The following is a 57,671-nucleotide window of genomic DNA, read 5'->3' on the forward strand; positions in this document are numbered from 1 at the left end:
GTCGCCAGCAGAGCCGCGATGACTATCTTGCCGTTCTGCGCCAGGCGGGAATCGAGGGGCGGGCCTGCGAGCTCTCGCCGGTGGGCATCCGCCTGCAATCCCCCTGCGCGGTGGACGCGCTGCCCGGTTTCGACCAAGGCCGTGTCAGCGTTCAGGACGAATCCGCCCAGCTGGCGGCGCTGCTGCTGGCGCCCGGCGAGGGCGAGCGGGTGCTGGATGCCTGCGCCGCCCCCGGCGGCAAAACCGCGCACCTGCTGGAACAGGCCCCCGGCATCCAGCTCAGCGCATTAGATGTCGACGAAGAGCGCCTCGACCGCGTGATCGACAACCTGACTCGCGGTGGTTTGGCGGCGGAACTCATCTGTGCCGACGCCGGCGAACCCGACGCCTGGTGGGACGGCGAAGCCTTTGACCGCATCCTGCTCGATGCCCCCTGCTCCGCCACCGGGGTAATCCGCCGCAACCCCGACATCAAATTGTTGCGCCGCGCTGAGGACATCGCCCCCCTGGCGGAATTGCAGGGGCGACTGCTGCGCACACTGTGGGGCTTGCTCAAGCCCGGCGGCAGCCTCCTGTATGCAACCTGCTCGATACTGCCAGCCGAGAACACCGAAGTGGTCGCCCGCTTCATTGCGGAGACCCCGGATGCGAGCGACAATACCCCGCAACTGCTCGCTGGCAGGGAATGGGGCCTGGCACAGCCAGCGGGCCGACAGCTGTTTCCCCGGCTCGAGGGCGGTGACGGCTTTTACTATGCCCTGCTACAGAAGTCGTAGGCTGGCGTTCGCGGCAAAATAATAAAGGCGGCTGTTTTCAGCTATGAAAATTGTCATTCTCGGCGCAGGCCAGGTGGGCGGCTCCCTCGCGGAAAGCCTCGCATCCGAGCGCAACGACATCGTCCTTATCGACAGCGATGAAAAAACGCTGCGCGAACTGCGCGACCGCATCGATATCGGTGTGGTAGCCGGTCACGCCTCCCATCCGGACATCTTGCTGGAAGCGGGCATCGATGATGCGGATATCCTGGTGGCGGTGACCAACAATGACGAAACCAATATGGCCGCCTGCCAGATCGCGCACTCGCTGTTTCGCGTGCCCACCAAGATCGCCCGTATCCGCGCCGCCTCCTATCTGCAATACCCGCAACTGTTCGATCCCGGCGCCATCCCCATCGATGTGCTGATCAGCCCCGAGCAGCTGGTGTCCGAGTACATCGCGCGGCTGATGGAAAACCCCGGCGCCTTGCAGGTACTGGACTTCGCCGCTGGCCAGGTGCAACTGGTGGCGGTGCGCGCGGTACAGGGCGGCCCCCTGGTTGGCCACCAGCTGCGTTACCTGCGCCAGCATATGCCCAAGGTGGATACCCGCGTGGCCGCCATCTATCGCCGCAACAGCCCGATCATTCCCCAGGGGGATACCGTGATCGAGGCCGGCGACGAGGTGTTCTTTATCGCCGCCCGCGCCGATATCCGCGCGGTGATGAGCGAGCTGCGGCGACTGGAGCAGGGCTACAAGCGGGTCATCATCGCCGGCGGTGGCAACATCGGCCTGCGCCTGGCGCACAGGCTCGAAGCCCGCTATTCGGTGAAGATTATCGAACGCAGTCACGATCGCTGCATCCACCTGTCCGAGGAGCTGTCCAACTCCATCGTCCTGCACGGCAGCGCCTCCGATCAGGATCTGCTGCTGGAAGAGAATATCGAGGACACCGACGTTTTCCTCGCCCTGACCAACGACGACGAGGCCAATATCATGTCGTCGCTGCTGGCCAAGCGCCTCGGCGCGCGCAAAGTGATGGCGCTGATCAACAACCGCGCTTATGTGGACCTGGTGCAGGGGGGCGAAATCGATATCGCCATCTCGCCGCAGCAGAACACCATCGGCAGCCTGCTCACCCATGTGCGCCGCGGCGACATGGTCAATGTGCACTCGCTGCGCCGCGGCGCCGCCGAGGCCATCGAGGTCATCGCCCATGGCGATCAGCGCACCTCCAAGGTGGTGGGGCGCAAGATCGAGGATATCGACCTGCCGGAGGGCGCCGCCATCGGCGCCATCGTGCGCGAGACCGATCAGGGCAGCGAGGTGCTGATCGCCCATGACGATGTGGTTGTGCAGACCGACGACCACGTGATTGTTTTCCTGGTGGACCGCCGCCACACCCGCCACGTGGAGCAGCTGTTCCAGGTGGGCTTCAGTTTCTTCTGATAACAGGCTGACTTGCGCCGATGCGAATAGCAGTAATTGCGCGGATTTTCGGAATACTCCTGACAGTGTTCAGCCTGACACTGCTGCCGCCTATCGGCGTGTCGCTCTGGTATCACGACGGTACCCACGCCCCCTTCACCGTGGCCTTCATCATCACCCTCGTCACCGGGTTATTCATGTGGCTGCCGGTGCACGACTTGCGCCAGGACCTGCGCACCCGCGATGGCTTCGTGGTGACCTCGCTGTTCTGGCTGGTGCTCGGCAGTTTCGGCTCGCTGCCGCTGATTATCAGCCCACAGCCGGATCTCAGCATCACCGACTCGATTTTTGAATCCATATCCGGCCTCACCACAACCGGTGCCACCGTCATCACCGGGCTCGACACCCTGCCGCCGGCGATTCTCTACTATCGCCAGCAGCTGCAGTGGGTCGGCGGTATCGGCGTGATTGTGATCGCACTGGCGATCCTGCCCATGCTGGGCATCGGCGGCATGCAGCTGTACAAGGCGGAAACCCCTGGCCCGGTCAAAGACACCAAGCTGACCCCGCGCATCGCGGAAACCGCGCGGGCGCTGTTCGTTATCTACATCACCCTCACGGTATTGTGCGGGCTCGGTTACTGGTGGGCGGGCATGACGGTTTTCGATGCCGTTGGCCACGCCTTTTCCACCGTGGCCAACGGGGGCTTTTCCACCCACGACGCCAGCATGGGCTTTTATGCCAACAACCACGCGATCATGGCGATCTGTATCCTGTTTATGTTCACCGCCGCGATCAACTTTGGCCTGCACTTTTTCGCCTTCCGCTACCGCACCCTGTCGCACTACTGGAAAGACTCCGAATTCCGCTTCTGGGTGACGCTGACGGTTACAGCCGCGCTGCTGATCAGCCTGTACCTGTGGAGCCAGGGAATTTTCAATGCCGGCAGCAGTTTCCTGCACGGGGTTTTTCAGGTGGTTTCCATCGGCACCACCGCCGGTTTTGCCTCGGAAAACTTTTCCGCCTGGCCGGCGTTCCTGCCCTATGTGCTGTTGATGCTGGGGATTCTCGGTGCCTGCGCCGGCTCCACCAGCGGCGGCATCAAGGCGGTGCGCGGCATGCTGATCATGAAATCCGGCATGCGCGAACTGAACCGGCTGGTGCATGCCAACGCGGTGGTGCCCATCAAGGTCAACGCGAAAATCGTGCCGGAGCGGGTGACCGATGCGGTGTGGGGGTTTTTCGCCGTGTATATTCTTTCGTTTTTTGTGCTGACGATTATCGTCATGGCGACCGGGGAGGATTTCGTTACCTCTTTTTCCACCGTCGCTTCCTGCCTGAGCAATATCGGCCCGGCGCTCGGCGATGCGTCTGCACACTATGGCTCGGTGAATGAGCTGGCCAAGTGGTTTTTGATTCTCGCCATGCTGATGGGGCGGCTGGAAATTTTTACCCTGCTGGTACTGCTCACTCCCGCCTTCTGGCGCCACTGAATCATTGCGCCACTCGCCGAGAGAACTGTTCAGTTAATCGGGTAATACAGCAATTTGTGTTAATCAGAATTTATAGCTGCTCATTCAAACGTATCGTGGCTGCCGACAATAATCTGAAAATAACGGGGCACGAAGGACACCAGCACCCAGGCTTCCAGCACACAGCCCAGCGCGCTGACCGCCATGATCGACTGGCCAAAAAAATTGCCGCTGGCTGCATAGTCCGGCGTCCAGTCCATGGCCACCTGCTGGCAGAAGCCCAGCCCCAGCACCATAAAAGCGACGGCGGTGGCGAGCTTCGGTATCAGCTTAGGCGCCACCTTGAAGGGCCGTTTCAGCCAGCCCATCAGCACGGGAAAAACGCTGAGCTGTAACAGGTAGCGGATCAGCACCAGCCACACAAACAGCGTCAGTACCGAGCTTAAGTGCCACACCAGTGGCATCAGGCAGAGCACGAAGAGTTTATCGGCCACCGGGTCCAGCAGCGCGCCGACATGGCTGTGCCAGTGAAACCGCCGCGCCAGCTGCCCGTCGAGAAAATCCGTCAGGGCACCGATCGCAAAGGCCAGCAGCGCCGCCGCGGCCTGCTGTGTCAGAGACAGCCAGATAATCAGCGGGATCAGCAGTATCCGCAAAGTGGACAGCGCATTGGGCAGGTAGCGCCACAGGGTTTGAGCGGGCTTTTCTGTCATTTTGTTTTATTCGCGTCGTCAGGCGCCGGGGGATATTTTTTCATGTGGCAAGCGATTGCAGGCATTCTGGTGTTCACCGCCATTCCTATCCTGATGAGTGAAAACCGCAGGGCCATCTCGCCCCGACTGATCCTCACCTGTCTGTTACTGCAGTTCGCCATCGCCTGGATCATGTTGAAAATCACCTGGGTGCAGAGTGCGCTGCTCAGCCTCAACAGCGCCGTAAAAGCCCTCGAGCAGGCGGCACTGGCCGGCAGCAGTTATATGTTCGGTTATCTAGGCGGCGCCGAGCTACCTTTTGCCGCAGAGGGTCCGGGCACGCCCTTTATCATCGCCTTTCAGATTCTGCCGATTGTACTGGTGATGAGCGCCCTTTCCGCCATTCTGTTTTATTGGGGCGTGCTGCAGAAGGTGATCGGCGCGCTCGGCTTTATGCTGCAGAAAGCACTCCGACTCGATGGACTGCAGACCTTTACCGTGGCCTCCAGTGTGTTTTTCGGCATCGTCGAGGCGCCGCTACTGGTGCGGCCCTATTTCCAGTCCATGTCCCGCTCGACGCTTTTTCTGCTGATTACCGCCGCCATGTCCACGGTGGCGGGCACGGTGATGGTGCTCTATGCGAGCCAGCTGGAAACTATCGTCGCCAATCCCGCGGGGCATATTCTGGTGGCGTCGCTGATCAGCATGCCGGCGGCGGTGCTGTTCGCCCAGTTGTGGGTGCCGCCCGGTGACCGGCTGATGCATCCGGTGCCGAAGGTAGAGAGCGAAGCCCAGAGCACCCTCGATGCGCTGGTGCGCGGCAGCGAGGAAGGGGTAAAGCTGCTGCTGAATATTATCGGCATGATCGTGGTGCTGTTTGCGCTGATCCACCTGATCAACGCGCTGCTGGGCGCGATTTTCGGACAGGGAATCAGCCTGGAGTTCCTCGCCGCCATGCTGTTCCAGCCGGTGGTGTGGCTGATGGGCGTGGAGTCGGCGGATATCCCACAGGCGGCGGAGCTGATGAGCATCAAGCTGATCTTTAACGAGTTTGTCGCTTACCAGAGGATGGCAGAGCTTGGGCCCGGCGCCATGTCGCCACACAGTTCGCTGATTCTGATTTACGCCATCTGTGGCTTTGCCAATTTTGCCAGCCTGGGGCTGGTGGTGGGCACCATCTCCACCATTGTGCCCGGGCGCACAGCGGAGGTGGCCTATCTGGCCACCCGCGCCCTGTTCGCCGGCCTGCTGGCGACCTGCATGACCGGCACGGTGGTGGGGCTGTTACAGGCCGGCTGATGTTCTGACAGTCCGGCCGCATTGCAAGCCGGACGCGACCTTTTTGCTGTCGGCTTTCGGTTTACCGAGCTTTAAAAAACCCAAGTCAGTTAAGTCCGGGCGCTTCAGTTTCTCGCATACAGCCGCGTCTTGCCCTCAGGGCCGCGGCGAAAGCGCTTGTACTCCCACTGATACTGCTCCGGCGCCTCGGCGATACACGCCTCCACACCGCGATTCATCGCGGCCAGGGAAACATTCTGTTCAGCGCTGTAAATTCCCTCTTCCGCCGGCAGGAACATCAGTTCAAAACCGTCTTCGACGCGCTTGCCGAAGCCGAACACGCAGCGGGCGTTGGTGCGCTTCAGCAGGTTGTGCGCGAGGGTCATGGTCAGCGCGGGCCGGCCAAAGAATGGCGCGAAGTCGCCGCCGGAGGTTTCCGGCTCCTGATCCGGCAGCACCATCACGATATCGCCGTTTTTCAGTGCCTTGAGCAGCGCGCGCACCCCCTGCACATTGGTGGGGACCATGGTGGTGCCGGTGGCTTCGCGCCCCGCACGGATGATCGGGTCCAGCGCGGCGATTTTCGGCGGCGCGTAGAGCCCGGTGGAGGGGCCGAGTGTCGCCAGGTACATACCGAAGATTTCCCAGTTGCCGGTGTGCGGCATCAGCACCAGCACCCCCTGTCCCTCATCGACACCCTCTGTCAGCAGCTGCTGGTTGCGCACCCGCACGATCTGGTCCTCGCTGCGGCTCCAGGGCTGGCGCCACAGAGTTGCCACCTCAAATCCGGTAATGGCGGTGTTGACCACGCTGCGGCGCGCCAGCCGCTCCCGCTCCGCCGCGTCTAGCGCCGGGAAACAGAGCTTCAGGTTGATGCGGGTTACCCGCAGTCCCTCGCCGCGAAACAGAATCGCCAGACGCCCGAACAGCCCGCCCACGCGGCGCGCCCAGGCCAGCGGCAGCTTTCCCACCAGTTTCAGTACAGCGGCAGCCAGTGCCCCTTTGATATCCAATGCCAAAGTTCCTATCCAGATTTGCACTACTTCATCCACCGGACCCGCCGGCATCACCCATCCGCGCCGATTCCGGCCCGATTCACAGCAGTGGCGCCTTTAGTGCGTAACCCGCTGCCGGTATAATTGCGTCCCTTTGCCCACCAGCGGTGTGGCAGACCGAACTCATCACAGCCGGAGATAGCGGTGTCCAAGCAATACGACCTCAGCACCTTTCAGGGCCTGATCTTTGCCCTGCAGGATTATTGGGCGCGCCAGGGGTGCGTCATTCTACAGCCTCTGGATATGGAAGTGGGGGCCGGCACCTTCCACCCGGCTACCTTCCTGCGCGCCATCGGTCCGGAGAGCTGGAACGCCGCCTATGTGCAACCCTGCCGCCGCCCAACCGATGGTCGTTACGGTGAAAACCCCAACCGCCTGCAGCACTATTACCAGTATCAGGTGGTGCTCAAGCCGTCGCCGGACAACATCCAGGATCTCTACCTGGACAGCCTGCGCGCGATGGGTGTGGACCCGGCGGTGCACGATATCCGTTTTGTCGAGGACAACTGGGAATCCCCCACCCTCGGTGCCTGGGGCCTCGGCTGGGAAGTGTGGCTGAACGGCATGGAGGTCACCCAGTTCACCTACTTCCAGCAGGTGGGCGGTCTGGAGTGCTACCCGGTCACCGGTGAAATCACCTATGGCCTGGAGCGCATCGCCATGTACCTGCAGGGGGTGGAATCCATCTACGACCTGGTGTGGACCCGCTACCCCGACGGCACCCCGGTCACTTACGGTGATGTTTTCCACCAGAACGAAGTGGAGATGTCCCACTACAACTTCGAACACGCCGACGTCGAATTCCTGTTCAGCACCTTCGATCACTGCGAGCGCGAGAGCCAGCGGCTGATCGAACTGGGACTGCCGCTGCCCGCCTACGAGCAGGTGATGAAAGCCTCTCACGCCTTTAACCTGCTGGACGCCCGCCACGCCATCTCCGTTACCGAGCGCCAGCGCTATATCCTGCGCGTGCGCACCCTGGCGCGCGCCGTGGCCAAGGCCTACTACGACGCCCGCCGCGCGCTGGGCTTCCCGCTGGCGGCGGAGGAACTCAGGGCCGAAATTCTGGCGGAACCCACCGATGCCGAAGCCAAGCAAGAGGAGAAGCAGTAATGGCGCAGGATTTTCTCGTAGAGCTGGGCACCGAGGAGCTGCCGCCGAAAGCGCTGCACACCCTGATGCAGGCTTTTGCCGATGGTATCGCCGCGGGCCTCGACGCCGCAGAGCTTCACTACGACCAGCTCAAGGCTTACGCGGCGCCGCGGCGGCTGGCGGTGGCCGTGTCCGGTCTGGCTGAAAAGCAACAGGACAAACAGATCGAAAAACTCGGCCCGGCGGTACAGGCGGCTTTCGATAAAGACGGCAATCCCTCCAAGGCCGCAGAAGGTTTCGCCCGCAGCAATGGTGTCACCGTGGCCGAGCTTGCCCGCAAGGACACCGACAAGGGTGAACGCCTCGCCTTTATCAGCGAACAGGCCGGTGCGCAGACCGAGACCCTGCTGGCCGGCATCGTCGACAAAGCCCTGGCGCAGCTGCCCATTCCCAAGCGTATGCGCTGGGGTGCCCGCCGCGAAGAGTTCGTGCGCCCCGCGCACTGGCTGCTGATGCTGTTCGGCAACAAGGTGGTGGACGGTCAGGTGCTGGGGCTAAGCGCCGGCAACACCACCCGCGGCCATCGCTTCCATTGCAACCGCGAGCTGGAAATCCACTCCGCGCAGGATTATGTGCAGCAGTTGCGCAAGCCCGGTTACGTCATCGCCGACTTCGCCGAGCGCCGCGAGATCATTCGCCAGCAGGTCAGCGCCGAGGCCAGCAACGTCAATGGCGTGGCGGTGATCGATGACGACCTGCTCGACGAAGTGACCGCGCTGGTGGAGTGGCCGGTGGCCCTCACCGGGCGCTTCGAGGAGCGCTTCCTCGATGTTCCCGCGGAAGCTCTGATCTCCTCCATGAAAGAGCACCAGAAGTATTTCCACGTCGTCGATGGCGACGGCCAGCTGCTGCCTTTCTTTATCACCGTGGCCAATATCGACAGCCAGGACCCGGCGCAGGTGATTCACGGCAACGAGCGGGTCATCCGCCCGCGCCTTTCCGATGCCGCCTTCTTCTTCGAAACCGACAAGAAAACCAGCCTGCAGGCGCGCCGGGAGAAACTCAAACAGGTGGTCTTCCAGCAGAAACTGGGCACCGTCTACGACAAGACCGAACGCCTCGCGCACCTGGCGGCGGAGATCGCCAAACTGGTCGGTGCCGACGCGGCCCAGGCCGAGCGCGCCGGCCAGCTGTGCAAGTCCGACCTGGTCACCGAAATGGTGTTCGAGTTTGCCGATATGCAGGGCATCGCCGGCTATTACTATGCGGAAAACGATGGCGAAACCCTGGATGTCGCCAAGTCCATGTACGAGCAGTACATGCCCAAGTTCGCCGGGGACGAACTGCCGAAGACCGCTATCGGCACCGTCATCGCCCTCGCCGATCGCCTCGACACCCTCGTCGGCATCTTCGGTATCGGCCAGCCGCCCAGCGGCTCCCGCGACCCCTTCGCCCTGCGCCGCGCCAGCCTCGGCATCATCCGCCTGCTGGTGGAAAACAATCTCGATGTGGATCTGCGCCAGCTGCTGGAACTGGCCCGCGACCAGTACCCGCGCAGCGCCCTGGACCAGTACGACAGCGTGGTGGCGCAGACCCTCGCCTATGTGCTTGAGCGCTTCCGCGCCCGCTATGAGGACCAGGGGGTACCGGCCGAGGTCTTTATGGCGGTGGCGGCCAAGAAACTGTCGCAGCCACTGGATATCGACAACCGCGTGCAGGCGGTCTTCGCATTCAGCCAGCTGCCCGAATCCCAGGCGCTGGCGGCGGCCAACAAGCGGGTTTCCAATATTCTCGCCAAACTGGACGGCCCAGTGCCCAGTGCAGTGGACCCTGCGCTTTTGCGCGAGGAGGCGGAAAAGGCCCTCTACCGTGCCGTCGAAGATGCCCGCGGCAAGGTGGCGCCCCTGTATGCCGAGCGCCGCTATACCGAGGGCCTGGCCGGCCTGGCCGGGCTGCGCGCAACCGTGGACAGCTTCTTTGACCATGTGATGGTGATGACCGACGACGAGGCCCTGCGCAACAACCGCCTGGCACTGCTGGCGCAACTGCGCGCGCTGTTCCTCGAGGTGGCCGACATTTCCCTGTTGGCGCCGGCCAAATAAGTTGGCGAGCGCCTGAGCCCATGAGCGTTATCGTGCTGGACCGGGATGGGGTCATCAACCGCGAGCCGGCGGGGGGTGTCACCTCCGCCGATGAGTGGCAGCCCCTGCCCGGCAGCATCGAGGCCATCGCCGCACTGAGCCAGGCCGGTCACCAACTGGTGATCGCCACTAATCAGCCGGGCCTGGCCCGCGGTCTTTTCGATCTGGACGATCTCGAAGCCATGCACGCCAAGATGCGCGCGCTGGTGGAAGATGCGGGCGGCGAGATCGCGGCAATTTTCTATTGCCCCCACGGCCCGGACGACGGCTGCCGCTGCCGCAAGCCCGCCACCGGCCTGCTCGATGCCATCGAGGCGGAATTCGACACCAGCCTGCACGACTGCTTTCTGGTCGGCGACCGTTTGCGCGACCTGCAGGCGGCGGTGGCCAAGGGCTGCAAACCGGTGCTGGTGCGTAGCGGCCACGGCGAAGAAACTCTGCAGCAGCTGCTTAGCAATCCCGAACCGGCGTTGGCGCAGACGGCACTCTTCGACGACCTGGCCGCCTTCGCCCGCTTCGCGCTGCAATAACTTTTCACCGCTGCGCTGCTTATTCCCCCTGCTTTCTCCTTCATCGCGCGTCTCTTTTTTTATCCCGCTTGCGGTGACCGACCTGCACACCCGCAGCGGGGCCGTGGGCGCCGCAACTTTCCCCTACGGTTAATACTGGAGCGATTCGGTGCCTGCCCCTTGACCGCGCCGGCGTGGCGGGCACAATCCGCCCCAGCTTCGCCGCCGGCGAAGACATCCCTTAGCCTGGAGCCCAGCTGTGGCAGAAATTATTTTGAATCGCGGTGCCGAGCGGCGCCTGAAACGCGGACACCTGTGGATTTACAGCAACGAGGTGGATACCAAGCGCTCGCCTCTCAAGGGCATCGAGTCCGGCAGCCAGTGCACCGTCTGCGACAGCCAGGGCAAAAAGCTGGGAACGGCGTTTATCAACCCCAGCCAGCTGATCTGCGGCCGGCTGGTCTCCCGCGACGGCGAGCTCGACCGTCCACTGCTGCGGCAGCGACTGCGCACTGCCCTCAATATGCGCCAGCGTTATTTCGCCCATCCCAGCTACCGGCTGGTCTACGGCGACTCCGACTGGCTGCCGGGCCTGGTGGTAGACCGCTTCGACGACATCCTGGTGGTCCAGGTAAGCAACTGGGGCATGGAGCGACTGCTGCCCGAGGTGATCGAACTGCTCGATGAGCTGGTGCAACCCCGCGGCATACTGCTGCGCAATGACCACCAGGGCCGCGCCGTGGAGGAGATGCCACTGCAAAACAGCGTGGTCAGCGGTGAGGTCCCCGAACTGGTGCCCTTCGAGGAAAACGGCGTGGGACTGCTGGCACCGGTCCACCACGGGCAAAAAACCGGTTGGTTCTACGATCACCGCGAGAACCGCGCCCTGCTCAATCGCTGGGTCAATGGCAAGCGGGTGCTGGACCTGTTTTCCTATGCCGGCGGTTGGGGTGTGCAAGCGCTCGCCAACGGCGCGGCTCACACCACCTGTGTCGATGCCTCCCAGCAGGCCCTCGATTGGTGTCAGGCCAACGCCGAGCACAACCAGGCTGCTGATCGCCTCAGCACCGTGCAGGGCAAGGCCGTGGATGTACTCAAGGCCATGATCGGCAGCGGCGAGAAGTTCGACGTTGTGGTGCTGGACCCGCCGGCCTTTATCAAGCGGCGCAAAGATCACAAGGCCGGGCTGGCGGCCTATCGCCATATCAATGAACTGGCCATGCGCCTGCTATCGCGGGGCGGGTTGTTAGTAAGCGCTTCCTGCTCCATGCATCTGGCCGCCGACGAGCTGCTGGAAACCGTGCGCGGCGCGGCGCGCAAGCTGGACCGCAGCGCCGCCATACTCTCCACCGGCTACCAGGGAGCTGACCACCCGGTGCACCCGGCGATCCCCGAAACCCGCTACCTGAAGGCGCACTTTGTGCACCTGGGTTAAGCCGCGCTGGTTTTCACATTCGCACGCAAGCCTGTGCGACTTCCCAGCACTGAATCAGGCAGCAATCTGCTGCAATCTGGTAATAAAAAAGCCGCGTAACCACGCGGCTTTTTCTTCGCTTCCTGCCCTGTCGGCAGCCGGATATTTAGAACGCGTAGCGCACACCCACAATCGCCGTGCGCGGCTTGTTGGCGCGGGCGCCATCCGGGTCGCGGCTGATAATGGCCTGTTGGTCCAGCAGGTTGTCGATTTTCAGATAAGCGCTCAGGGCCTGACTGAAGTCGTAATGGGCCGCCGCATCCACAACCCACAGGGATTCGGTGCGCTGCAGGGCAGTGCTGCCCGGGCGGTTGCATTCATTATCGATGCACATCTCGTCCTGATAGGCCGCCGTCAGATCGACACGCCACTCGGCGCCGCTGTCGATGCCGGTGGTCAGGGCGAAAACCGTTTGCGGCAAATAGGCCAGATTGTCCCCCGCCAACACTTCACCGCCATCGGCATCGCCGGTGGTTTCCGCCTCGGTGTAGGTATAAGTCGCCCGCCAGGGTATGAGCCAACCGTTAGCAAGCACCCACTCACCACCCAGTGTGGCCTCGAGCCCCAATATCTCGGATTCACCCAGGCTGTAGGTGCCACTGTCTGCGCCGTTGGGGCATTTCACCGCGATGGTGCAGTTCTGCACCGTATTGCTGTAATCACTGAAGAACGCGATCAACTCGCCATTTAAGGCGCCGTTATCGAAGCGCGCACCCCACTCATAGTTGGTTGACAGTTCCGCGCCCACACCCTCTTGGGCACCGGCTCCCGGAGGCGCGAAACCGCGGTGGACACCCGCCAACATGGTCCACGCTGTATTCAGTTCGTACACCAGACCCACGCCCGGCAACCACTCGTCCACGGCGTTACTGATGTCATCACCCTCCAGGTTGCGGGCGACATCGTCGTAGCGCTGCTGTGAGGTTTGCACATCCTCATAGCGGAGTACCGCGGTCGCGGTCAGTTTGTCCGTCAGCCCCATTTCGTCATACACAAACAGCGCTGTGGCATCCGCCTCTTCGATGCGGTTGTTGCTGCCGGTGGGCAGCTGTTTTTCCACAAACTGCAACTGGCCATCCACCTGATTGAAGGTTTCCACCGGCTGGAAACGATCCACCTCGTCCCAGTGGCGGCGCACTGCGATTATCAGGTCGTGGGTGATAGCCCCGCTCGCGAGCTGCCAGTCGGCGCTGATTTGCACCCCGCGGGAGTCGTATTTGCGGTTGTTGTGTTTGAGTTTGATCCCGCTGTAATCGATCTCGCCATCCAGCACTCCCTGGGCGTAGCTGTCGCCGTTATTGGCGTCATCGAGTAGGCCGCCGATGTTGTCGGTCTTGAACCAGTCGCGCTTGTACTGGTTGCGGTAGGCCTGCGTGTGCAGGACAAAGCGCTCGCTGAAACTGATGCTGTGATTCAGCTGCAGGGTACTGTGACGATTTTGCATCTCGTCCAAGGCAGTCAGGCCGTAGCGGCGGTTGGGGTCCGCGTCGAAGTCCGCATCGGTGAGGCCCACATAGCTCATGCCGGAGAGTTCCTCCGAGTACTGCAGCTTGACGTCCAGCTGCTGCGGATAGCGGGCGCCAGTGGCCGTTTGCAGGCGCCCCTTGAGCAGGTAATCCTCTTTCTGGATATCGGCGCTGCCGGCGCGGTCGATTTCCCGGAAGCCATCGGCAATCTGCTGGTGGGTTTCCAGCAGCCAGCCACTGGTTTCCGTGGCGCTTGCATAATAGCTGTGCAGGCGGTTTTCACCGTTTTCACCGGCTTCCAGCTTGACCATGCCCTTAGAGGCCTCAGCGCCCCCAGTGGCGTCGGGAATCGGGGTGCTCAGCAGGTTCACGGCGCCACCCACGGTAAAGGGGCCGTACTGCAATGAGGATGGTCCCTTGAGCACTTCAATGCCGCTCATGCGCCCGGTGCTGGGGAAGTAGTAGGCGGAGGGCGCCGCGTAGGGAGCCGGTGCCGCCAGCACACCATCTTCCATCAGCGAGATCTTGCTGGAGCGGCCGCTGCCGGAGCCGCGAATACCGATATTCGGCCGCAGGCCGTAGCCGTCTTCCTCGCGCAGATACACACCGGGGATGGAGCGTACGATGCGATTGATATCCGCGAATTCGAAGCGTGCCAACTCCTCCTCGTCCACCACATGAGCGGACCCCGGCAGGCGCTCCACTGCGTCGGCATCGCCAATGACCGACAGCGTTTCCAGCAGCCCCGAGCCCTGCTCTTGCTGCTCTGACTGCGGTGAAATCTGGCGCTTGGTTTGTTGGTCGGGCTGCGCATCGGCAAACACTGGGGCGGCGGTTACGGTCGCAAGCGCCAAGGCCAGTGGCGACAGAACAAAGCGGGTCATGCATCCTCCATGGAATGACGGCAGATTATAAATCTTGTTGCAAATGAGAATGATTGTATTTTAGCAGTGCTTTTCTTTTTTGCAGCTTTTTTTTGCATTTTTTTATCGGCTCGATAGGCGCGGCAGACCCCGCCCCCGGCTTTCTTCAGCAGGAACCCGCACGACGCTCAACTCCGGGCTTGCAGCGCGTGTTTTGGATATTGCTAACCGGCACGGTTTCCTATTCGTCATTGGGAATTGGGAATTCCGCAGGCCCGCCACTAGCATGGTGCGCAAGCAATCACTTACGGTGGTCTATGCTCCGACTCGCTTCTGGTAGGGATCTCGAGCGGCTGCAACAGCTGTGGCTGTTTACGGTGGTACACGCGCACCCCTCACTGCCGGTGGAATACTGGCAGCAGCGGTTGCCTGAATTCCGCCGCTGCTGCCTCGGGGCCGAGGCCTGTGTGGTTTACCAATCCGCCCTGGATTCGGTCGCGGATGGTTTTTTTACCCTGTGCGCTGGCAATGCCCTGCCCTGGCTCTGCGTCAACCCCGGGGCGGTGCGCAGAGGTGCCGGCTCCGCGCTGATCACCGAAGCCAAACGCCGGCGCAGAAAGTTGCATACCTGGGTGCTGCAGGACAATCTCGGCGCCCGTTATTTTCTGCAGGAGCAGGGTTTTGTGGAAAGGGAGAGACAGCCTGCCCCGGCCGGTGACCAGCACTGGATCAGCATGGTGTACCAGCGGTGACCTTTTTAATGGCTATTAATCGCTGCTATCTACACCTGGTATCTATACCTTGTATCTATACCTTGTACCTTTACCAATAGTTGTTGATGACCCAATCCATAAACTTGCCCACGGCTGCAATAAGCGCTTTGTCATGCCCTGCACACATATAGCCAAAAGTTATTTAATCACTTCTTTTTAATGTTTCTCAGTGCTTTGCAGCAGGAGTAGCATTCACCCTCAAGTTCCATCAACTTACTGTCGATACTGGTGACTCATGGCCCTGAATGCCTCCAATCTCGCTGCGCAGCCTGAACGATTTTTCCATCACGGCGCCGACCTCGAAGCCCTCAACGCGCGCTTTCAGGGAGCCAAGCCCAGCGAAATCATGCAGTTCGCCCTGGAACAGGCCGATAACCCGGTGGTCTTCACCAACTTCCGCCCGCTGGCGGTTGCCTTTCTGCACCTGGTCACCCGTATCCGCCCGGACATTCCCGTGATCTGGGTGGACCACGGCTACAACACGCCGGAGACCTACCGTCATATCGAGCGCCTGATCAAAGACTTCAGCCTCAATCTGCAGGTCTACTCCCCGAAGATGTCCGCAGCCCATTACAACGCCGTTTACGGTGGTATTCCGCCACTGGATACGCCGGAGCACGACTTCTTCAGCCGCACCGTGAAACTGGAGCCCTTCAACCGGGCCATGGAGGAGCTGCAACCGGACATCTGGCTGAATGGCATCCGCCACGACCAGAACGCCCACCGCAAGGGGCTGGATGTGTTCACCAAAGGCAGCCACGGCACCATCCGCGTGGCCCCCATGTTCCACCTCAACGAGCTGGACGTGGAGGAATATGTCTACGAGAACGAGCTGCCTGATAACGATGTTTATTTCGACCCCACCAAGGGCGAGGAACACCGTGAGTGCGGCCTGCTGCTGCAGAAATAGTCCGCCAGCTTCGGCTAACGCGGTACACATACAGCCGCAAACAAAAAACGGCCGCAGATGCGGCCGTTTTTTATGCTGCCTTAGCGGGGAAAAGATCTCCCGCCTCCAGCTCAGCGATCACACGTCGAGGTTTTCCACCGCGAGGGCGTTGCTCTCGATAAACTCCCGGCGCGGCTCCACCTGATCCCCCATCAGGGTGGTGAAGATCTGGTCGGCGGCAATGGCGTCTTCCACCGTCACCTGCAGCATACGGCGGGTTTCCGGATTCATGGTGGTTTCCCACAGCTGTTCCGGGTTCATCTCACCCAGTCCTTTGTAGCGCTGGATATTGTAGCCGCGGCGGCTTTCACTCATCAGCCACTCCAGGGCCTCGGGGAAACTCGCCACCGGCTGCTGCTTTTCTCCGCGCTGAATATAGGCACCCTCTTCCAACAGGCCGGTCAGTTTTTCTCCCAGGGAGCGAATCGCGCGGTATTCCGCCGACTCGAAGAACTCGTGGCCCACCTGGTAATCGCTGCTGACACCGTGGGCAACGATATGAATCTGCGGCAGGTAGAGGTCGCGTTCGGTATTCTCGTACACGCTCACCTGATGGCGGCGGCTGCCGCCACCACTCTCGCTACCCAGTTGCCCCTGCAGTTGCCCACACCAGGATTCCATGGTGCTGCGGGACTTCAGATCCTCAGGCGTGAGGCTTGGCAGGTAAACCATGCTGCGCAGCACTTCTTCCGGGTATAGCCGCGACAGGCGGTCCACAGTGCCCATAACAGCGCGATACTCGCCAACCAGAGTCTCCAGGGCAGCGCCGGACAGCTCTGGCGCCTCTGGATTGACGTGCAGGCTGGCGCCATCCAGTGCGGCATTGGTCAGGAACTGCGTCAGGGCCGCCTCGTCCTTCAGGTACTGCTCCTGCTTGCCCTTGCTGATCTTGTACAGCGGCGGCTGGGCAATGTAGATATGCCCGCGCTCGATCAGCTCCGGCATCTGCCGAAAGAAGAAGGTCAGCAGCAGGGTGCGGATATGGGCTCCATCCACGTCCGCATCCGTCATGATGATGATCTGGTGATAGCGCAGCTTGTCTGGGTCGAACTCACTTTTGCCAATACCGCAGCCCAAAGCGGTGATCAGGGTGCCCACTTCGGCACTGGAGAGCATCTTGTCAAAGCGGGCCTTTTCCACGTTCAGGATCTTGCCCTTGAGGGGCAGAATGGCCTGGGTGCGTCGGTCGCGGCCCTGTTTGGCGGAACCACCGGCGGAATCACCCTCCACCAGGTAGATTTCTGACAGCGCCGGGTCTTTCTGCTGGCAGTCAGCCAGCTTGCCGGGCAGGCCGGCGATATCCAGCGCGCCTTTGCGACGGGTCATCTCCCGCGCCCTGCGCGCCGCCTCGCGGGCTTTGGCGGCATCCATCATCTTGGTGACAACGGATTTGGCCTCCTGCGGGTTTTCCAGCAGGTAATCGTTGAAGTGCTGGCCCATCTCCTGTTCCACCGCGGTTTTCACCTCGGAGGAAACCAGTTTGTCCTTGGTCTGGGATGAGAACTTCGGGTCCGGCACCTTCACGGAAATGATGGCGGTGAGGCCTTCGCGGGCATCGTCGCCAGTGGTGCTGACCTTTTCTTTCTTGCCCATCCCCTCCCGCTCAATGTAGTTATTGAGGCCACGGGTCAGGGCGGCGCGGAAGCCGGCCAGATGGGTGCCGCCGTCACGCTGCGGGATATTGTTGGTGTAGCAGTAGATGTTCTCCTGGAAGCTGTCATTCCACTGCAGCGCCACCTCTACACCGGTTCCGTCTTCACGCTGGCTCTGGAAGTGCAGAACCTTGTTAATCGGGGTTTTGGCGTGGTTGAGGTATTCCACAAACGCCCGCAGACCGCCTTCGTACTCGTAGACCTCTTCTTTCGCGGAGCGCTCGTCCTTCAGCACAATGCGCACGCCGGAATTGAGGAACGACAGTTCCCGCAAGCGCTTGGCCAGTTGATCAAAGTGGAATTCGATATTGCTGAAGGTATCCGCTGAAGGCTTGAAATGCACCGTGGTGCCGGTGGTTTCCGTATCACCCACCACCGCCAGCGGGCCATCCGGCACACCGTGGCGGTACACCTGCTCATGAATCTTGCCATTGCGGCGAATGGTCAACTTCAGCTCCTCGGACAGCGCATTGACCACCGAAACCCCGACACCGTGCAGGCCACCGGACACCTTGTAGGTGTTGTCATCGAACTTACCGCCGGCATGCAGTACCGTCATGATGACCTCGGCTGCGGAAACGCCCTCTTCCTCATGCATTTCCGTGGGAATCCCGCGACCATTATCAGAGACGGATACAGACTCATTCGGGTGAATAGTTACCCGAATCTCATCACAGTGACCGGCCAGCGCCTCATCGATGGAGTTGTCGACCACCTCAAACACCATATGGTGCAGTCCCGTGCCATCATCGGTGTCTCCGATATACATACCGGGGCGCTTGCGCACGGCATCCAGCCCTTTGAGGACTTTGATGCTACTGGAGTCATAGCTGTTCTGCTCTGACATTTAATCGCTCCATTCATTATTAGGGCCGCGTCTTCAGGACTCGGCGCTGATACGCCCATGTTCCACGTGGAACACAGACGGTTGATTCCAAGGTGAGCCCAGTGTCAGCCATGGCTGGCAGGTGACATCGCGCTCGATGCCCGTTACCAGCACCTGTGCGGCGCTGTCGGCAACCCAGTGAGCAAACACCCGCTGATGTTCGGCATCCAGCTCCGCCGGCAAATCATCAATAAGAAACACCGGCGGCCGGTGGCTTTGGGCCACAACGCGGGCCATGGCGGTTCTGAGCGCACACACGAGCATCTTCTGTTGGCCACGGCTGAGGATCGCCTGCGCAGGCTGCCCCGCAACCGAGAAGGCCAGATCCGCCCGGTGCGGGCCTGCACGAGTGTGCCCCTGAGCCAGATCGTTATCCCGGGAAGCCAACAAGGACTCACCAAGAGTCGCCTCCTGACGCCAGCCGCGGCGGTAACGTATTACAACATCCGCAAGAGGTGAAGCTGGTAGCCCCGCTATCAATGTCTCGGTTTGCGCGAGCAGATCGGCGAACACACGCCGCCTCAGCTGATCGACAATGTCCGCCTGCACAACAAGGCGTCGCTCCCAAATATCCAACTGGGAATGATCGATTTTACCACGACGCAGCAGTGCATTCCGCTGTCGCAACGCGATTTGGTAACCTTTGAGGGCTTCGAGGTAACTATGTTCCACGTGGAACACCGTCCAATCCAAAAGGCGCCGACGAACAGCGGGGCCGCCTTCCAGTGCCGCAAAACTGTCGCTGTTAATTAACTGTAGCGGCAACAGGGAAGCCAGCTGGGAACTGGACTCCGCTGGCGATTGATTGATTCGCACCTGCCCGCCACCAGCCGTGAGGCGCTCCACGCCGACAGCAAAGCCGGTTGAAAGCCGACCAAAAACCGTCAGGCGTTCAGAGCCACGCTGAATCACTGACTGGTGCTGACGGGAGCGGAAGGAGCGGCCACTGGCGAGCATATGCACCGCCTCCAGCACGGAGGTCTTGCCGCTGCCATTGGCGCCATAGAAGAGGTTAACCCCCTCCCCCAAGGTAAGGTCCGCACTGTGAATATTGCGGAACTGGGAGAGCATCAGGCGATTCAAAGCCATGGCAGATCCCCCCCATAACGCGCAGGTTGCAGGCCGGGGCGCGCATATAAAAACGCCGCCCTATCCGGGGATAGGACGGCGTGGAAGGGATAAAGGTAGTAAGGCACGTAGTTGGCTTTAATACTTTTGCGGATGACCTGTGGCACTCACAGGCGCATCGGCATAATCACATAGAGGGCATCTCCCTCTTCCGGCTGCTGCAACAGCGCACTGCTGTTGGCATCCGCCAGCCCAATACGGATCTGGTCGCTGTGAATCGCACCGGTGACATCGAGCAGGTAGCCGACGTTAAAACCGATTTCCAGCGGATCGCCAACGTAATCGACCACCAGCTGCTCCTCCGCCTCCTCCTGCTCCGGGTTGTTGGCGACAATCTGCAGCAGGCCCTCGGAGACCTGCAAACGGACACCGCGATACTTTTCATTGGAGAGGATCGCCGCCCGCGAGAAAGCCTGACGCAGGGCCTGTCGATCGGCGAAAATCTGGTTGCCGGTGGAACGGGGCAATACCCGCTCGTAGTCGGGGAACTTGCCGTCCACCAGCTTGGAGGTGAAGGTGAACTGACCGCTGACCACGCGGATGTGGTTGTTGCCGAGGACTACCTCTGCCGCGGCATCGGTGTCCTCCAGCAGCCTGCCAAGCTCCAGCACGCCCTTGCGGGGAACGATGGCCTGTATCGGCGACTCCACATTAAGACCCGGTGCATCACGGTCACAGAGCGCCAGGCGATGGCCGTCGGTGGCGACCGCGCGCAACTGCTGCGGGCGGCACTCCAGCAGCAGACCGTTCAGGTAATAGCGCACATCCTGCTGGGCCATGGCGAAACCAGTGGCTTCAATGAGACGACGAATTTCACGCTGGGAAATGGCGAAGCGGGTCTGCGCGGTGGTCTCTTCCTGATTGGGGAAGTCCGCAGCCGGCAGAGTCGAGAGCTGGAAGCGGCTGCGGCCACTGCGCAGGATCAATCGCTCGCTGTCGCGCTCAAACTTAAGTTCGGCGCCATCGGGCAGGGAGCGGCAGATATCCAGCAGCTTGCGCGCGGGGACCGTTACCTCACCATCCATCTCAACGCCATCAACCGGCAGGCGGCCGATAATCTCAACCTCAAGGTCAGTGCCGGTCAGCGACAGCTCCTGCCCCTGCAACTGCATCAATACATTGGCCAGCACAGGCAGTGTCTGGCGCTTCTCAACAACACCGGCCACCAGCTGCAGAGGCTTGAGGAGCGCGTCCCGGCTTACATTGAATTTCATCGGTATCTTCGCCTTCGTTGGTTTTATTCGCTAACGGTTGCCCTCACCAAACCCTCAGGTGGTGAGCGAACGGGTCAATAATTTAACGTCTTCGCGGATATCCGCGTCAGATTCCTGCAGCTCACGGATCTTGCGGCAGGCGTGCAGCACAGTAGTGTGGTCCCTACCGCCAAAAGCATCGCCGATTTCCGGCAGGCTGTGGTTGGTGAGCTCCTTGGCCAGTGACATAGCCACCTGGCGCGGCCGCGCCACGGAGCGGCTGCGACGCTTGGATAACAGGTCCGCGACTTTGATTTTGTAATACTCCGCTACAACCCGCTGGATGTTGTCGATACTCACCAGCCGGTCCTGCAGCGCCAGCAGGTCCTTCAAGGCTTCACGAACCAGCACGTCATCGATGGCGCGACCGGTAAATTGCGCATTGGCGATAACCCGCCGTAGCGCCCCTTCGAGTTCGCGGACATTGGAACGGATACGCTGAGCTATAAAGAAAGCGGAGTCGTGCGGCAGATCCACACCCACCTGCTCCGCCTTCTTCATCAGAATCGCCACCCGGGTTTCCAGTTCCGGTGGCTCCACCGCAACGGTGAGGCCCCAGCCGAAACGGGATTTAAGCCGCTCCTCGAGACCATCGATCTCCTTGGGATAGCGGTCACAGGTCAGAATAATCTGCTGGCCACCTTCAAGCAGGGCATTGAACGTGTGGAAAAACTCCTCCTGGGAGCGCTCCTTGCCGGCAAAAAACTGAATATCATCGATCAGCAGAGCATCAACCGAACGGTAATAGCGCTTGAAGTCACTGATAGCATTGAGCTGCAGCGCTTTCACCATATCAGCGACAAAGCGCTCGGAGTGCAGGTAAACCACCTTGGCGTTGGGGTTACGCTCAAGCAGAGCATTGCCCACCGCGTGCATGAGGTGAGTCTTACCCAGGCCAACGCCACCATAAATAAAGAGCGGGTTATAGGCACTGCCGGGGTTGTCGGCGATCTGCTGCGCCGCCGCGAGGCCCAGCTGGTTGGATTTACCCTCGACAAAAGACTTGAAGGTGAAATTGCGATTGAGCGCGCTGCCGTGCTTGATTGCGCCCTCCACCTCCACATTGCGGGGCTCGGGTGCCTGTCGCTGCTGCTGACCCACGGAACTGACGCTGCCCATGGCAACACCCACAGGGTCGGCCTGGTTAGCGCCACTGTGAGCCACTGAAGCGGGCGGTGAAAAACCACCGAGCGAAGGCGGCGCCTGCTCGGAGCGCGCCGGCGCCGAGGCGCTCATACCGGGCTGAGCACCCGCCAACTCGCCGTGGCTGGGCTGCTGCCTGTTGCGCTGAAAACGGGCCGGACGGCGCTCTGCAATCTCGAGGGCGACCTGCAGCGGACCTTCACTGCTGAAGTGGCCCACCAGTTCACTGATTCGCTTGAGGAACTTGTCGCCGACCCAGTCGAGCACGAAACGATTGGGCGCAACAAGACGCAGCTCACCGGCCGCTGCAGACGGGCTGACCCGCAGTGGCCGAATCCAGGTGTTGAACTGTTGAGAAGGCAGTTCATCCTGGAGACTGGCCGCGCACTGACGCCAAACGGATTCAGACAAGAAACCCCCTGTGAGACCCCAAAGAGATAATAAAGAAGGAAGAGTGTTGCGGCGCGGATGAGTCAAACCCGACTGTACCGTCCGTTTTACTACAGGCACTTGCCCATGGCTCGGGCCGCATCACTGAAAGATGGCACGGAGTATACCCCTCAAGCGCAGGGTTATCCACAGGCGCCAACGGAAAAACGCCAGCAAAGAGTATAAAAAACTCACGGACAATCATGGGGTTGTGCATCTTTTAGGCAGGTACCCAATAGGCAAGCAGATGAGTTATCCACAGAAAGCTGTGGGCAAGCTGGTATCAAGCCGTGAGAGAAGTGCGATTCTGATGGGAAGTCAGTGACTTGCGAACGGCCCTATTGCTCGGCAAATATTAGGGGTGTGATCCCGGCAGCCGATACCCGTCCCCTCTTTCCTGCAAATCCCTCCCGGCACATTGCTTTCCCGGACGCTGCTTTGCGGAACCCCTCTTTCCCGACCCCCTCTTTCCCGACCCCTTCTTTCCCGACCCCTTCTTTCCCGACCCCTTCTTTCCCGAACCCGTTGATTCCCAGTCCACCTGTTTCAAGCACACTTTTCGCCAGCCGCTCTTTTGTCCAGCAGGACTGCAAATCACTCCGAGCAAAACCAGCTTGCCAGCCTCAGATGCCAGCGTGCCTGAACGGGGTATACAGCGTTGCCGACTGAGCTGCCAACACGTAGGGAACAGCGCGCAGAATCACTAAGATGATATGGGATACTGGAGAACGCGTGGGCGCCCGCCAGCGCGATGAAATTGACTCCTTTTCGTTGCTTTAAGTGGTGCCTTTCTATACAATCCGCCGCCTTCGCAGTGCTTAGCCCCAGCACATCCGGAACACCGGCAGGGTGCAGCCTCCTTTATTGATTAATAAAGGAAAGATGGGAATGCAGTCAGCGACCGGTAATACCGGGGAAATTCAGAACCCAAGTCTCAGGTAGCAAGACAATGAAACGTACTTTTCAACCCAGCAACTTGAAGCGTAAGCGCAACCACGGTTTCCGCGCTCGCATGGCGACCAAGAACGGCCGCAAGATCCTGGCCCGCCGTCGCGCCAAAGGCCGCAAAGTACTGTCTGCATAAGCGCACTTCCCTCCCGGGAACGCACTCCCTATGCAACAGGCGCGCAGCGACTTCGGCTTCCCCAAAGCGCTGCGCCTGCTTAACGCAGCAGATTACCGTGCTGTGTTCAGTGGCACGGAGATTCGTGCCGCGCATCCCAACCTCCTGATCATCGCCCGCCGCAACGATCTTCCCTATCCGCGTCTCGGCCTTGTCGTGGCCAAGAAACACGTGCGCCTGGCTGTTGGCCGCAACCGCATCAAGCGTCTTGTACGGGAACGCTTCCGCCTGCAACAGGGCGAACTGCCCGCGCTGGATGCCGTTGTACTGGCACGCCCCGGTGCCGGAGCACTGAGCAACGAGGAGCTGGCTAAACTGCTCGATAAACTCTGGCGCAAGCTGACACGGCGCGCTCAAGAACCGAGCAGCCCGGAAAACACCCCACAAAGCGGCCACAGACGCAGCGCAGGCAGTAAACGACACAAGAGGGCGCCGTGAGCTGGCTGGCCATCAAGCTGATTCACCTCTACCGCTACCTGCTCAGTCCCTGGGTCGGCAATCAATGCCGCTTCTACCCCACCTGCTCCCACTACGGCGAGGAGGCATTAAAAACCCATGGATTCTGGAAAGGGGGTTATTTAACCTTGCGGCGCCTTATAAAATGCCACCCCTGGCATCCCGGCGGCCTGGACCCGGTTCCGCCGCAAGATAACAAACACTCCACCCCGGCAGAGAAATCTTGCCGGTGCGAACCTAGGTAAAGAAATGGATTGGCAACGCTATACGCTGCTGGGCGGAATCGCCGCAGTTACCCTGGCTCTGATATTCCAGTGGAATGAGTTCAAAGAAGCGCGCGCACCGGCAATGGAGCGGGAAACCGTGCTGCGAAGCGAGCTACCCGACACCCCCGCACAGACGCAAACTGGCGCCAACGCGGGTGACGTGCCCACCCTGCAGGATGAACCGGCCCCGCAAACCACCTCCCCCCAGCAGCGCCAGTTGATCGCCGTCGAAACCGACGTGTTCAGCCTGTTGATCGATCCCAAAGGCGGTGACATCGTCAAGGTTGCCCTGCGCGACTACTACGAAGAACTCAACACCCCGGATCGGCCGTTTATCCTGCTAAACCAGACCCGCAACCACACCTATATCGCCCAGAGCGGCCTCATTGGCCGCAACGGCACAGACAGCGCCGCCGGACGGCCACTGTTTACCGCCGCGCAGACGGAATACGCCCTCAAGGAAGGTAGCGACAAGCTGGTGGTGGACCTGTCGCTGCAGCAACAGGGCGCCAATATCACCAAGCGCTTCACCTTCAAGCGCGGCGATTATCTGGTGGATGTCCAATACCTGGTAGACAACACCAGCGCCCAGCCCTGGCGCGCGGCCATGTTCGGTCAGATCAAGCGCGACGGCGGTGTGCCGCCGGTGGATGTGGGCATCGGTATGTCGCCGTTTCTCGGTGCCGCCCTGCACACCAGCGAGGAAAACTACTTCAAGCAGGACTTCGAAGACATCTCCGAGGAGTCCTTTCGCGAAACCATCATTGGCGGCTGGGTGGCCATGGTGCAGCACTATTTCATCAGTGCCTGGATTCCACCGCAGAACACCCGCAACACCTTCGAGCTGCTGGAACTCTCCAACGGCCTCTTCCGCATGGGCTTCACCGCCCCGCAGGTGGAAATCCCAGCCAAGAGCCAGGGAGAGCTTAGCGCAACTTTCTATGCCGGTCCCAAGGATGTATTCCGGCTTGAAGAGATCTCACCCTACCTGGATCTGACCGTCGACTACGGTTGGCTCTGGTGGCTGGCGAAGCCGATGTTCTGGGTGCTGGACTTTATCCATGAGCACATTGTCGCCAACTGGGGCTGGGCCATCGTCCTGCTGACCGTATTCATCAAGGCCCTGCTCTACCCGCTGTCCGCCGCCGGCATCCGCTCCATGGCGCGCATGCGCAAGTTCGCGCCACAGATGAAAAAACTGCAGGAGCAGTACAAGGGCAACCGCCAGAAGCTGGCGGAAGAGACCATGAAGCTGTACCGCCGGGAAAAGATCAACCCGATGGGTGGCTGCCTGCCGATTCTGCTGCAGATGCCCTTCTTTATCGGTCTCTACTGGATGCTGATGGAAACCGTGGAACTGCGCCACGCGCCATGGATACTGTGGATTCACGACCTGTCCGCCAAGGACCCCTACTTCATTTTGCCGGCGATCATGGGCGCCACCATGTGGCTGATGCAGAAACTGCAGCCGCAGCCAGCGGATCCGACACAAGCCAAAATCATGCAGTGGATGCCCGTGATCATGACCTTCTTCTTCCTGTGGTTCCCGGCCGGGCTGGTACTCTACTGGATTGCCAACAACCTGCTGTCCATTGCCCAGACCTGGTATATCAACAAACAGGTGGAAGCCGCTTCAAACTGACCGGCATGCAAATAGAGAGCAATAGACAGTTACCCAGGGCCGCTTATGCGGCCCTGTTTCGTTTCCGTTAGGTAAACTTTCACCATGATCGACCCGAAAAATGAGTCCTCACCGCAAAAAGACACCATTGCCGCCGTGGCTACAGCGCCGGGACGCGGGGGTATCGGCGTCATCCGCCTGTCCGGTCCGCGCAGCCGTGAGATCGCCGGCGCCATCTGCGCAGGGCGCGAGTTAAAACCCCGCTACGCCCACTACAGCGACTTTGTGCACGATGGCCAGTTACTGGATCAGGGCATCGCTGTGTTTTTCCCCGGCCCCAACTCCTTTACCGGCGAGGATGTGGTGGAGCTGCAGGGGCACGGCGGTCCGGTGATCCTCGATCAGCTGCTGCAGGCCATGGTGGCGCTCGGTGCTCGGCAGGCCCGCCCGGGGGAGTTTTCCGAACGGGCCTTTCTCAATGACAAGATCGATCTGGCCCAGGCAGAGGCGATCGCGGACCTGATCGAGGCGGGCAGCGCCCAGGCGGCCCGCAATGCAATGCGCTCGCTACAGGGGGTATTCTCCGAAAAAATCGAAGACCTGGTGGCCCAGCTCACCAATTTACGTATTTATGTCGAAGCATCGATCGACTTTCCCGAGGAGGAAATCGATTTTCTCGCCGATGGCAAGGTGGCAGCGGATATCGACGCTCTGCTCGGCTATCTTGCCGCGGTACAGGCACAGGCCCGCCAGGGCAGCCTGCTGCGTGAGGGGATGTCGGTGGCCATCGCCGGACGCCCGAATGCGGGCAAGTCGAGCCTGCTGAACGCCATCGCCGGCCGCGACGCGGCCATCGTCACCGATATCGCCGGAACCACCCGGGACATCCTGCGCGAACAGGTACACATCGACGGCATGCCATTGCTCTTCGCTGACACCGCCGGGCTGCGGGACTCGCCGGACCGGGTGGAACAGATTGGCATTCAGCGGGCCTGGCAGGAAATTCAGGGGGCGGATCGGGTGCTGCTGGTGGTGGATGCGGAGCAGGCCCACAGCCTGAATCCGCAATCCGTATGGCCCGAGTTCACCGCGCGCCTGCCGCACCCGGACAAGATGACCCTGGTGCTCAACAAGATCGACCTGACCGATTACAGCGCCGGGCTGCAGGCGCATACAGACGGAGTGCCGGTGATTGCGGTGAGCGCCAGAACGGGTGCCGGTCTGGACGCGCTGCGGGAGCACCTGAAACAGTGCATGGGTTACTCCGGCGCCGCCGAGGGCACCTTCAGCGCCCGCCGCCGCCACTTGGAGGCACTGGAGCGGGCTCGCCTGTTTATCGAACAGGGCGCCGCCCAGCTGCACGAAAGCGGCGCCGGCGAGCTGCTGGCGGAGGATCTGCGTATGGCCCAGCAAGCCCTCGGTGAGATCACCGGCGAGGTCACCGCTGACGAATTATTGGGGAAAATTTTCGGCAGTTTCTGTATCGGCAAATAGCCTTCACAGGCACACCCGCCACAGCAGATAAGCGGACTTCTATACCGCGTATCGCACCCTCTCCGCCTTGGCCTCGGTGGGCTGGTGCTGTGGATGGGCATGGGGCTGGCAGCAGATCGCATAACAGATCCACATAGTCGGGACGGATACGGATGCCCGCCCCGACAGACACCCACGACAGAAGAAAGCCCCTCGCCTTATGTGCCCCCCTTGGCACTTCCTTGGCACTTCCTTGGCACTTCCTTGGCACCCCCTTGGCAATCCCTTGGCAATCCCTTGGCAGTCACGGGGGACACGCCTGGCGATCATTTGTCAGTGATTACTGACCAGCGAAGGCTGTTTCACATTCGTCCCCTCCGGTAATCGACCTCCTGTAATCTACTTCCATTCGCGAACTTTTACTCGTGCTTAAACTCGTGCTTGAACTCGCGCAAGACCTGCACCTGTGCTCTAAGAAGGTATTTAAAATCTGCTGTAAGCGGTCACCTGTCCCCCTAGTCACCTGTCCCCCTAAAAGGTATGTCTGTTTGGGACATTGGAAATCCATGGGAACAGCCGTCCACGTCTCCCCCACATAAGTTGCTAACAGTTGCACACAGGGTTATCCAGTTAAATAAAGTTACCCACAGCTAGCGGCCAGCTAATGCACCGTTTGACTCGCCAAGAGGTTGCTATGCGGCTTCAGTGTGCGCAAAACCGGGGAAAAGCACCGGGGAATCACGGTGCGAAGGCGGGCATAACTTGAGAAAAGCGGAGGATGCGTGAAAGTTATCCCGTTCTTCCACAGGCCCCTACCACACTTGCACCCCCTCCCGGACAGTGCTTATAAGCAACCTAGCTACCATCCTAACCCTATGATTTTATTCGTTTTATTAGACTTACCCAGCGATTCCTGGCTCCCTAATAACAACATCAAATACATACATACTTTCTTCATGAGATATGTATAAGTTTTTTAATTAATAAGAAATCAGGCAAATGAAAAATGCGAGAGAGAAAACACAGGATCAGGAAGTGGAAAGAAAATTTGGCTGGAGCGGGGCTCGCTGTGAGTGGCGCCTTAACCCTACCGGCAATCGCTGAGGAAAGATTGCCGGACGGTGCCGACTGGCTATAAAATGTGCGCCCTTTTCTCCAGTGGCAGTACTGATGGACTACCCCAAGCAATATGACGTGATCGTGATCGGCGGCGGACATGCCGGTACCGAGGCCTCGCTGGCGGCCGCACGCATAGGGGCGTCAACGCTGCTGCTGACCCATAACATCGAGACCCTGGGGCAGATGTCCTGCAACCCCGCCATCGGCGGCATCGGCAAAAGCCATCTTGTCAAAGAGGTGGACGCTCTAGGCGGCGCCATGGCCGCAGCGACGGATCTGTCCGGCATACAGTTTCGCGTACTGAATGCGCGCAAGGGTCCGGCCGTGCGCGCCACCCGCGCCCAAGCCGATCGGGCACTGTACCGCAGCGCCATCCGCGCCATCCTCGAGCGGCAGAAGAACCTGGAGATTTTCCAGCAGGCCGCCGACGACCTCATTGTCGAGGGGGATCGAGTGGTGGGGGTCGTCACCAATGCAGGTGTCCGCTTTCGCGGCAAGACGGTGGTGATCACCGCCGGAACCTTTCTCGGCGGGCGCATTCATATCGGGCTCGACAGTCACTCCGGTGGCCGCGCCGGCGACCCGCCATCCATCGCCCTGGCCGAACGCCTGCGCGAACTGCCCTTTCGGGTCGAGCGTCTGAAGACCGGCACGCCGCCGCGTATCGATGCGCGTTCGGTGGACTTCAATGTGATGGAGGAGCAGTGGGGCGACAGCCCGATCCCCGTCATGTCGTACCTGGGCCGGCGTGAACAGCACCCGCAGCAGGTGTGCTGCTGGATTACCCATACCAACAGCGGCACCCACGAGATTATTCACGCTGGGCTCGACCGCTCCCCCATGTACTCCGGGGTGATCGAGGGCGTGGGGCCGCGCTACTGCCCGTCCATCGAAGACAAGGTGCACCGCTTCGCCGACAAGGACAGTCACCAGATCTTTGTCGAGCCGGAAGGCCTGACCACCAACGAGCTGTACCCCAACGGTATCTCCACCAGCCTGCCCTTCGATGTACAGATTGCCCTGGTGCAGAGCATCCGTGGCTTCGAGCAGGCGCATATCACGCGCCCCGGCTACGCCATTGAATACGACTTTTTCGACCCCCGCGACCTGATGCCGTCGCTGGAGACAAAGTTTATTCAGGAGCTCTACTTCGCCGGTCAGATCAATGGCACCACCGGCTATGAAGAGGCCGCTGCGCAGGGGCTGTTGGCGGGCGCCAACGCCGCATTGCGGGCGCAGGAGCGCGATGCCTGGTGCCCCCGCCGCGATCAGGCCTACCTGGGGGTTCTGGTGGATGACCTCATCACCACCGGCACCAAAGAGCCCTACCGCATGTTCACCAGTCGCGCCGAATACCGCCTGCTGCTGCGCGAGGACAACGCCGATTTGCGCCTGACGGAAAAAGGCCGCGAGCTGGGGCTTGTGGACGATGCGCGCTGGCAGGCGTTTGCCGACAAGCGCGAGGCGATCGAGCGCGAGACCCAGCGTTTGCGCGAAACCTGGGTGCACCCGAACACGCCGCAGGCCGCCAGCGCCGAGGCCAGGCTGCCGCAGCCACTGGCCCGCGAGTACAGCCTGATGGACCTGCTGCGCCGGCCCGAGCTGGGCTATGGCGATGTCGCAGGCCTCAAGGGCGAGGCAGTTGCCGACGAGCAGGTGGCGGAACAGGTGGAGATTTCCGCCAAGTACGCCGGCTATATCGACCGCCAGCGCGACGAGATCGAGCGCCTGCGGGCCTATGAGGACACGCCGATACCCACCGACTTCGATTACAGCGAAGTTTCCGGGCTCTCCAGCGAGGTCAAGCAGAAGCTCGCGGATGCGCGCCCCGATACCCTCGCCCGCGCCTCCAGGGTGCCCGGCGTGACGCCGGCGGCGGTTTCCCTGCTGCTGATCCAGCTGAAAAAGCGCGGTCTGCTGGCACGCAAGAAAGCGGTTTAGGGGAGGTTCGGCTTGTCACAGATGGAATCTTTCCGCCCCCGCCTGGTGGCGGCGGCCGCACAGATGTCGGTTGCTCTAACTGAGCAGCAGCAGACCCTGCTGCTGGAATATCTGGCGATGTTTGCGCGCTGGAATGCCGCTTACAACCTCTCGGCCGTGCGCGATCCGGCGGAGATGCTGGAGCGCCATATCATCGACAGTCTGAGCGTGGTCAACCTGTGCGGCGATGCGGCAGAGCCGCTGATCGACGTGGGCAGCGGTGGCGGCCTGCCGGGGATACCCCTGGCCATCGTGCACCCTGAGCGCGCGATTACCCTGCTCGACAGCAATGGCAAGAAAACCCGCTTCCTGTTCCAGGTGGCGTGCCAGCTGCCACTGCCCAATGTGCAGGTGGTCAATGAGCGCCTGGAGGCCTATCGCCCCGCCGCCCCCTTTGCTGCCGTGACCTCGAGAGCCTTTGCCTCCATCGATGACATGGTGCGCGGAAGTGAGCACTTGCTCGCGGCTGGCGGCAAGTTTTACGCCATGAAAGGCAAGTATCCCGAAGATGAGTTGAGTGCACTTCCAAAAGCGATTAAGGTCGAGCGGGTGCATACCCTATCGGTACCGGGTTGCGATGCGGATCGCCACCTTATCGTTTTGAGCCGCGCCCCAGAAAGCGGCGGCCAGGCGTAATTCCCGCGAACCACGACTCCTGTTTCCAAGACCTGCGCACTCCTCGGACCGGGCTGTGAAGCCTGGTACACAGTTCGCAACGCGAGCGGCATCCGGGCAGAGCGCCTTAGGGACAACAAAGGATTAAAACCTTGAGCAAGATATTCGCAGTGGCCAACCAGAAAGGCGGAGTGGGCAAGACCACCACCTGCGTCAATCTGGCCGCTTCACTCGTCGCCAGCAAGCGCCGTGTGCTCCTGGTCGATCTCGATCCCCAGGGCAATGCCACCATGGGCAGTGGTGTGGATAAGAGCGAACTGCAGCTCTCCACCTACGATGTACTGGTCGATGGCCTGCCCGCGCGCAAGGCCATTGTCCCCACCGAGAGCGGTTACGACCTGCTGCCCGCCAACGGCGATCTGTCCGCGGCGGAAGTCGAATTGCTGGATATGGACGCGCGGGAATCGCGCCTGCGCCGCGCGCTGCGCGATGAGCACGACAACTACGATTACATCGTGGTGGACTGCCCGCCATCTCTGAACATGCTCACCGTCAACGCCCTCTGCGCCGCCAGCGGTGTGCTGATCCCGATGCAGTGCGAATACTACGCCCTCGAAGGTCTGTCGGCACTGATCGACACCATCACTCAGATTCAGCACGCCGCCAATCCCGAGTTGAAGATCGAGGGCATCCTGCGCACCATGTACGATCCCCGCAACAGTCTCACCAGCGACGTGTCCGAGCAGCTATCCGAATACTTTGGTGAGCGCCTCTACCGCACCTGCATCCCGCGCAACGTGCGCCTCGCCGAGGCCCCGAGCTATGGCAAGCCGGCGCTGGATTACGACCGCCACTCCAAGGGCGCCATCGCCTATCTGGCACTGGCCGGCGAGATGACCCGTCGTCACGGTGCCGGACGCAACGCCAGCCAGGCCGCTCCCGTCGCGCAAGCCGTTTAACAGAGGTAAATCATATGGCCAGCCGGCGTAAAGGTTTGGGCAGAAACCTATCCCATCTCATCAGTGGCGAGGCCAGTCAGGCGATCGCCATGGCCACTGGCGAAGGGGTCGACTCCATCGACGGCGAACTGCGCGAGCTGCCGATCGAGTTTCTGCAGCGCGGGCGCTATCAGCCCCGTAGGGATTTCCCGCAGGAGTCATTGCAGGAGCTGGCCGATTCCATCCGCATGCAGGGCATCATGCAGCCGATCGTGGTGCGCCCGGTGGGGGAAAAATTCGAGATCATTGCCGGCGAACGCCGCTGGCGGGCCGCCCAGCTGGCCGAGCTGGACCGCGTGCCGGCGCTGGTTCGGGACGTGCCGGATGAGGCCGCGGTGGCCATGGCGCTGATCGAAAACATCCAGCGCGAAGACCTCAACCCGGTCGAGGAGGCCTCCGCCCTCAAGCGCCTGCAGGATGAGTTCGAACTGACCCAGCAGCAGGTGGCGGAGGCTGTGGGCAAATCCCGCACCGCCGTTACCAACCTGCTGCGGCTTTTGAGCCTCACCGACGAGGTGCGTACCTTCCTCGAGCGCGGCGACCTCGAGCTTGGTCACGCCAAGGCCCTGCTGGGGCTCGGCGGTGAACCTCAGCGCGCGGCGGCGCGTCAGGTGGTCGACCGCGGCCTCACCGTGCGCCAGACCGAAGCGCTGGTGCGTCGCCTGCAGCAGCAGGCGCACACCCCGGCAGCGGCCAAACCCAAGGAAGACCCCAACATCCGCCGCCTCAGCGAGCGCCTGTCTGAGAAGGTCGGCGTCCCCGTGAGCATTGACTGCAACGACAAGGGCGCGGGACGACTGGTGCTGAAATACAGCAGCCTCGACGAGTTGCAGGGTATCCTCGGTCACCTCGGTTACAGTGAGGATTGATCTTCGCGCTTGGCGCGGGTGACCCTCCACTCCCTCCCGCTCCACGCTCCAATCTGGTGCGCCAGCAGTGACCTGAAGGGGCTCCGACAGGGGCTGATCGGTCGATAAAAACCGCTGAAATTTAAACAACTTGACGGCATTTGCCGGTTGAACCGGCGATGCTGTTGCTCCTATAATTCGCTCGCCCAAAATTTGGGCGGACAGCGCTAATATTGGCCGGCTTGGCCCCGCCTATGTCAAAACCCCCGGTATTGAAAATTGCCGCGGTACAGCTGCTGCTGGTATCGCTGGCGAGTGCGGCCTGGTACTTGCTGGGCAACCCGGTGACGGCGCTGTCGATATTTCTGGGTGGCGCGCTCTGTGCGCTGCCGAACGCATATTTTGCTCTGCGCGCCTTCCGCCACAGTGGCGCCCGCGCAGCCTCCCGGGTAGTCGAGTCCTTCTACCGGGCAGAGACCGGCAAGTTTGTCCTGACCCTGTGCGGGTTTGCGGCGGTATTTGTAGCGGTCCGGCCGATTAACGCGGCCGCTCTGTTTATCAGCTACAGCCTCTGTGTGATCGTGCAGTGGCTGTTGGTGGCGCGACTGGTCCGCTGACCGGCGCCGAAAAGAATTCTTACTTTGACGATTGCTGAGGAACTATGGCAGGCGAAGCTCAAACCGCGACGGAGTATATCCAACACCACCTGCAGAACATGGCGTACGGCAAACTGCCGGCCGGCTATACCCGCGATGACGGGACTGTTTTGCATGAGAGTACCTGGACGCTCGCACACTCCTCCCAGGAAGCCGCCGATATGGGCTTCTGGGCGATTCACCTCGACACCCTCGGCTGGTCCATCGTGCTGGGTGCGCTGTTCTGTTTCCTGTTCGCCCGCGGCGCCAAGCGTGCCACCAGTGGTGTGCCCACGGGGCTGCAGAGCTTTGTGGAGATGGTCACCGAGTTTGTTGACAAGCTGGTGAAGGAAACCTTCCCGCACCGCAACAGCATGGTGGCGCCAATGGCGCTGACCATCTTTGTGTGGGTGTTCCTGATGAACCTGATGGACCTGATCCCGGTTGACTGGCTGCCCATGGCTGCCGCCGGCATTTCCGGCAACCCGCACCTGTACTTCAAAGTGGTACCCACCACCGATCTCAACGCCACTCTCGGTATGGCGCTGGCGGTATTCGCGCTGATGCTGTTCTTCAGCGTGAAGGAAAAGGGGCCGATCGGTTTCATCAAGGAGCTGACCCTGCACCCGTTCCACTCCGGCAGGTGGTATATCGATATTTTCCTGATCCCCTTCAACTTCCTGTTGGAAGCGGTTTCCCTGCTGGCCAAGCCGGTATCTCTTGGCCTGCGACTGTTCGGCAACCTCTACGCCGGTGAGATGATCTTCATCCTGATTGCGATCGTGTTCGGGGTGGGTGTACTCGGCTTTATTGGTGCCGGCTTCCTGCAGATGGGCTGGGCGATTTTCCACATCCTGGTAATCACCCTGCAGGCATTTGTGTTCATGGTGCTCACCACCGTGTACATGGCCATGGCCCATGACCGGGAAGAAGAACATAAAAACGATCACTGATTTTTCGACAGTTACTTTTCATTAACCTTTAAATAAACTCTTAACTTATAGATGGAGATTACAATGGAAGCACTTGGTCTGGTTTACATCGCGAGCGCACTGCTGATTGGTCTGGGCGCACTGGGTACTGCGATCGGTTTCGGTACTCTGGGTGGCAAACTGCTGGAAGGTTCTGCTCGTCAGCCGGAACAGGCGCCTGCTCTGCAGGGCAAAATGTTCCTGATGGCGGGTCTGCTCGACGCCGTTCCGATGATCGGTGTTGGTATTGCCATGTACCTGATCTTCGCGGTTGCTCCTGGTCTGGCTGGTTAATTCCATCGTTCCAATTGCCCTTAACCCTTTTTAAAGAGCAAGAGGTGTCGGTGTGAATATCAACCTGACTCTAATCGGCCAGTCGATTACATTTCTGGCTTTCGTATGGTTCTGCTGGAAGTTCGTTTGGCCGCCCCTGCTGGGCGTGATGAAAGAGCGCGAGCAGAAGATCGCAGCGGGCCTCGAAGAGGCGGAGCGTGCAGGCAAGGACCTGGAGCTGGCGCAGCGCAAAGCAGCTGAGCAACTCAAGGAAGCCAAAGAGCAAGCGGCCGAAATCATCGATGGTGCCAACAAGCGCGCCAATCAGATTATCGATGAAGCCAAGCAGGCAGCGCTCGCCGAAGGCGATCGTCTGAAGGCCGCCGCCCAGGCTGAGATCGAACAGGAAGTGAACCGTGCCAAGGAGCAGCTGCGCAGCCGCGTAGCCGAGCTGTCCGTGGCCGGTGCTGAAAAAATCCTGTCGATCAATATCGATGCCAAGGCCCACGACGATCTGATCGATAAACTGGCAGCCGAGCTGTAAGCGAGGAACCCCAATGGCGGAACTCAGCACACTGGCCCGGCCATACGCCAAAGCAGCCTTTGCCTATGCGCAGCAAGCCTCCGACCTCTCCGGTTGGAGCGCTGCGCTGGCTACTGCAGCCGCGGTCAGCCAAAGCGAGAAAGTGAGTGAGTTGCTGGAAAATCCGCAGCTCACCAGCGAACAACGCGCAGACATATTCCTGTCCATCATTTCCGATGATCTCAGCGAATCCGGTAAGAACTTTATTCGGTTGCTGGCGGAAAACCACCGCCTGCCTCTGTTGCCGGAAATTTCCGCGCTGTTCGAAGAACTGAAAGCACAAGCGGAGTCCACGCTCGAAGTGGAAGTCGTGTCGGCTCGAGCCCTCAGTGATGCCCAGGCGGCTGAGCTGACCAAGGCGCTCGGCAACAAGTTCGGACGCGAAGTACACCTGCACAGCTCGGTCGATGAAACCCTGCTGGGTGGCGCCATCGTGCGCGCCGGTGACACAGTGATCGATGGCACGGTGCGCGGTCGACTGGCGAAACTCGCCGAGGCGATGAACTCCTAATTACTTTCCTAAGCATTTAGGAACTTGAGGAACAGAGCATGCAGCAACTGAATCCCTCTGAGATCAGTGAAATTATCAAGAGCCGCATCGAAAATCTCGATGTGAGCACTCAGGCCCAGAATGAGGGCACTATCGTTTCCGTATCCGACGGTATCATCCGTATTCACGGCCTGGCTGACGCCATGTACGGTGAGATGATCGAGTTCGAAGGCGGTGTCTTCGGTATGGCATTGAACCTGGAGCGCGACTCCGTTGGTGCCATTGTACTGGGCGACTACAAGTCTCTGGCGGAAGGCCAGAAGTGTCGCTGCACCGGCCGCATTCTCGAGACCCCGGTGGGTCCCGAGCTGCTGGGCCGCGTGGTGGACGCGCTGGGCAACCCGATCGACGGTAAGGGTCCGCTGAATACCAAGCTGACCGACGCGGTGGAAAAAGTGGCCCCCGGCGTAATCGCCCGTCAGTCCGTTGATCAGCCGGTACAGACTGGTCTGAAAGCGGTAGACACCATGATCCCCATCGGCCGTGGCCAGCGTGAGCTGATCATTGGCGACCGCCAGATCGGTAAGACCGCTGTGGCGATCGATGCGATCATCAACCAGAAAGGCACTGGCATTAAGTGTATCTACGTTGCCATCGGCCAGAAGCAATCCTCCATTGCCAACGTCGTGCGCAAGCTGGAAGAGCACGGTGCGATGGACCACACCATCGTGGTTGCCGCCGGCGCCGCTGACCCGGCCGCTATGCAGTTCCTTGCTCCGTATGTCGGCTGCACCATGGGTGAGTACTTCCGCGATCGCGGTGAAGACGCCTTGATCATTTACGATGACCTCACCAAGCAGGCCTGGGCTTACCGCCAGATCTCCCTGCTGCTGAAGCGCCCGCCGGGCCGCGAAGCCTACCCCGGTGACGTTTTCTATCTGCACTCCCGTCTGCTGGAGCGCGCCGCTCGCGTCAACGCCGAGTACGTGGAGAAGTTCACCAACGGTGAAGTGAAAGGCAAGACCGGCTCTCTGACCGCGCTGCCGATCATCGAAACCCAGGCTGGCGACGTTTCCGCGTTCGTACCGACCAACGTGATCTCCATCACCGACGGTCAGATCTTCCTGGAAACCGACCTGTTCAACGCCGGTGTGCGCCCGGCCATCAACCCGGGTATCTCCGTATCCCGCGTAGGTGGTGCCGCCCAGACCAAGGTGATCAAGAAACTGTCCGGCGGTATCCGTACCGCACTGGCCCAGTACCGTGAACTGGCGGCCTTCTCCCAGTTCGCTTCAGATCTGGATGAGGCCACCAAGGCTCAGCTGGACCACGGTGAGCGTGTCACCGAGCTGATGAAGCAGAAGCAGTACTCGCCGATGTCCATCGCGGAAATGGCGGTTTCTGTTTACGCCGCCGACAAGGGTTACCTGAACGACGTGGAAGTTGCCAAAGTGCTCGACTTCGAATCCGCCCTGCTCGCTTACATGAACAGCGAACACGCAGAGCTGATGGAGAAGGTCAACAGCACCGGCGCCTACGACGACGAAATCGATGCGGCCTTCAAGGGCGCCATCGAGAAGTTCAAGGCTACCGGTAGCTGGTAATTCCGCCTTCCGCCCTCCCCTCGCTGGTGAGGGCGGAGGTTAGGGAAGAAACGAGCAAAAAGGTAAAACACTATGGCAGGCGGAAAAGAAGTACGCACGAAAATTGCCAGCATCAAGAGCACGCAGAAAATCACCTCGGCCATGGAAATGGTTGCGGCGAGCAAGATGCGCAAGGCTCAGGATCGCATGGCACTGGGGCGTCCTTACGCCCAGCGCATACGCCAGGTGATCGGCCATGTCGCCAACGCCTCGGCGGAATACCAGCACATCTACCTGCAGGAGCGTGAAGCCAAGCGGGTGGGTTATATCCTGGTATCCACCGACCGCGGTCTCTGTGGTGGCCTGAACATCAATATGTTCAAGGCGGCCATTCGCGATATGCAGGCCTGGTCTGAAAAAGGCGTGGATGTCGAGGTTTGTGCAGTTGGTAACAAGGCTGCCGGCTTCTTCAGCAGTATCGGCGCCAAGGTGGTGGCTGCCCTGCGCGATGTAGGCGACAACCCACAGGCCGGCAAACTGGTCGGCTCCGTCAAGGTAATGATGGATCGTTTCGCCGATGGCGAAATCGATCGTCTGTTCCTCGTGTCCAACGAGTTCGTCAACACCATGTCCCAGAAGCCGCGTGTAGAGCAGTTGCTGCCGCTGCCCAGGGATGAGGACGAAGAGCTGAGTCACAGCTGGGACTACCTCTACGAGCCAGAACCCGTGGAGCTGCTGGATGGTTTGCTGGCTCGTTACATCGAGTCGCAGGTTTATCAGGCTGTGGTTGAAAACAAGGCCTGCGAGCAGGCCGCGCGGATGATCGCGATGAAGAGCGCCACGGATAATGCCGGCGAGCTGATCGATGCGTTGCAGTTGGTTTACAACAAGGCGCGTCAGGCGGCCATTACCCAGGAACTGTCTGAGATTGTAGGCGGCGCCGCAGCGGTATAAGGCGACGCGACAGCTCCAGCCCTAGGGCCGATGAAAGAATTGAAAGTTGAGGATCCGGAAATGAGTAACGGGCAAATTGTGCAAGTTATCGGGGCGGTAATCGACGTGGAATTCCCGCGTGATTCCGTACCGAAGGTATACGACGCACTCGTGGTTGAGGACAAGAACCTCACCATGGAAGTGCAGCAGCAGTTGGGCGACGGTGTGGTTCGCGCTATCGCCATGGGTTCTTCCGAGGGTATCTCCCGCGGTCTGCCGGTGAAGAACACCGGCGCGCCGGTCTCCGTACCGGTTGGCACCGAGACCCTGGGTCGCATCATGGATGTACTGGGCAACCCGATCGACGAATGTGGTCCGATCGGTGAAAAAGAGCGTGCCTCCATCCACCGCGCGGCGCCCACCTACGAAGAGCAGTCCAACTCCACCGAACTGCTGGAAACCGGCATCAAGGTTATCGACCTGGTTTGCCCGTTCGCCAAGGGTGGTAAGGTCGGCCTGTTCGGCGGTGCCGGCGTGGGCAAGACCGTAAATATGATGGAACTCATCAACAACATCGCCACCGAGCACAGCGGTCTGTCCGTGTTCGCAGGTGTTGGTGAGCGTACCCGGGAAGGTAACGACTTCTACTTTGAGATGCAGGAAGCCGGCGTTGTAAACGTCGAGAACTTCTCCGAGTCCAAGGTAGCGATGGTTTACGGCCAGATGAACGAGCCGCCCGGTAACCGTCTGCGTGTTGCCCTGACCGGCCTGACCATGGCGGAAAAATTCCGTGACGAAGGCCGTGACGTACTGTTGTTCGTCGACAACATCTACCGTTACACCCTGGCCGGTACCGAAGTATCCGCACTGCTCGGCCGTATGCCGTCCGCGGTAGGTTACCAGCCGACTCTGGCGGAAGAGATGGGCGTACTGCAGGAGCGTATTACCTCCACCAAGACCGGCTCCATCACCTCTATCCAGGCGGTATACGTACCCGCGGACGACCTTACCGACCCGTCTCCGGCTACCACCTTCGCGCACTTGGACTCCACCGTAGTACTGAGCCGCGATATTGCCGCCAAGGGTATCTACCCGGCTGTAGATCCGCTGGACTCCACCTCGCGTCAGCTGGATCCGCTGGTAATCGGCCAGGAGCACTACGAAGTAGCTCGCGGCGTACAGTCCGTACTGCAGCGCTACAAAGAGCTGAAAGACATCATCGCCATCCTGGGTATGGACGAGCTGTCCGAGGAAGACAAGCAGATCGTGGCCCGTGCCCGTAAGATCGAGCGTTTCCTGTCCCAGCCCTTCCACGTTGCGGAAGTATTTACCGGCGCGCCGGGCAAATACGTCTCCCTCAAGGAAACCATCCGTGGCTTCCAGGGCATCCTCAACGGCGATTACGACCACCTGCCGGAGCAGGCGTTCTACATGGTCGGCACCATCGACGAAGCTGTCGAGAAAGCCAACAAGGCCAAGTAAGCGCTGAAGTTCGCGGTCCCGCTCAGTGGCGGGGCCCGGATTTCTTCGGGCAATTAACAGAGAACGAGGTAGCCTTATGGCTATGACTGTACATTGCGACATTGTAAGCGCTGAGCAATCCCTCTTCTCCGGCCTGGTGGAGATGGTGATCGTGAGTGGTGTCGAGGGTGAGCTGGGAATTTCCTACGGCCACGCCCAGCTGCTGACCGCCCTCAAGCCCGGACCGGTGCGCATCATCAAGCCCGGTGGTGAAGAAGAGGTACTGTTCGTCAGCGGTGGTTACGCTGAAGTTCAGCCCAATATTGTCACCATTCTGGCGGATATCGCCGAGCGCGAGATTGACGAAGAGTCCGCGCAAAAGGCCCGTGAAGAAGCCTCTCACGCCCTTCACAAAGCGCCCTCCGAAGTGGACTACGCCCGCGTGTCCGCACAGCTGGCGGAAGCCGAAGCGCGTCTGCGCACCCTGCAGGCCATCCGCAAGGCCGCCGGCAAATAAACGCTTCCCGCTAAGCGATCAGAAAAAGCAGCTTCGGCTGCTTTTTTTGTGCCCTGAATATTTCTCTAAATAGGCCATAGCCCGTCTATTAATTCTGCCTCTCCAGATCATCCCCTTTTTCACACCACGGTAGCTTAAGCTGTAATCACCCCAGTTAGCGTGTCGGCCGTTGGCGCACAGTGCTTTGCGCATACGTGCGATGAATCACAAAAAAGACAAGCGGTGAAAAATATACCGGAAAGGCATTACGGGAAGCCTTTCCTGCACCGTTAAGGCTATAGGCGGCGGTGCTAGCGCCTCAGGTAGTAGAACAACTAACCGAGGGGTGATTAAGGATGATCAAAAAGAAACTGAACAAGGGAATGGTCTCTCCATTATCAGCGAGCGTCTCCACTGCGGTTTTGACTGCAGTACTCAGCCAGTGGTCAGTGGCACAGGGGGTTGAAGAAAACGTGGAGCTGTCAGAGCAGCAAGTAGTGCCATCGCTTGAGGCTAAAGAAGTTCCTAGCGAAAACAATGACGATGAGATGGAGCAGGTGGTGGTTACTGGCTCGCGATTGAAGCGCGATACCTTTTCCAGTATCGCGCCGCTGCAGATTATTGATACGGAGGGAAGCCGGGAAGCCGGTGCCATCGATACCTCTACCATTCTGCAAAATAGCGGTGCAGCCACGGGACAACAGGTTGACCTGACCTTTTCCGCCTATGTACTGGATAACGGCCCCGGGGCTTCTACGGTGGACTTGCGCGGCCTGGGAGCGGCCCGGACTTTGGTTCTACTCAACGGCCGCCGTCTCGCCCCGGCCGGGGTAGAAGGGGTACCGGTGGCACCGGACCTGAACCTGATCCCCGCCTCATTGGTACAGCAGTATGACCTTTTATTGGATGGTGCCTCTTCCATTTATGGTTCCGATGCGGTCGCCGGGGTGACCAATGTCATTCTGAAAAAAGATTTTGACGGTGTCGATTTTGAAGTATTCAACTCGACACCGTCGCAGGCAAACGGAGAATCGAATACGTTGAGCCTGGGTTGGGGGGAGAACTTTGATCGCGGGTTTATCGGCATGGGCCTGGAATATTTTGAGCAAAGTGCGGTAACACTGGCGGATCGGGAATGGACAGATGGCTGCGCCACCAACTATGAAATCGGCACCGATGGCAGGATCTACACGCAGGATAATTTCTACAACACAACCTATGGTATGGATACATCTGATGGGTGCTCCGTGGATAACCTCGCGGCCCGTGTATCTGTGCCAGAAGCTGGGAGTATTTATTACACACCGGGAACCAGTAACGGTGGCTGGAACAACTTCTCTGAATCGAGCATGTTCGGCGCCATTGGCGTGGATGGGGATGGCGATGGGGTGACCGATATCAACTTCAGAGATTATGACATGAATGGTCGAGACCTGTTTGCCCACCTGCTGCCAAAACAGGAGCGAAGCAGTTTCTTGGCTTATGGTGAATATACCTTTGAAGGCGAAATGAACCTGACGCCCTTCTTCGAAACGCTTTATTCAAAGCGCGAAAACTATATTGATGGCGGCACTAGCTTTCTTTTCCCCGTGGTTCCCGCAGATAACCCCTTCAATATCTGTAATCCAAATGGCGTAAGAGGGGTGGATTGTGGCCTCGCCTATGACGCATTGCTACTCAATGCTAACTTTGCCAATCAGGTGGCTCAGTTATATGGGTTGACCCCGCAGCAGTTCCTGGATTTTAACATCTTAAATCTTTTCTCTGGCCCGTTAGGGCCGCAGCCTTCAACTCCAATAGTGTCGGTTCGTGGTGATCGAACTCAGACAGAAGTTGAAGTAGCACAGATGCGCCTTGTGACCGGTGTGCGGGGTGACCTGCCGATGTTGAATGTAGGGTCGATGTCCGATTGGAGTTTCGAGCTTACCGGCTCGATCACAAAATCCGATGGCAAGTCCAGCCGCTACGGTATTCGGGGAGATCGCCTGGTGCAGTCTCTGGAGACTACGGTTGAGGATTCCGGTAACCCAGGCACCTTTACTTGTACTCCGCTACCGGGAGAGGAAGTTTGTGTTCCGGTAGACATGTATGCGGATTCTCTCTATGAGGGTGTGGTTGGCGGTTTCGCTACCCGCGCTGAGCGGGATTACCTGTTTGATTCGCGGGATTTTGATACGGCTTATTACCAGACGATTTTCTCCCTGTACGCCACAGGCACCGTGGCCACCTTGCCGGCGGGAGATGTGGTAGTGGGATTGGGTGCGGAAATCCGTAATGATCGAATCAAGTCAACACCGGATGATGTTGCTCGCGATGGGCTTTTCTTTGGGTACTTTTCCGATGGTGGGGCCAATGGGGATAAGGATACCCGGGAGGCTTACGCTGAGCTGGAGATCCCGCTTCTTGCCGGCAGGCTGATGGCCGAGGAATTAACAACTAACCTCTCCATGCGTTACACCAAGGACGAGCTGTATGGGGGCGCGTGGACTGGTGCCGCGAAGCTGGCTTACCGGCCGGTGGACTCACTGCTGCTACGCTCCACGTTCGGTACTTCATACCGGGCTCCCAATTTGCGGGAAAACTTCATGAAATACCAGACCGGTTTCCAGAACGTTTTCGATCCCTGTTTAATCCCGGATTCGGCACTGGATGACCTAACTGGCGGTTACAATGCGGCACTGGATACCCGATCTCCAGAGGTGCTGGCCAACTGCCTGGCGAATGGGGTCGACCCCACGGCTATTGATAACGATGGATTCAACATCTACAGCGTTGAAATTGCGCGTTCCGGGGTAACGAATTTGAAGGAGGAGACCTCTGAATCCTTTACCGTGGGGTTTTCCTATGAGCAGCCATTTTTTGACGACTTCAGTCTGACCCTGGGAATGACCTATTACGATATTGAGATTGAGAACTCAATTATCGAGCCATCCGCACAGTTTCTGGTTAACGACTGCTACACCAACCCACAAGGTAACAGCGCTTTCTGCTCGCAATTAACCCGGAATCAGGATGGCCTCCTGAATGATATCGACGCCCTTTTCCTCAACAGGGATGGAGAGCTGGCTCGCGGAATTGACTACAACGTGCGATATGAGCAGCCGATTACCCTTTTGGGGGCACCAGTTGAACTGACCGTAAACCTCACCTTCAACCGTGTTCTGGAGCGTACACTCACCTACATAGGTAATGATGGTGTTGTGGACATTGAGGATTACACTGGAACCTTTGGATACCCGAAGTGGCAGGGCCGCGGGGAGTTTCGCGCTGAATACGGTGACTATCGATTTACATGGACAACCCGCTATCTGGGTAAAGTAGAGCAGGATGATATTTATGTGGATGAGTTCAGCGATATCTTCGACACCAATAAAACCGGCTTTACCTCGAATACCTGCATTGGTGCCGCCAACGGCGGGATAGATTGTCGTGATGTCGGCTTTGCCGATGATTACGTATTGCACACTGCATCATTTTATTACTACGGAGATACCTGGTCTGCGGGTCTTGGTATGCGTAATGTGCTCGATGAAAAACCGCCCCAGGTTGATGGTGATGAGATACTTTCTACCAATAATACCCCCATTGGCTATGGCTATGATGTGCAGGGCCGGCAAATGTTCCTGAACCTGCAAAAGACCTTCTAATCTGAGGATGCGCAAAAAATCCCGGATATTTACGGGCTTTTTTGCAAAAAATTTCCAATATATTTTCGAAATGGAAGTTGAAAATGGAAATAATGCGAAACTTGATTGTTGCGTTGGCGATTATGATCAGTCTTCCGGGTCAGGCAGAGACGAGTGAGCCGTACCCGATCGACTACTGGGCGCTCAGGGAAGTTATCAGTAATGTCGAGGTTTCTCCTGATGGCAAACATGTGGCGTTGCTGAAGATTCCGACAAAGGATGGCGACCCCATTATTGAGGTATACCCCACAGAAAACCTGGATGCCGATCCCTATCGCGTTGATTCAGACCCTATGGAAATCCAGCAGTTTTTCTGGGTCAGCAATGACGTTATCGGCATGCGCTTGCGCCAAAGGGTACGGGATCGGATTGAGGGCTTTAACCAGGGGGTCTATGAATACCTGTTGGCATCGGTGGATATCAGGCGCAACAAATTGAAGAAGTATGACCAGTTGGGTGCCGAAATGGAAAATGTTTTACCGGGTAAGCCGAACAAGATTATTTTTTCCTACCTGCCAGGGGGCGACAACAACCGCCTGGACGCCGCCTTTCGCCCCCGAACCTATTATGAGCTGAATCTTAAAACCGGTGCGAAAAAACTCCTGTTGCGCGGCAAGCTCGATATGGGCCAGGTTGAGTTCGATGGTAATGGCAATCCCTGGCTTGCCCGCGGTTTCGATATTGGCAAGGGTGAGCTGGTCTGGTATGAACGCCTGACAGACCGCGATCGCTGGACGGAGTTTCATCGGCAGGATGAAGACTCGTTCGAAACCTTTTCGGTACAGGGCTTCGATGTGGAGAAACCCCATATCCTGTTTGTTACCGCCAATAACGGCCATGACAAGGTGGGCCTGTGGGAGTACGACCTCAAGCGGGGAGAGTATGGCGAACTGGTTTACCGCCGTGAGGATGTCGATGTATCCGGGGTGCGCGTTCACAGCAACCGCTGGCAGGAGCCAGACCGCGTGTCGGGTGTTGTCTATGCCAAGGACAATTACACAGTGGAATATTTCGACGGCGTCGAGATGGCCACACAGCGACAGTTGGAACAGGTGGTGCCAAACAGTCATTACCTGCGAATCAACAGTCGCTCCCGGGATGGCGACAGCCTGACGGTCTATAACGTGGGTCCGCGTGATCCGGGTACTTATTATTTGCTGCACAAAGGGCGCTTCACCAAGCTGGGCAGCCGTCAGCCGCTGCTGGAAGCGGAAAATCTGGCCGATGTCCGCTATATCGAATACAAGGCCCGGGATGGCCACACTATTCCCGCCTACATGACCATTCCCAATGGCAAGCCACCCTTTCCGGCAATCGTTATGCCCCACGGAGGGCCCTTTGTCTCCGAGCTGGCCCTGTACGACGAGTGGGCGCAGATGCTGGCCAATAACGGCTATCTGGTGTTGCAGCCACAGTATCGTGGCTCCCGTGGACGGGGCCTGAAGCATTACACGTCGGCATTTATTGACGGTGGTCAGGGCGGCAAAAAAATGCAGGACGACAAGGATGACGGCATGCTCTATCTGGTGGAGCAGGGTTGGGCCGAGCCTGAGCGCCTGGCTATTTTCGGCTGGTCTTATGGAGGTTACGCAGCCCTGGTAGCGGCGAGCCGCGAAAAGCAGATCTACCAGTGCGCCATCGCCGGCGCGGCCGTGTCAGACAATCAGATGCAGGTCAACTACTACCGTACGCGCCTGCGTGGAGCGGGAAAAATCGAGCAGCTGAGCATGTGGGATGAAAGCATTTCACCCATTGAGGTGGTGGATAAGGTGAATATTCCCATTCTGTTGATTCACGGCGATCTGGACCAGCGGGTGCCTCCGGATCACGCGGAAAAGTATCGCAAGGCGCTGTTGGAGTTGGACAAGCCTTTCGAATATGTGGCACTGGAAGGCGCAGACCATTTCAGTAACACGCTTTTTTACCACCACCAGAAAACGCTGTATGAATCGATGCTTGCCTACCTGGAAGAGGATTGCGGTCCAGGCGGATTGTGATTTCCATCCGGCCCTGCTCCTTCACGCCTCTGGCGCTCCAGGGGGGAAGGAGCTTCCCTTGCTTCCCTTCCTGCTCTTTAGCGCTTGATGGATAGCGTGCCTGCAATTATTTACCTCCCCACCTCCCCACCTACCCACCTCCCCACCTACCCACCTACATAGGTTTTCTCCCGCTGCCATTTCCCAAAGCGGGAAACCCCGGTTTTAAGCAGGAATCCGCGCGAGCACTCTCCAATAAAAACTGCACACTACCGCTAGGGAAACCCGTCCCAAGCGGGGGATTGTTCGCACCAGCGCGGCATTCGCGCGCCTAAAGGATCAGGTTTCAGGCTCTGGCGCTGCGGTATCAACCGGCTGGCTGATAGACTGCCTCTATCGCCTGTGTGTAAGGTGGTTGGTATACCCGGTTCAGTTTCTTTCTCTTTGCGATCAGCAGCGGAGTTTATTGTGACGACGAATGCGCAACCCTGTATTGGCATTGCCCTCGGCAGCGGCGCGGCGAAGGGCTTTGCCCATATCGGCGTGCTCAGGGCACTGGAGGAAATGGGCATTCGTCCACAGGTGATCGCCGGTTCATCCATGGGCGCGTTTGTCGGTTCCGCCTACGCCGCGGGCTGCATGGACAAGCTGGAAGATTGGGTGAAACAGCTGGATAACTGGCGGGTTTTTTCGCTGCTGGATATCAACTGGTCGCTAAGTGGCGGAGTACTGGGGGGGAAGAAGCCTTTTCAGACCTTCTTCGAGGACTTTGCCTACCAGAACATCGAAGACCTGCCTGTGCCTTTCACCGCCGTGGCAACCGACCTCGACAGTGGTCAGGAGGTCTGGCTGCAGCAGGGAAACCTCAGCGATGCCGTGAGTGCTTCCTGCTCGATTCCCGGGCTGTTATCCCCCAAGCAGGTCGCGGGGCACTGGCTGGTGGACGGGGCGGTGGTGAACCCGGTACCGGTGAACGTGTGCCGGGCGATGGGCGCCACCTGCGTGATTGCGGTGGACGTCACCGAGGACGGCGCCGCAAAGCGTGAACGGCGCGGCGGTGAGGTGAAAAAACTCGCCAGTGAGCCGGGTGCTGCGGAGCTGGAAGATGGCGCTGACAGCGACAGCGAAGAGGCTGCGCCAGGGGTTGAGACAGGCGCTGTGAGCGGGGCGCCGCCGGCGCAGTCGCTGGACGAGCTGGCCGCGCAGCAAAGCGCATATCTCAACAGTTTGCTGCTGCAGGGGCGGGAACAGCTGGCGCAACTGAGCCAGAGATTCCGCAAAAGCGAAACCTACGCCCCCGGGGTGCTGGAAACCCTGACGACGGCCATTGAGATACTGGAACGCCGACACAAGCGCTCGCGGCTGATGGGCTCTCCGCCGGATGTGCTGATTATGCCGAAAGTGGGGGGGATTGCCGGTCTGGAATTTTCCCGCGCTGGCGAAGCGGTGGAAGCTGGCTATGCCGAGGTGCAGCGTGCCCGCACCTGGCTTGAGGATGTGGTACTGGGTTATTGAGCCCGCGACGTTCAACCTGACTGCGCACCTGATTCGCAGCGGTAAGCCTGGGCGTGCGCCCAAGCTCCGATCTGCGGCGGGCGGGGCGGGCTTGAGTCGGCCCGGGCGAGCGGTGAAAATAGCGGCCGTTTTGGGCTGTCCACACCCCCGTTGCCAGCCAGCTATCGACAAAGGCCCACCATGACCATCGACGTAGTGATCCTCGCCGCCGGTAAAGGCACCCGCATGCGCTCCGACCTGCCCAAGGTCCTTCACCCTATCGGCGGGATGCCGATGCTGGGCCGGGTTATCGAGACCGCCAAGGAGCTGGGCGAGGTGGAGATCACCGTCGTCGTCGGCCACGGTGCCGAGCTGGTGCGTGAGCGCTTCGCTGACAGCGGGGTGAAGTTCGTCGAGCAGACCGAGCAGTTGGGCACCGGCCACGCGGTGGCGCAGGCAATCCCCTACTTCCGCGCCGGCTCCACGGTGCTGGTGCTTTATGGCGATGTACCACTGGTCAGGAGCGGCACCCTGCAGTCCCTGCTCAGCGCTGCCGACAAGGGGCCGGCATTGCTGTCTGTGGAGATGGCGAATCCCGCCGGTTACGGCCGCATCGTGCGCGATGACAGCGGCCGGGTGCTGGCCATTGTGGAGGAGAAGGATGCCGATGCGGACACACTGGCGATCAACGAGGTGAACACCGGCATTCTCGCCGCGCCCGCCGACCTGCTGGCGCAGTGGCTGCCGCAACTGTCCAATGAGAATGCCCAGGGCGAGTACTACCTTACCGACGTGGTCGCACGTTCAGTCGGCGAGGGAATAGCGGTCACGGGTGTCTGTGCCAGCGATCCCCTCGAGGTCTCGGGGGTCAACAGCCGCGTGCAGCAGGCGCAGATGGAGCGGGCCCTGCAGCAGCATCAGGCGCTGGCGCTGATGAATGCCGGCGTTACCCTGCTGGACCCGCAGCGCATCGATATCCGTGGCAGCCTGCAGTGCGCAAGCGATGTCTGTATTGATATCAACTGTGTCTTCGAAGGCCGGGTGGTGCTCGGCAAGGGGGTGCAGATCGGCCCAAACTGCGTGCTGAAAAACTGCAGCCTCGCCGACGGCACCCGGGTGGAAGCCAATTCCATGATCGAAGACGCCGATGTGGGCGAGGCCTGCACCATCGGTCCCTTTGCCCGGTTGCGCCCCGGAACCCAGCTGGCGGCCGGCGCCAAGATCGGAAATTTTGTCGAGACCAAGAAGGCCAGAATCGGCCGCGGTTCCAAGGTGAACCACCTCTCCTATGTGGGCGATGCCCTGGTGGGGGAAGGCGTCAATATCGGCGCCGGCACCATCACCTGCAATTACGACGGCGTCAACAAGTCCACCACCGAAATCGGCGATGGCGCCTTTATTGGCTCCAACACCGCGCTGGTGGCCCCGGTATCCGTGGGTGCCGGCGCCACTGTGGGCGCGGGTTCGACCATTACCCGCACAGTGGGCACAGAAGAACTGGCGGTGGCGCGGGGCAAGCAGCGCAACATCAGTGGCTGGCAGCGCCCCAGCAAGGACAGTTGATCCCGGTCTGGCGAAGAGCGGATTGATTGCAGTGAGATGGCTCTGTCGTGGGGCGTGTTTGCGCAAATATTTGCCGATCAGGCTTTTTGCACAAACACGCCCCACTAGCGAGCGCACGGCCCCGTCAGCCAGCTCAGCACGTTTACGCTCCTTATCGAAGTAATTCCGGCACGAAACCCCTCTCCGCGCGGCGGGTCGCCCCGCCCCACCCATCTAAACTTGCGCTTCGGGATCATAAGGAAAAACCCGATGCAGAAGCCGCGATTGCACCCACTGGCGTCCTTCGATATCCACTTTCTGCAGTATCTGGATGAGCGGGGGCGGGCCACCCAGCCACTGCCGGAATCCGCCACGCCGGACCTGCTGCAGGCCCTCTACCGGCAGATGAATCTGGCGCGGCTGGTGGACAAGCGCGCGGTGCAGCTGCAGCGCACCGGCCAGCTTGGCACCTATCCCTCAAGCCTCGGCCAGGAAGCCGTGGGGGTTGGCGTGGGTTCGGCGCTGCAGGTGGACGATGTCTACTGCCCCTACTATCGCGAGACCGGCGCCCTGCTGGAGCGGGGCGTGCAGATCGAGGAAATTCTCGCCATCTGGGGCGGCGACGAGCGCGGTCAGGATTACCAGCACCCCCGCGAAGACCTGCCGCTGTGTATCCCCATCGCAACCCAGCTACTGCACGCCGCCGGCGTCGCCTTTGCACTGCACTACAAGCACCGCCAGCTGGGTGAGCCCGCGCGGGTGGCGGTGACCTGTGCCGGTGAGGGCGCCACCTCCAAGGGGGACTTTTACGAAGCCATCAACCTGGCCGGCGTCTGGAAGCTGCCGGTGGTGTTCGTTATCAACAACAACCAGTGGGCGATTTCCGTTCCCCGCAGCGCGCAGACAGCCTCGGCCACCATCGCCCAGAAAGCCATCGCCGCGGGCATTGCGGGGCTGCAGGTGGACGGCAACGACATTATCGCGGTGCGCACAGCAGTTGCCGACGCCATAACTCGCGCTCGGGGCGGAGGCGGCCCGGCGCTGATCGAGGCGGTGACCTACCGGCTCGGCGACCACACCACCGCCGACGACGCCAGCCGCTACTGTCCGCCGCAGGCGCTGGAACAGGCCTGGGCGCGGGAGCCGCTGCCGCGCCTCGAGAGCTATATGCGCGCCCAGGGTGTGTGGGACGACAGCGCGGAAAGCGAGATGCAGCGGGAGCAGGCCGAGATGCTGGAGCGGGCGCTGCTCGCTTTCCGCACGCGGGCCCCGCAACCGCCCAGCGCCATGTTCGAGCATCTGTACGAAACCCTGCCGGAGGCGTTTCTGGAGCAGTATGAGGAGCTGCGGCAAAGGGTCGGGGTGGACGAGCGGGGAGCGGCGGATGACTGAAATCACACTGCTGGAAGCGGTCAACCAGGCCCTGGCCCACGAGCTGGCGGCGGATCGGCGGGTGGTGCTGTTCGGCGAGGATATCGGGGGCAACGGCGGCGTATTTCGCGCCACCGATGGCCTGCAGCAGCGCTTTGGCAAAGAGCGGGTGATGGACACGCCACTGGCGGAGAATATGATCGCCGGCATCGCGGTGGGGATGGCGGCGCAGGGGCTGCGGCCGGTGGCGGAGTTTCAGTTTATGGGGTTCAGCTACCCCGGTCTGGACCAGATCCTCAGCCATGCCGCCCGCACCCGCAATCGCACCCGCGGGCGCCTGTCCTGCCCCATTGTGTATCGGGCGCCCTACGGCGGCGGCATTCACGCCCCCGAGCACCACTCGGAAAGCACCGAGGCCCTGTTTGCCCATATACCCGGTCTGCGGGTGGTGGTGCCGTCGTCGCCGGCGCGCGCCTACGGCCTGCTGCTGGCGGCCATTCGCGATCCGGACCCGGTGATTTTTCTGGAACCCAAGCGCATCTACCGGGCGGTGCGCCAGCAGGTGCCCGACAATGGGCAGGCCCTGCCCCTGGATCGCTGCTTCAGGCTTAGGCAGGGCACGGATATCACGCTGGTGGCCTGGGGCGCGGCACTCAGGGAGACCCTGGCGGCGGCGGATGCGCTGGCGGCAACCGGTATCGAGGCCGAGGTGATCGATCCCGCCACCCTGAAACCCCTGGATATCCACGGCATTATCGACTCGCTGGAGAAAACCGGCCGCTGTGTGATCGTGCACGAGGCGGCTCGCTTTGCCGGGCTGGGGGCGGAAATCGCGGCGCAGATCAACGAATACGCCTTCGACCTGCTGCGGGCGCCGGTGCAGCGGGTGACCGGCTACGACACGGTGATGCCCTACTACCAGCTGGAGAAAGACTACCTGCCGGACTGCCGGCGCATCCTCGCTGCAGCCCACGCGGCCCTCGACTACCCGCCAGGAGGTGAGCGGTGAAGATCTTCAAGCTGCCGGATCTCGGCGAGGGCCTGCCCGATGCGGTGATCCGCGAATGGCACGTGGCCGAGGGGGATCGCATCGCCGCCCATGCGCCACTGGTGACGGTGGAGACCGCCAAGGCACTGGTGGAGGTTCCCGCGCCCTGGAGCGGGCGCATTGCCCGGCTGTTTGCGGCGGTGGATGAAACCGTGCCGGTGGATGGGCCGCTGGTGGGCTTCGCCGAGGACTCGCCCCGGCAGTCGCAAGCTGCCGAGTCGCCGGGCCTGGAAGCCATACCGCCCTGCCCCGAGTCTCCCCCCGAGGCCTCCCCGCAGCCGGCCGGGCAGGCAGGGGCGCAGAGCGCGTTGGGCGCAGCGCAAGAAAGGAGGCAAACAACCAGGCAAGCAACCAGGCAAGCAACCAGGGAAGGAACCAGGGGAGGAACCAGGGAAGGAACTGCGGAAGAAACCACGGAAGCCGCGCTCGATGCCGGTAGCGTGGTGGGGCGCATTCAGGCGGGCACGGCCTCCGTGGAGGCCGAGCAGGCGCCGCAGGTGTCCATGATTCGCCGCGCCACGCCCTCGGTGCGGGCGCTGGCGCGGCTGCTGCACGTCGACCTGAAGCGGCTGACGCCCGCCGGGGAGCGCATCAGCGCGGCGGAGGTGCGCGCCGCGGCGAGTGCGGCGACTTTGCCAGAGGAGCACACGACGCAGCCCTCGCCCCACCTCCCGTCACCATCTGCACGCTTATCCCCAGGCCCACCCCAGTCTGCGTCCGCAAGGAAGGCAGAGGAAGTCTCCGCCGCGCCAACCCAGCCGGATAATGTGAATACGCCGGCGCGGCGCGCCATGGCGCTGGTGATGGCGCGCTCACGGGATCAGGTGGCGCCGGTGACACTGCAGGATACGGTGGATGTGCACCGCTGGTGGGGGCGGCAGCAGGCCACCCTGCGCCTGATCCGCGCCATCGAGTTTGCCTGCGCAACCGAGCCGACCCTCAACGCCCTGTACGAGGATGATCGCCTGCTGCCGGCACAGACGCTGAATATCGGCCTGGCAGTGGACTCGCCGCGCGGCCTCTTCGTGCCGGTGCTGCGGAACGTAAGCGCGCACAGCGACGAAGAGCTGCGACAACAGATTGCGGCTTTCAAGCGCGGGGCGCAGGAGCGTGGCATCGACCGGGCCGACCTGCAGGGCGCCAGCATACTGTTATCGAATTTCGGCGCCCTCGGCGGGTGTTTTGCCACCCCGGTGGTGATGCCGCCCACAGTGGCCATCGTCGGCGCCGGTCGTGTCATCGAGTCCGTAGTGCCGGTGGCGGGACGCCCGGCGATACGGCCGATGCTGCCGCTGTCGGTCAGTGCCGACCACCGGGCGGTGACCGGCGGTGAGCTGGCACGCTTTCTGGCGGCATTGCAGAGAGCCCTGTCGGCCTGAGTCTCACGGCAGAAATTCCCGGGCGGCTGGGCAATCCCCTTTCACTTTGTTATCTTTAAGTTTCGATTCGAAAGTTAAAGTGTCATGTCGAAACGCAACACCCAGCAACGCCGCCACCAGATACTGACCGTCGTCACGGAAAATGGCGAGGCCAGCGTCGAGGAGCTGGCGCGGCGATTCGAAACCTCTGAGGTTACGATTCGCAAGGATTTGTCGGCCATGGAGAACCACGGTCTGCTGCTGCGCCGCCACGGCGGCGCCATTCCGGTGCCGCGGGAACTGGTGGTGGAGGAGGTGCCGTCGGAGGTGAAGCGGGCCATCGGCCGCGCCGCCGCCGCTCTGATTCCCGACCACCACCGCATCGTCATCGACTACGGGCGCACCACCGCCGCCATGATTCCCGAGCTGAACCACAAGCGCGGCCTGGTGGTGATGACCAATTCCCTGCACGTGGCCAACGCGCTGCGGGAGCTGGAAAACGAACCCACCCTGCTGATGACCGGCGGCACCTGGGACCCCCACTTCGAGGCTTTCCAGGGTCGCGTGGCGGAGCAGGTGTTGCGTGGCTACGACTTCGACCGCGCGTTTATCGGCGCCGACGGTATCGATCTGGAGCGCGGCACCTGCACCTTCAATGAGCAGATCGGCCTGTCCCGGGTGATGGCGGAGGTGGCCCGCGAAGTGGTGGTGCTGGCGGAGTCCAGCAAGGTGGGCCGGCGCATCCCGAACCTGGAGCTGCCCTGGCAAAGGGTCTCCACCCTGGTGACCGATGCCGGTCTCGACGATGCCACCGCCGCCGCCATCGAGGCGCTGGGCGTGACCCTGATTTGTGCTGATGTAAGCACTTACAACTGACGCAGGCCTTGCTGTATCGAGGCTTCGCGAAAGCTTTACAGAAGGTTTTCGCAAAGAGTTTACCGGCCGGGTTTGTCGGCCAGTGTTTTGAACGTATTCAATCTAGGTAATTTTTCCCCGGCTGCGCGCCGCCTGCCGCAGTCGCGGGAACAGAACGAGGTTTGTGGAAATGTGTGGAATTGTCGGCGCGCTGGCACAGCGCAATGTCACTGAAATCCTGCTGGAAGGGCTGCGCCGCCTGGAGTACCGCGGCTACGATTCCGCCGGTGTCTGCCTGCTCGACAGCCAGGGCGCGCTGCAGCTGCGCAAGACCCAGGGCAAGGTCGCCGACCTGGAGTCGCTGCTCGACAGCGAGCCCGCTGCTGGCCGGCTGGGCATCGCCCACACCCGCTGGGCGACCCATGGCGCGCCCTCCGACAACAACTCCCATCCCCATGTGTCCGGTGATTTCGCCCTGGTCCACAACGGCATTATCGAAAACCACCAGAGCCTGCGCGAAGAGCTGAAAGGTCGCGGTTACCAGTTTGTTTCCGAAACCGATACCGAGGTGGTGGTGCACCTGATTCACGCCCTCGCCGCAGAGGGCCGCGACCTGCAGGCGGCGGTTAGCGCCGCCATCGAGCGTCTCGAGGGCGCCTACGCCCTCGGTGTCATCAGCGCCCGCGAGCCGGATGTGCTGATGTGCGCCCGCTCCGGCAGCCCGCTGGTGATCGGTGTCGGCATCGAGGAGAACTTTATCGCCTCAGACCCCATGGCGCTGAATCAGGTGACGGATCGTTTTATCTTCCTCGAAGAGGGGGATGTGGCCGAGATCAGCGCGGCGGGTATCGCGGTGCGCGACAAAAACGGCGCGGAAGTGAGCCGGCCGGTGCACAAACTGCAGGGCGGCCACGATGCGGCGGACAAGGGCCGCTACCGCCACTACATGCAGAAGGAAATCTTCGAGCAGCCGACGGTGGTGGCCGCCACCATGGCCGGGCGCATCGGCGCCGAGACGGTGCTGCCGGAAGCGCTGGGCACGCGCGCCAACGAGATTTTGCCGCAGGTGGAGCAGGTGCAGATCGTCGCCTGTGGCACCAGTTACCACGCCGGACTGGTGGCGCGCTACTGGCTGGAAGACTGGGCCGGCATCCCCTGCTCGGTCGAGGTGGCCAGCGAGATCCGCTACCGCAAGACCGCGGTGCGCCCGGGCACGCTGTTTGTCACCATTTCCCAGTCCGGTGAAACCGCCGACACCCTGGCGGCCCTGCGCCAGGCCAAAGAGCTGGGTTATCTGGCTTCAATGACCATCTGCAACGTGCCCAACAGCTCGCTGGTGCGGGAGTCGGAACTGTCGCTGATGACCGAGGCGGGTCCGGAGATCGGCGTCGCCTCCACCAAGGCCTTCACCACCCAGCTGGTCGCATTGCAGCTGTTCTGCATCGCGCTGGCCAAGGCCAATGGCCTCCCCGCCGCGCGCGAGGCGGAGCTGGTGCGGGCTCTGCACCAGCTGCCGGAATTGATGGAGGCCTTCACCGCTCTGGACGCGAAAGTGCGCGACACCAGCGAGGCCTTCGCCGAAAAGCACCACGCCCTGTTCCTGGGCCGCGGCGTTGAATACCCCATCGCCCTCGAGGGTGCGCTGAAGCTGAAGGAGATTTCCTATATTCATGCCGAGGCCTACCCCGCCGGTGAACTGAAGCACGGTCCCCTGGCGCTGGTGGATGCGGATATGCCGGTGGTGGTGGTGGCCCCGAACGACGAACTGCTGGAAAAGCTCAAGTCCAACCTGCAGGAAGTGCGCGCCCGTGGCGGCCAGCTGTTCGTGTTTGCCAGCCCGCAGGCGGGCTTTGCCAGCGAGCCGGGCATCACCGTGGTGGAGGTGCCGGATGCCCCCGAGAGCCTGCAGCCGATCCTGTACACCGTGCCCCTGCAGCTGCTCAGCTACCATGTGGCCCTGCTCAAGGGCACCGACGTGGACCAGCCGCGCAATCTGGCAAAATCTGTCACCGTCGAGTAGCGCGGTTAAGCCCGGGCGCCACCTGCGGCAAGCGGTGCCGGTTGCGCGGCGCCGCTGCCGTAAGGTGCTGCGCCGGGGTGAAGGGCTGCGCCAACCGGGGGAAGTTTTGGGTATAGATATGCGCGCAAAAGCGCTAATTTCCCGCCAAAAGCAGCTATTTGTACTCATTTGCGCCGAGCAACCGTCTCGCCCAGCGGGCCTGCCTCACAGCCCCGGCTTGGTCTTGCTGTCGTCCGCTTCCCAGTGGTGATCCAGATGCAGGTCGCGGTCGCGGCGGTCTTCCTGCAGCGCCTGCAGCAGCTGTTCGCGGTAGATTCTGGTCTGGGCGATATGCTGGGATTCGTCCCGCCAGTAGGGGAACAGGGATTCCAGCATGCGCTGGTCGTGCTGGCGGAACTTGCGCGCCGCGCGCCGCGCCTGCAGGGGCGACAGCCCCAGCAACTGCAGCGCACACTCGCCGATGGATAGGGCCGAATCCACCGTCTCGCGGAAAATGTATTTCACCCCCGCTTCCATCAATGCGTACTGGTGCATGCGGTTGCGGGCGCGGGCGAGAATGGTCACATGGGGGAAGTGCTTGTGCAGCTGGGCGACGATCTCCAGTGACGCCGCCTGATCGCTGAGGGTGAGAATCACCAGCTTGGCGTTTTTGGCGCCGGCCGCTTTCAGCAACTCCTCCCGCGAGGCATCGCCGTAGTAGGCCTTGATGCCGTAGCGCCGCACCAGATCCAGCTGTTCCGCATTGCGCTCCAGCAGGGTGGTTTCGAAGCCGCAGGCGTTCAGCAGGCGCCCGGCGATCTGGCCGAAGCGGCCGTAGCCGATAATAATCACCGGTGAGCCGTGGTCTTCCGGCGGCTCCTGCTCTTGCGAATGGCTTGCGCTGCCGCCGCGCAGATAGCGGGGCTGCACAAACTGTTCGTAGACCAGCAGCAGGATCGGCGTCAGCGCCATGGACAGGGCGATCACTACCACCAGCAGGTTGGCGGTGGTGTCTTCCAGCACCTGGCGCTGGGCGGCGAAGGACACCAGCACGAAGCCGAACTCCCCCGCCTGGGCGAGGGAGAGCGCAAACAGCCAGTCCTCGCCCCGGGACATGCGCGCCGCCCGCGCCAGGGCGAACAGCACGGTAAATTTCACCACCACCAGCAGCAGCACCAGCGCCAGCAGCAGCAGCGGATACTGAGCGATCAGGTTGAAGTTGATGCTGGCGCCGACGGCGATAAAAAACAGCCCCAGCAGCAGCCCCTTGAAGGGCTGGATATCCGCTTCCAGCTCGTGGCGGAACTGGCTCTCGGCGAGGATCACGCCGGCCATAAAGGTGCCCAGCGCCGGCGACAGGTCCAGCCAGATCATCACCGCGGCCGCGCCCACCACGATCAGCAGTGAAGTGACGGTGAACATCTCGCGCAGCTGGCTGCCGGCCACCAGCCGCAGCAGCGGCCCCAGCAGGTAGCGCCCCGCCAGCACGAACGCCAGCATGGTGCCGGTAAATGCCAGGGCGTAGCGCCAGCCGCTCAGCCCGCTGGCCTGCAGTTCCGGCTGGCTGCCCGCCAGCAGGGGCAACAGCGCCAAAATGGGGATAACGGCGATATCCTGAAACAGCAGTACGGAGAAGGCGCCGCGCCCGCCCTCGGTGCGCAAAAGGCCTTTTTCGGTGAGCGACTGCAGCACGATGGCGGTGGAGGACAGGCCGAGGATCAGGCCGATGGCGAGCGCCGATCGCCACTCCCGCCCATAGGCCAGCATGGCCACGGCGGCGATGGCCGCAGCGGTCAGCAGCAGCTGTGCGGTACCGGTGCCGAAGATGGCGCCGCGCATGCGCCACAGCTTGCGCGGCTGCAGCTCCAGGCCGATCAGAAACAGCATCAGGGCGACGCCGAACTCGGCGACATGCATCTCCTCGCTGGCATCGCCAACAAGCTCCAGGGCGTGCGGGCCGATGACCACGCCGGCAATCA

General features: G+C 60.8%; 45 protein-coding genes (2 of these 45 cut by a window edge). 37 read left to right on the forward strand and 8 right to left on the reverse strand.

Going from position 1 to position 57,671, the window contains the following annotated elements; genetic code table 11:
- The 3 genes in view from rsmB to ABEA58_RS05820 are tightly spaced (at most 43 nt apart) and all read left to right on the forward strand, a layout consistent with a single transcriptional unit that may run on beyond the window.
- Positions 1-776, forward strand: partial view of a 16S rRNA (cytosine(967)-C(5))-methyltransferase RsmB gene (gene rsmB / locus ABEA58_RS05810; RefSeq protein WP_345549696.1) — the 3' portion only. The gene continues 559 nt to the left of window position 1, outside the view; only the last 776 of its 1,335 coding nucleotides appear in the window; its start codon lies off the left edge, out of view; its stop codon occupies positions 774-776.
- A gap of 43 nt (positions 777-819) precedes the next feature.
- A complete protein-coding gene (trkA, locus tag ABEA58_RS05815) occupies positions 820-2,205 on the forward strand; it encodes a Trk system potassium transporter TrkA (RefSeq protein ID WP_345549697.1) in 1,386 nt (461 codons plus the stop codon).
- A gap of 20 nt (positions 2,206-2,225) precedes the next feature.
- Positions 2,226-3,677 carry a TrkH family potassium uptake protein gene (locus ABEA58_RS05820; protein ID WP_345549699.1) on the forward strand — a complete coding sequence of 484 codons (1,452 nt, stop codon included), beginning with the start codon at positions 2,226-2,228 and terminating at the stop codon, positions 3,675-3,677.
- Positions 3,678-3,757: 80 nt separating this feature from the next.
- Here ABEA58_RS05820 and ABEA58_RS05825 read toward each other — a convergent pair whose 3' ends face one another.
- Positions 3,758-4,369, reverse strand: coding sequence for a CDP-alcohol phosphatidyltransferase family protein (locus tag ABEA58_RS05825; RefSeq protein ID WP_345549700.1), 612 nt, complete (start codon positions 4,367-4,369; stop codon positions 3,758-3,760).
- Positions 4,370-4,411: 42 nt separating this feature from the next.
- Here ABEA58_RS05825 and ABEA58_RS05830 point away from each other — a divergent pair, with 42 nt between their 5' ends.
- Positions 4,412-5,647 (forward strand): NupC/NupG family nucleoside CNT transporter, encoded by a 1,236-nt coding sequence (locus tag ABEA58_RS05830; RefSeq protein ID WP_345549701.1) that lies wholly within the window; start codon positions 4,412-4,414, stop codon positions 5,645-5,647.
- 104 nt (positions 5,648-5,751) lie between these two features.
- Here ABEA58_RS05830 and ABEA58_RS05835 read toward each other — a convergent pair whose 3' ends face one another.
- Positions 5,752-6,666 carry a lysophospholipid acyltransferase family protein gene (locus ABEA58_RS05835; protein ID WP_345549702.1) on the reverse strand — a complete coding sequence of 305 codons (915 nt, stop codon included), beginning with the start codon at positions 6,664-6,666 and terminating at the stop codon, positions 5,752-5,754.
- Between the two features lie 159 nt (positions 6,667-6,825).
- Between ABEA58_RS05835 and glyQ the strand changes: the two genes are divergently transcribed.
- The 4 genes from glyQ to ABEA58_RS05855 all read left to right on the forward strand — a co-directional run bounded on the left by glyQ (position 6,826) and on the right by ABEA58_RS05855 (position 11,858).
- Entirely contained in the window at positions 6,826-7,794 is a 969-nt protein-coding gene (gene glyQ / locus ABEA58_RS05840) for a glycine--tRNA ligase subunit alpha (RefSeq protein ID WP_345549703.1), read from the forward strand.
- Positions 7,794-9,875, forward strand: a complete 2,082-nt coding sequence (glyS, locus tag ABEA58_RS05845) for a glycine--tRNA ligase subunit beta (RefSeq protein WP_345549704.1) — start codon at positions 7,794-7,796, stop codon at positions 9,873-9,875. The genes glyQ and glyS overlap by 1 nt, the downstream gene beginning before the upstream one ends.
- A gap of 20 nt (positions 9,876-9,895) precedes the next feature.
- Complete coding sequence (gene gmhB, locus ABEA58_RS05850) at positions 9,896-10,444, forward strand: D-glycero-beta-D-manno-heptose 1,7-bisphosphate 7-phosphatase (RefSeq protein WP_345549706.1); 549 nt, start codon at positions 9,896-9,898, stop codon at positions 10,442-10,444.
- Between the two features lie 238 nt (positions 10,445-10,682).
- Positions 10,683-11,858: a class I SAM-dependent rRNA methyltransferase gene (locus ABEA58_RS05855; RefSeq protein WP_345549707.1), complete on the forward strand. Its 1,176-nt coding sequence runs from the start codon at positions 10,683-10,685 to the stop codon at positions 11,856-11,858.
- Positions 11,859-12,003: 145 nt separating this feature from the next.
- Here the strand turns inward: ABEA58_RS05855 and ABEA58_RS05860 are convergent, their stop codons facing one another.
- Positions 12,004-14,247 carry a TonB-dependent receptor family protein gene (locus ABEA58_RS05860; protein WP_345549709.1) on the reverse strand — a complete coding sequence of 748 codons (2,244 nt, stop codon included), beginning with the start codon at positions 14,245-14,247 and terminating at the stop codon, positions 12,004-12,006.
- Between the two features lie 296 nt (positions 14,248-14,543).
- On the opposite strand from ABEA58_RS05860, the gene ABEA58_RS05865 reads away from it, so the two are divergent.
- Both ABEA58_RS05865 and ABEA58_RS05870 read left to right on the forward strand, forming a co-directional pair.
- Entirely contained in the window at positions 14,544-14,978 is a 435-nt protein-coding gene (locus ABEA58_RS05865) for a GNAT family protein (protein ID WP_345549710.1), read from the forward strand.
- Positions 14,979-15,234: 256 nt separating this feature from the next.
- Positions 15,235-15,909, forward strand: a complete 675-nt coding sequence (locus ABEA58_RS05870; protein ID WP_345549713.1) for a phosphoadenosine phosphosulfate reductase domain-containing protein — start codon at positions 15,235-15,237, stop codon at positions 15,907-15,909.
- 117 nt (positions 15,910-16,026) lie between these two features.
- Here ABEA58_RS05870 and gyrB read toward each other — a convergent pair whose 3' ends face one another.
- From gyrB to dnaA, 4 genes are all read right to left on the reverse strand, one after another.
- Positions 16,027-18,447, reverse strand: a complete 2,421-nt coding sequence (gene gyrB, locus ABEA58_RS05875; RefSeq protein WP_345549715.1) for a DNA topoisomerase (ATP-hydrolyzing) subunit B — start codon at positions 18,445-18,447, stop codon at positions 16,027-16,029.
- Between the two features lie 33 nt (positions 18,448-18,480).
- Entirely contained in the window at positions 18,481-19,575 is a 1,095-nt protein-coding gene (gene recF / locus ABEA58_RS05880; protein ID WP_345549717.1) for a DNA replication/repair protein RecF, read from the reverse strand.
- 146 nt (positions 19,576-19,721) lie between these two features.
- The gene (gene dnaN / locus ABEA58_RS05885; RefSeq protein ID WP_345549718.1) at positions 19,722-20,828 is read right to left on the reverse strand and encodes a DNA polymerase III subunit beta; all 1,107 of its coding nucleotides are present in this window, start codon (positions 20,826-20,828) and stop codon (positions 19,722-19,724) included.
- Positions 20,829-20,882: 54 nt separating this feature from the next.
- A complete protein-coding gene (gene dnaA / locus ABEA58_RS05890; RefSeq protein WP_425563519.1) occupies positions 20,883-22,373 on the reverse strand; it encodes a chromosomal replication initiator protein DnaA in 1,491 nt (496 codons plus the stop codon).
- 1,015 nt (positions 22,374-23,388) lie between these two features.
- Between dnaA and rpmH the strand changes: the two genes are divergently transcribed.
- From rpmH to glmS, 27 genes are all read left to right on the forward strand, one after another.
- On the forward strand, positions 23,389-23,523 hold the full coding sequence (gene rpmH / locus ABEA58_RS05895) for a 50S ribosomal protein L34 (protein ID WP_067084833.1): 135 nt from the start codon (positions 23,389-23,391) through the stop codon (positions 23,521-23,523).
- Positions 23,524-23,553: 30 nt separating this feature from the next.
- Positions 23,554-24,000, forward strand: a complete 447-nt coding sequence (gene rnpA, locus ABEA58_RS05900) for a ribonuclease P protein component (protein ID WP_345549721.1) — start codon at positions 23,554-23,556, stop codon at positions 23,998-24,000.
- Complete coding sequence (yidD, locus tag ABEA58_RS05905; RefSeq protein ID WP_345549723.1) at positions 23,997-24,263, forward strand: membrane protein insertion efficiency factor YidD; 267 nt, start codon at positions 23,997-23,999, stop codon at positions 24,261-24,263. The genes rnpA and yidD overlap by 4 nt, the downstream gene beginning before the upstream one ends.
- A gap of 4 nt (positions 24,264-24,267) precedes the next feature.
- Positions 24,268-25,926 (forward strand): membrane protein insertase YidC, encoded by a 1,659-nt coding sequence (gene yidC, locus ABEA58_RS05910; RefSeq protein ID WP_345549725.1) that lies wholly within the window; start codon positions 24,268-24,270, stop codon positions 25,924-25,926.
- A gap of 84 nt (positions 25,927-26,010) precedes the next feature.
- A complete protein-coding gene (mnmE, locus tag ABEA58_RS05915) occupies positions 26,011-27,399 on the forward strand; it encodes a tRNA uridine-5-carboxymethylaminomethyl(34) synthesis GTPase MnmE (protein WP_345549726.1) in 1,389 nt (462 codons plus the stop codon).
- 1,149 nt (positions 27,400-28,548) lie between these two features.
- Positions 28,549-30,438 (forward strand): tRNA uridine-5-carboxymethylaminomethyl(34) synthesis enzyme MnmG, encoded by a 1,890-nt coding sequence (gene mnmG, locus ABEA58_RS05920; RefSeq protein WP_345549727.1) that lies wholly within the window; start codon positions 28,549-28,551, stop codon positions 30,436-30,438.
- 21 nt (positions 30,439-30,459) lie between these two features.
- Positions 30,460-31,113 (forward strand): 16S rRNA (guanine(527)-N(7))-methyltransferase RsmG, encoded by a 654-nt coding sequence (rsmG, locus tag ABEA58_RS05925; protein ID WP_345549858.1) that lies wholly within the window; start codon positions 30,460-30,462, stop codon positions 31,111-31,113.
- Between the two features lie 131 nt (positions 31,114-31,244).
- Positions 31,245-32,051, forward strand: a complete 807-nt coding sequence (locus ABEA58_RS05930) for a ParA family protein (RefSeq protein ID WP_345549729.1) — start codon at positions 31,245-31,247, stop codon at positions 32,049-32,051.
- 14 nt (positions 32,052-32,065) lie between these two features.
- Entirely contained in the window at positions 32,066-32,959 is an 894-nt protein-coding gene (locus ABEA58_RS05935; protein WP_345549731.1) for a ParB/RepB/Spo0J family partition protein, read from the forward strand.
- Positions 32,960-33,192: 233 nt separating this feature from the next.
- Positions 33,193-33,555, forward strand: a complete 363-nt coding sequence (locus ABEA58_RS05940) for an ATP synthase subunit I (protein WP_345549733.1) — start codon at positions 33,193-33,195, stop codon at positions 33,553-33,555.
- A 44-nt stretch (positions 33,556-33,599) separates the two neighbouring features.
- The gene (gene atpB / locus ABEA58_RS05945; protein WP_345549735.1) at positions 33,600-34,526 is read left to right on the forward strand and encodes a F0F1 ATP synthase subunit A; all 927 of its coding nucleotides are present in this window, start codon (positions 33,600-33,602) and stop codon (positions 34,524-34,526) included.
- A gap of 63 nt (positions 34,527-34,589) precedes the next feature.
- Positions 34,590-34,838, forward strand: a complete 249-nt coding sequence (atpE, locus tag ABEA58_RS05950; RefSeq protein ID WP_067084854.1) for a F0F1 ATP synthase subunit C — start codon at positions 34,590-34,592, stop codon at positions 34,836-34,838.
- A gap of 52 nt (positions 34,839-34,890) precedes the next feature.
- Positions 34,891-35,361, forward strand: coding sequence for a F0F1 ATP synthase subunit B (locus tag ABEA58_RS05955; RefSeq protein ID WP_345549739.1), 471 nt, complete (start codon positions 34,891-34,893; stop codon positions 35,359-35,361).
- Between the two features lie 13 nt (positions 35,362-35,374).
- Complete coding sequence (locus ABEA58_RS05960; protein WP_345549741.1) at positions 35,375-35,911, forward strand: F0F1 ATP synthase subunit delta; 537 nt, start codon at positions 35,375-35,377, stop codon at positions 35,909-35,911.
- 38 nt (positions 35,912-35,949) lie between these two features.
- On the forward strand, positions 35,950-37,494 hold the full coding sequence (gene atpA, locus ABEA58_RS05965) for a F0F1 ATP synthase subunit alpha (RefSeq protein WP_345549743.1): 1,545 nt from the start codon (positions 35,950-35,952) through the stop codon (positions 37,492-37,494).
- Positions 37,495-37,566: 72 nt separating this feature from the next.
- The gene (gene atpG / locus ABEA58_RS05970; RefSeq protein WP_345549744.1) at positions 37,567-38,427 is read left to right on the forward strand and encodes a F0F1 ATP synthase subunit gamma; all 861 of its coding nucleotides are present in this window, start codon (positions 37,567-37,569) and stop codon (positions 38,425-38,427) included.
- Between the two features lie 60 nt (positions 38,428-38,487).
- Positions 38,488-39,888 (forward strand): F0F1 ATP synthase subunit beta, encoded by a 1,401-nt coding sequence (gene atpD / locus ABEA58_RS05975; RefSeq protein WP_345549745.1) that lies wholly within the window; start codon positions 38,488-38,490, stop codon positions 39,886-39,888.
- 76 nt (positions 39,889-39,964) lie between these two features.
- The gene (locus ABEA58_RS05980; protein ID WP_345549747.1) at positions 39,965-40,384 is read left to right on the forward strand and encodes a F0F1 ATP synthase subunit epsilon; all 420 of its coding nucleotides are present in this window, start codon (positions 39,965-39,967) and stop codon (positions 40,382-40,384) included.
- 335 nt (positions 40,385-40,719) lie between these two features.
- Positions 40,720-44,010 (forward strand): TonB-dependent receptor domain-containing protein, encoded by a 3,291-nt coding sequence (locus ABEA58_RS05985; protein WP_345549748.1) that lies wholly within the window; start codon positions 40,720-40,722, stop codon positions 44,008-44,010.
- A gap of 83 nt (positions 44,011-44,093) precedes the next feature.
- Complete coding sequence (locus ABEA58_RS05990; RefSeq protein WP_345549749.1) at positions 44,094-46,046, forward strand: alpha/beta hydrolase family protein; 1,953 nt, start codon at positions 44,094-44,096, stop codon at positions 46,044-46,046.
- Between the two features lie 447 nt (positions 46,047-46,493).
- On the forward strand, positions 46,494-47,540 hold the full coding sequence (locus ABEA58_RS05995) for a patatin-like phospholipase family protein (protein WP_345549751.1): 1,047 nt from the start codon (positions 46,494-46,496) through the stop codon (positions 47,538-47,540).
- A gap of 180 nt (positions 47,541-47,720) precedes the next feature.
- The gene (gene glmU / locus ABEA58_RS06000) at positions 47,721-49,082 is read left to right on the forward strand and encodes a bifunctional UDP-N-acetylglucosamine diphosphorylase/glucosamine-1-phosphate N-acetyltransferase GlmU (protein WP_345549752.1); all 1,362 of its coding nucleotides are present in this window, start codon (positions 47,721-47,723) and stop codon (positions 49,080-49,082) included.
- A gap of 249 nt (positions 49,083-49,331) precedes the next feature.
- Positions 49,332-50,453 (forward strand): pyruvate dehydrogenase (acetyl-transferring) E1 component subunit alpha, encoded by a 1,122-nt coding sequence (gene pdhA / locus ABEA58_RS06005; RefSeq protein WP_345549754.1) that lies wholly within the window; start codon positions 49,332-49,334, stop codon positions 50,451-50,453.
- Complete coding sequence (locus ABEA58_RS06010) at positions 50,446-51,441, forward strand: alpha-ketoacid dehydrogenase subunit beta (protein ID WP_345549756.1); 996 nt, start codon at positions 50,446-50,448, stop codon at positions 51,439-51,441. The genes pdhA and ABEA58_RS06010 overlap by 8 nt, the downstream gene beginning before the upstream one ends.
- Complete coding sequence (locus ABEA58_RS06015; protein WP_345549758.1) at positions 51,438-52,859, forward strand: dihydrolipoamide acetyltransferase family protein; 1,422 nt, start codon at positions 51,438-51,440, stop codon at positions 52,857-52,859. Before ABEA58_RS06010 ends, ABEA58_RS06015 begins: the two co-directional genes overlap by 4 nt.
- An 84-nt stretch (positions 52,860-52,943) precedes the next feature.
- The gene (locus tag ABEA58_RS06020) at positions 52,944-53,714 is read left to right on the forward strand and encodes a DeoR/GlpR family DNA-binding transcription regulator (protein ID WP_345549760.1); all 771 of its coding nucleotides are present in this window, start codon (positions 52,944-52,946) and stop codon (positions 53,712-53,714) included.
- A gap of 169 nt (positions 53,715-53,883) precedes the next feature.
- Positions 53,884-55,713, forward strand: coding sequence for a glutamine--fructose-6-phosphate transaminase (isomerizing) (gene glmS, locus ABEA58_RS06025; RefSeq protein WP_345549761.1), 1,830 nt, complete (start codon positions 53,884-53,886; stop codon positions 55,711-55,713).
- Positions 55,714-55,917: 204 nt separating this feature from the next.
- Here glmS and ABEA58_RS06030 read toward each other — a convergent pair whose 3' ends face one another.
- On the reverse strand, positions 55,918-57,671 hold the 3' portion of the coding sequence (locus tag ABEA58_RS06030) for a monovalent cation:proton antiporter-2 (CPA2) family protein (RefSeq protein ID WP_345549763.1). The gene runs 106 nt beyond the window's last position; only the last 1,754 of its 1,860 coding nucleotides appear in the window; its start codon lies beyond the right edge, outside the window; its stop codon occupies positions 55,918-55,920.

Source organism: Microbulbifer aestuariivivens (assembly GCF_039545115.1).
Classification (GTDB): domain Bacteria; phylum Pseudomonadota; class Gammaproteobacteria; order Pseudomonadales; family Cellvibrionaceae; genus Microbulbifer; species Microbulbifer aestuariivivens.

What these genes read in the sequence shown, in the direction of transcription:
- trkA (WP_345549697.1), top strand. Translation starts at nt 820, where the DNA reads ATGAAAATTGTCATTCTCGGCGCAGGCCAGGTGGGCGGCTCCCTCGCG.
- ABEA58_RS05820 (WP_345549699.1), top strand. Translation starts at nt 2,226, where the DNA reads ATGCGAATAGCAGTAATTGCGCGGATTTTCGGAATACTCCTGACAGTG.
- ABEA58_RS05825 (WP_345549700.1), bottom strand. Translation starts at nt 4,369, where the DNA reads ATGACAGAAAAGCCCGCTCAAACCCTGTGGCGCTACCTGCCCAATGCG.
- ABEA58_RS05830 (WP_345549701.1), top strand. Translation starts at nt 4,412, where the DNA reads ATGTGGCAAGCGATTGCAGGCATTCTGGTGTTCACCGCCATTCCTATC.
- glyS (WP_345549704.1), top strand. Translation starts at nt 7,794, where the DNA reads ATGGCGCAGGATTTTCTCGTAGAGCTGGGCACCGAGGAGCTGCCGCCG.
- gmhB (WP_345549706.1), top strand. Translation starts at nt 9,896, where the DNA reads ATGAGCGTTATCGTGCTGGACCGGGATGGGGTCATCAACCGCGAGCCG.
- ABEA58_RS05860 (WP_345549709.1), bottom strand. Translation starts at nt 14,247, where the DNA reads ATGACCCGCTTTGTTCTGTCGCCACTGGCCTTGGCGCTTGCGACCGTA.
- ABEA58_RS05865 (WP_345549710.1), top strand. Translation starts at nt 14,544, where the DNA reads ATGCTCCGACTCGCTTCTGGTAGGGATCTCGAGCGGCTGCAACAGCTG.
- ABEA58_RS05870 (WP_345549713.1), top strand. Translation starts at nt 15,235, where the DNA reads ATGGCCCTGAATGCCTCCAATCTCGCTGCGCAGCCTGAACGATTTTTC.
- gyrB (WP_345549715.1), bottom strand. Translation starts at nt 18,447, where the DNA reads ATGTCAGAGCAGAACAGCTATGACTCCAGTAGCATCAAAGTCCTCAAA.
- recF (WP_345549717.1), bottom strand. Translation starts at nt 19,575, where the DNA reads ATGGCTTTGAATCGCCTGATGCTCTCCCAGTTCCGCAATATTCACAGT.
- dnaN (WP_345549718.1), bottom strand. Translation starts at nt 20,828, where the DNA reads ATGAAATTCAATGTAAGCCGGGACGCGCTCCTCAAGCCTCTGCAGCTG.
- rpmH (WP_067084833.1), top strand. Translation starts at nt 23,389, where the DNA reads ATGAAACGTACTTTTCAACCCAGCAACTTGAAGCGTAAGCGCAACCAC.
- rnpA (WP_345549721.1), top strand. Translation starts at nt 23,554, where the DNA reads ATGCAACAGGCGCGCAGCGACTTCGGCTTCCCCAAAGCGCTGCGCCTG.
- yidC (WP_345549725.1), top strand. Translation starts at nt 24,268, where the DNA reads ATGGATTGGCAACGCTATACGCTGCTGGGCGGAATCGCCGCAGTTACC.
- mnmE (WP_345549726.1), top strand. Translation starts at nt 26,011, where the DNA reads ATGATCGACCCGAAAAATGAGTCCTCACCGCAAAAAGACACCATTGCC.
- mnmG (WP_345549727.1), top strand. Translation starts at nt 28,549, where the DNA reads ATGGACTACCCCAAGCAATATGACGTGATCGTGATCGGCGGCGGACAT.
- rsmG (WP_345549858.1), top strand. Translation starts at nt 30,460, where the DNA reads ATGGAATCTTTCCGCCCCCGCCTGGTGGCGGCGGCCGCACAGATGTCG.
- ABEA58_RS05935 (WP_345549731.1), top strand. Translation starts at nt 32,066, where the DNA reads ATGGCCAGCCGGCGTAAAGGTTTGGGCAGAAACCTATCCCATCTCATC.
- ABEA58_RS05940 (WP_345549733.1), top strand. Translation starts at nt 33,193, where the DNA reads ATGTCAAAACCCCCGGTATTGAAAATTGCCGCGGTACAGCTGCTGCTG.
- atpB (WP_345549735.1), top strand. Translation starts at nt 33,600, where the DNA reads ATGGCAGGCGAAGCTCAAACCGCGACGGAGTATATCCAACACCACCTG.
- atpE (WP_067084854.1), top strand. Translation starts at nt 34,590, where the DNA reads ATGGAAGCACTTGGTCTGGTTTACATCGCGAGCGCACTGCTGATTGGT.
- ABEA58_RS05960 (WP_345549741.1), top strand. Translation starts at nt 35,375, where the DNA reads ATGGCGGAACTCAGCACACTGGCCCGGCCATACGCCAAAGCAGCCTTT.
- atpA (WP_345549743.1), top strand. Translation starts at nt 35,950, where the DNA reads ATGCAGCAACTGAATCCCTCTGAGATCAGTGAAATTATCAAGAGCCGC.
- atpG (WP_345549744.1), top strand. Translation starts at nt 37,567, where the DNA reads ATGGCAGGCGGAAAAGAAGTACGCACGAAAATTGCCAGCATCAAGAGC.
- atpD (WP_345549745.1), top strand. Translation starts at nt 38,488, where the DNA reads ATGAGTAACGGGCAAATTGTGCAAGTTATCGGGGCGGTAATCGACGTG.
- ABEA58_RS05980 (WP_345549747.1), top strand. Translation starts at nt 39,965, where the DNA reads ATGGCTATGACTGTACATTGCGACATTGTAAGCGCTGAGCAATCCCTC.
- ABEA58_RS05985 (WP_345549748.1), top strand. Translation starts at nt 40,720, where the DNA reads ATGATCAAAAAGAAACTGAACAAGGGAATGGTCTCTCCATTATCAGCG.
- ABEA58_RS05990 (WP_345549749.1), top strand. Translation starts at nt 44,094, where the DNA reads ATGGAAATAATGCGAAACTTGATTGTTGCGTTGGCGATTATGATCAGT.
- glmU (WP_345549752.1), top strand. Translation starts at nt 47,721, where the DNA reads ATGACCATCGACGTAGTGATCCTCGCCGCCGGTAAAGGCACCCGCATG.
- pdhA (WP_345549754.1), top strand. Translation starts at nt 49,332, where the DNA reads ATGCAGAAGCCGCGATTGCACCCACTGGCGTCCTTCGATATCCACTTT.
- ABEA58_RS06010 (WP_345549756.1), top strand. Translation starts at nt 50,446, where the DNA reads ATGACTGAAATCACACTGCTGGAAGCGGTCAACCAGGCCCTGGCCCAC.
- ABEA58_RS06020 (WP_345549760.1), top strand. Translation starts at nt 52,944, where the DNA reads ATGTCGAAACGCAACACCCAGCAACGCCGCCACCAGATACTGACCGTC.
- glmS (WP_345549761.1), top strand. Translation starts at nt 53,884, where the DNA reads ATGTGTGGAATTGTCGGCGCGCTGGCACAGCGCAATGTCACTGAAATC.